The following is a 57,424-nucleotide window of genomic DNA, read 5'->3' as shown; positions in this document are numbered from 1 at the left end:
GGTGATGCCACCGCCGCTGTGCTGGCTGCCGGCACTGAGGTCGGGCACTGCGATGCGGATTTCCTTGAGGTCGGCGGCATGCACCAACCCGGCCAGGGCGGTGCCGGCGAACAGGCTGATCAGACGTTTAAAGGGCAGTTTCATAAGCGCAGCTCCTGGTGGGCGACGGTCGCCTGGGGAGCAAAAAGTAGGCACAGACTGAACAAAACTTTAAATACTATAAATTCACAATTTAATAGCATTTAGAAATATGCAAGCTAACCCGCAGCCTCCAGAGGCATATGCATAAACAGCATCGAAAATATTCTTCGAATGCATTGGATGCGTGGCGGTGTGAGGCTTTAAATGACTTTTCTTATCTCACAATCATCTTGATCACGATTTTGTAAGATCGAAATCACATAACGCATTCGGAGGTCTTCCATGGCCCGGATTTCACTTCTGAGCCTGCCGCTGGCGGCCCCGTCTAAAGGCATCGCGCCGCGCTGGGCGCAGCTGGGCCAGCGTTTATTGCCGTGGCTGCTGCCGCTCACGCTGTTTGCCTTATGGTGGCTGGCCAGCCGCAATCATTGGATGAGCGAGCAGATTCTGCCCACCCCCGCCCTGGTGTGGAACAGCGCGGTGGAGTTGGCCGCTGGCGAGTTATGGAGCCATCTGGCGATCAGCTTGCAGCGCTTGTTCTGGGGCCTGCTGGCCGGTGTCAGTGCCGGCGCGATACTCGGCGCGTCCCTGGGTTTCAGTGCGCGCGCCGAGCGCTTGGTGTTCCCGACGTTCAGCGCGCTGGCGCAAGTGCCGACCCTGGCCTGGATCCCGCTGTTCATGGTGTTTTTCGGCATTGGCGAAACCCTCAAGCTGGTGGTGCTGGTCAAGGCCATCGTGGTGCCCGTGACCCTGCATACCCTGGTGGGCGTGCGCGACGCCCAGCCCAACCTGCGCGAAGCCGCCCGTGTACTGCGCCTGCCTGGCCACTTGCTGATCCGCCGCCTGGTCCTGCCCGCCGCACTGCCTGCGTTCATGGCCGGCGTACGCCTGGCCCTGGCCGCCGGCTGGACCTCCCTGCTGGCCGTGGAGCTGCTGGCCTCCAGCGAAGGCATCGGTTACCTGATGGTGTGGGCGCGCCAGTTGTTCATGCTCGATATCGTCTTCGTGTGCATCGTGGTCATTGGCGTGCTGGGTGTGGTGATGGACCGCGGCATCGGCTGGCTGGATCGCCAGTGGGTGCACTGGCCCCACCCCGCCACCGCGCAGATCCGCCGCGGGCCACGCTATGAAGGCTGGCAACGCCTGCAGCCCTGGTTGTTACCCTTGCTGTTGTTGGCGCTGTGGCAGGCCGCGACGCAACAGGGCTGGGTAGACCCGAACATTCTGGTCAGCCCCTGGGCCGTGCTGCAAACCATCCTGGCCGGCGTGCTGGATGGCAGCTTGACCACCGCCCTGGGCAAAAGCCTGGGACGAGCCCTGGGCGGCTTGTTGCTCGGCGGCAGCCTGGGCTTTGCCGTGGGCTTGTGGCTGGGGTTGTCGCGGCGCAGTGAACGACTGCTCGGCCCAACCTTGTCCGCGTTGCGCCAGATTGCCATTTTCGCCTGGGTGCCACTGTTGACCGCCTGGTTCGGCCTGGGTGAGTTGGCCAAGTGGGTGTTTATCGCCCTCGCCGCCTTCTTCCCGTTGTTTATTGCCACCCAGCGCAGCGTGCTCAACCTGTCACCCCAGCTGCGCGAAGCCGCGCAGGTGCTGCGGCTGAACCTCTGGCAACGCCTGCGCCGCCTGGTGCTGCCGGGTGCCGCGTCGGGGATTTTCGCCGGCCTGCGCCTGAGCCTGATCTACGCCTGGATGGGCACCCTCGGCGCCGAATATTTCATGCCCTCAGATGGCGGCATCGGCAGCCTGATGATCGGCGCCCAACAGTTGCTGCGCATGGATTTGATCATGAGCGGCATGCTGCTGGTCGGCCTCACCGGCGCCGCTCTCAACCTGATCGGCCAACGCATCGAAACCCGTGCCACCTGCTGGAGACACGCATGAACGCACCGATTGTCAGCTTCAACCACGTGGGTAAGTCCTTCGACGTCGATGGCTTCGAACTGGAAGCCATCCGTGAATTCAACCTGGAGGTGGCCGAAGGGGAATTTGTTGCGATTGTCGGCGCCAGCGGTTGCGGCAAGTCCACCCTGCTGCGCCTGCTGGTGGGGCTCGATACGCAGTATCGCGGCGAGATCCAGGTGGATGGTAACGCCGTCAGCGGGATCGGCGGCGAACGCGGTATTGTGTTCCAGGAGCACCGCCTGTTCCCGTGGCTGACCGTGGCGCAAAACATCGGCCTGGGCCTGGTCAACGAGCCGCTGAGCGAAGCCGAACGCACGCGGCGCATCGGTGATTTTATCGAGTTGGTGGGCCTGACTGACTTCACCCGCGCCTATCCCCACCAACTCTCCGGCGGCATGGCGCAACGGGTGGCGATTGCCCGCGGCCTGGTGGCCAGCCCGCGCATCCTGTTGCTGGACGAACCCTTCGGCGCCCTCGACGCGCTGACCCGCCAGCAGATGCAGGATGAACTGTTGGCCATTCGCGCCCGCGCCAGGATCACCACGGTGCTGGTCACCCATGACGTGGAAGAGGCGATTTTCCTCGCCGACCGCGTGGTGGTGATGGAGCCCAGGCCCGGGCGCATCAAGCAAATAGTCGAGATCGCCCTGCCCCATCCACGCCAGCGCAGCAGCTTTGAATTCCACCAACTGCGCGAAGAACTGCTGCACGAACTGATCAGCGATGACCCCTACCAACCACCCGTGCGCGAACAGATTCGCGATTTGCCCCTGGCGTTTATTGCCTGCTGAGGTGAGCTAAATCGCTGTGTGCCTGCTCACGTCGTTCGAAGCGGTTGGCGCGGGCAAAGGTGCCCAAATCATTGAAGCGCACCCCCATCTCGGCCATCACCTTATGCGCCACCTTGGTGGTCATCTGGCGGATGTAGAACGGCTCTTTGACCACAAAGTGATGGATGCCATGGGTGCTGCCGAAATTGAAGCAGAATGCCTGCAACGGCCATAGCCACCAAGGGTTCAGCACTTGGGTTTGCTGAATCACATTGCCCAGTTCCACATCGCCGTAGTAATGCATGTTGGAGCTGACAAAGTGCAGGCAGAAGGTGCGCAACACGTTCGGGCCGATGATCACCACCGCAGCGATATCGATCACCTGCATCACCTGCAAGGTACCGGCTGACCACTGAATGGGCGCGCCCATCAAACTGGCAATCCCATTGGCGACATGAAAGCCCAGGAAGACGTACCACGCGCCCCAATGCAGCAAGGCCAGCGGTGCGTACACCAGCAGCACGCGCTTGAGGATGCTAGCCCTGTGCGGCCAGGTCTTGGCGCGCAACAGACGGATCAAGGCCGACATCATGTTGTCCCCCACCATCAGCAACCGTGCGATGCCCCAGGGTTCGCCATTGGTGATCGCGCGCTCTTCCATGTCGGCCTCGGTGCCCGAGACCTTGTGATGGTTGAGGTGCAGGTGCCGGCGTATCCATGGGTTGATGGTGCTTGGCCGCGCCAGCCATACCAGGCCCATCATCAGGTTGTGGGGCACGCGTTGCTTGCGAAAAGTACATGCTGTGGATCAGGTCGTGTTCCAACTCATGAGTGAGCGAGGCGAAAAAGGCATTGAGCAGCAGACACACCCACCAGGCCATATGACCGCTGATATAGAGCGCTGCCGAGCCGAACATGCCCAGCAGGGCAAAGGCCAGGATGCCTGCGCCCAGCGCGTCCTGATGCAACAACCAGGGGTGCCGCTGGCGCAAGCGCACGCCTTCGGCCATCACCACCTCGCGGATATGCGCCGAACGCTGTTGTGCGTTCAACGGCTGGGGGCTTGCAGAAGTACCGTCCATGCTTCCATTCTCTTGTGAAGTGATGCCTGAATCCTGCACCTAACCCTAGCGCAGGACGCTAGCCGCGCACGCCAATCTGTTGACCCCAAGCGCCAATTGCCATGACCGAACCCACTTCCCTCGCCAGCTGGACCCGTGCCCTGCGCAAGCAGCTCGACGCCCTGGGCCTCGACAGCGCCGCCCTGTGCGCCGAAGCCGGGCTGGACCCGCAGCAGATGGACGACCCCAACGCCCGCTATCGGTTGTCGGCCACCACGCGCCTATGGGCGCTGGCGGTACAGGCCAGTGGCGACCCTGCGATCGGGCTGCGGGTGTCGCGGTTTGTCAGCCCCACCACCTTTCATGCGCTGGGTTACGCACTAGTGGCCAGCGGCAGCTTGCGCGAGGTGTTCGAGCGCATCGTGCGCTATCACCAGGTGGTCAGTGATGCCCTGGACCTGGAGCTGAGCCGCCACGGCGACATCTACCGTTTTCGCCTGCTCCAACCTCCAGGCAGCCCCGCGCCCGCGCCGGAAGCGATTGATGCCTTTGCGGCGATCTACGTACGCACCTGTCGCAACCGCCTGGGTCGCGACTATGCGCCGTTGGCCGTTTACCTGCGGCGCCCGGAACCCGCCGACCCCGAACCGTGGCACAGGGTATTTCGCGCGCCGGTATGGTTTGCCGCCGACGAAGACCGCCTGGAATTCGCCGCCAGCGATTTCGACAGCCATCTGGACGACGCCAACCCGGAGCTGGCCGAACACAACGAAACCGTGCTCAAGCGCACCCTCGCCCAACTGCAACCGTTGACCTGGGAACGCAAGGTGCGCGCCGCCATCGAGGCGCAATTGCCAGACGGCGAGCCAAGCGCCGAACGTATTGCCCAAGCGCTGCACTTGAGCTTGCGCAGCTTGCAGCGGCATCTGGCCGATGAAGGCTGTCGATTCGACGCCTTGCTCAATGAGTGCCGGCAAAACCTGGCGTTATTGCACCTGCGTGACCCGCAGTGCTCACTGGCCGAGATCAGCCATTTGCTGGGGTTTGCCGATACCAGCAGTTTCAATCGTGCGTTCAAGCGCTGGACGGGGATGACGCCGGGGCAGTTTCGCGAGGGGTTGCAGTAGTTGTACGGTGTTTGCTGTAAGGGCCTCATCGCAGGCAAGCCAGCTCCCACATGATGTGACCCATTCTCCTGTGGGAGCTGGCTTGTCGGGTCGCCGCATCGCTGCGATGAGGCCGGTACAACCACCACAAACTCCTGAGTTTGATTACAAACCTGTCATCCAATTGTGCGGCTTTTGTCCGCGTCCGCTGGTTACCGTGTTGGCCTGCTTTCTGGAGCCCTCACTATGTACCGCACTGCCTTGTTCCTGAGCCTCGCCGTGGCCACCGTCGCCCAGGCGACGCCACAACTGCCCCGCCACGCCGAGCTGGATTTGCACACTGCCCGCCAACTGGCCGACGCCAGCCTGGCCCACTGCACCGCGGCGCTGACCGTCCTCGACCGCGGTGGCAACCTGTTGCTGGGCCTGCGCGCTGACGGTGTCGGCCCGCACAACAGCCTCGCCAGCCAACGCAAGGCGTACACGGCGCTGTCGACAAAAACCCCGACCCGGCTGTTTGCCGAACGGGCGCGTAATAACCCCGAGGCCGCCAACCTCAACAGCGTGCCCGAGCTGCTGTTGCTCGGCGGCGGCGTGCCGCTGTTTGCCGATGCCGAACTGGTCGGTGCGCTGGGCATCGCCGGTGCCGGTGGCGCCGCGCAGGATGAAGCCTGCGCCGTACAAGCCGCCGAGCAACTGGGCTTGAAAATCACCCCTTGATTCCACTTCCCTCAAAAGGACTTCGCGATGAAAACCTTGAGCATGACCCTTGCCGCACTAAGCTTGAGTGGCCTGTGCAACCTGGCCCTGGCCGACGGCAACCCCCTGAGCGTGCACGTACTCAACCTGGAAAACGGCCTGCCAAGCGCCGGTGTCAACGTGACCTTGGAACAGCACGTGGGCGATAAATGGCAGTCGCTGTCTGAAGGTGTGACCAACCAGCAAGGCCGCATCGCCGAGCTGTTCCCGGCCAACCGCAGCATGCAGCCGGGCGAGTACCGCGTGGTGTTCAAGACCGGCGATTACTACAAGAAGGCGAACCGCGAGACGTTCTTCCCCGAGGTGCCGGTGATTTTCCAGGTCAAGCAGGCCGACCAGCATTACCACATTCCGCTGCTGCTCAGCCCTTACGGCTTCTCCACCTATCGCGGTTCATAGGCCCGCGGCCAGCCGCAGCCCATTGAGGTCGCGTATCTCGATGGCGCCGTAACTCAAGCCGATAATGCCCTGTTGCTCCAGCGCTTTGAGCAGACTGTTGATGGTCTGGCGCGACAGGCCCAGCATCGCCGCCAGATCCTCCTGGGGCAGTTGCAGCACGCGGCGCGCCTGCTCAACTTCGCCATAGCCTTGGGCGATCATCAGCAGCCGATGGGCCAGGCGCTTTGAAGCGGGCATCAGGCTCATCTGTTCGATATTGATCAACGACAGCCTCAGTTTATGGCTCATCAACAGTGCCATCTCCCGCCAGAACAGCGGATGCTGTTCGAGAATGCCGAGCATCGCCGCCTGCGGCACCTGCAGCAGTCTGCAAGCACCCGTGGCCAAGGCATCGTGGGTGCGCGGCAGGTTGTCGAACAGGCAGATCTCGCCGAACCAGTAGGGCGTTTCCACCAGGCTCAACACCGCTTCCTTGCCTTGGGCACTGACCGCACTGATGCGCACCGTGCCTTCCAGCACCGCATACACGCCGCACGGCGGGTCACCGCGCTTGAACAGGTACTGCCCCGCCGTCAGCACACGCAACCGCGCCGCCCCCAGCAAGCTACGCTGCAAGTCAGGCGGCAAATGGCTGAACCAATGACCGCGAGCCAATTGCGCGTGCCATGTCCCTGTGTCCATGCGAACTCCGAAGATTGTCGCCCAATTGACAGTTAGGCACCGACTGACAGGGCATGATCAAACATCCTACAGGAGGAACAACAATGAAAAGCCTCGTCGACCATCTCAGTCAATACGCCGCGTACCACCGCGACCCACGCAACATCGCCAGCCACTTCATCGGTATTCCGTTGATTGTGGTGGCGGTGGCCGTGCTGCTGTCGCGCCCCGAATGGTCGGTGGGCGGGCTCTGGCTATCACCTGCGGTACTGCTGGCGTTGTTTTCGGCGTGGTTTTATCTGCGCCTGGAACTGGCCTTGGGCGTGTTGATGACGGTGCTGATGGGCTTGTCGGTGTGGGCCGGGCATGTGCTGGCGGCGCAAAGCACGGCGGTGTGGCTGAGCAGCGGCGCGGGCATGTTTGTGGTGGGCTGGGTGATTCAGTTCGTCGGGCATTACTACGAAGGCAGGAAGCCTGCGTTTGTGGATGATGTGTCGGGGCTGATCGTGGGGCCGTTGTTTGTGGTGGCGGAGTTGGCGTTTTTGCTGGGGTTGCGGCAGGACCTCAAGCGCCAGATTGAAGAGCGCTCTGGGCCGGTGGGAGTACGCGGGAAAAACGCCACGGTCTAACAAGTACTGAACATCCAATGTGGGAGCCGGGCTTGCCCGCGATGGCGGTGGATCAGTTGGCATAACTGTCGACTGACACACCGCCATCGCGGGCAAGCCCGGCTCCCACAAGGGTTTTGCAGTGTTATTAGGCTTTTTGCCAGACCTTGGGTTTGAAGAACAGGGTCTCGCCCCGCGCCAACCCGGTGAGGCTGTCATGGTCTTTCACCACTTCGGCCTCGATCAACTCGCTTTGGCCTTCGACCTTCAAGGTCACGCGAGTAGTCGCGCCCAACGGCCGAATATCCCGCACTTGCGCCGCATGGTGATCTTCCAGTTCATGGCGTGACAACGACACTTCGTGGGGGCGGAACAGCAGGTGCTTGTCTTCGCCCAAATGCAGGCGGTTGGAGTCCCCCAGGAAGTGATAGACAAAGTCGCTTGCCGGGTTTTCGTAGACGTCGCCCGGTGAACCGATCTGCTCGATCACGCCCTTGTTCATCACCACGATACGGTCGGCGACTTCCATGGCCTCTTCCTGGTCGTGGGTCACGAAGACCGAGGTCAGGTTGATGTCCTCGTGCAGGCGCGCCAGCCAGCGGCGCAGTTCTTTACGCACCTTGGCATCAAGGGCGCCGAACGGCTCGTCGAGCAGCAGAACCTTGGGCTCCACCGCCAGGGCGCGGGCCAGGGCGATACGCTGGCGCTGGCCACCGGAGAGTTGTTCCGGGTAACGGTCCGACAACCAATCAAGCTGCACCATGTTCAGCAGTTCATGAACCTTGCTCGCGATCTGGCTTTCGGTGGGGCGTTGGTTTTTCGGCTTCATGCGCAGGCCGAAAGCGACGTTGTCGAACACGGTCATGTGGCGGAACAGCGCGTAGTGCTGGAACACAAAGCCCACGTTGCGATCACGCACATCGTGGCCGGAAACGTCTTCGCCATGGAACACGATGCTGCCGGCATCCGGAGTTTCCAGGCCGGCAATGATGCGCAGCAACGTAGTCTTGCCACAGCCGGACGGGCCCAGCAACGCCACCAGCTCGCCACTCTGGATATCCAGGTTGATGCTGTCCAGGGCCTTGAAGGCGTTGAAGTTCTTGCTGACATTACGGACTTCGATCGACATGACTTATTCCTCACCCGCGCTGTTGCGCAGGCGGTTGATTCGGTTCTCGCTCCACTGCTTGAGCAGCAGGATGAAGAGCGCCAGGATCAGCAACAGGCTGGCCACCGCAAACGCGGCAACGTGGTTGTATTCGTTGTAAAGAATCTCGACATGCAGCGGCAGGGTGTTGGTCACGCCGCGAATGTGGCCGGACACCACCGACACCGCGCCGAACTCACCCATGGCCCGCGCCGTACACAGCACCACGCCATAGATCAGGCCCCATTTGATGTTCGGCACGGTGACATGCCAGAACATCTGCCAGCCATTGGCGCCCAGCAGGCGCGCGGCCTCTTCTTCCTGGGTGCCCTGCTCCTGCATCAGCGGGATCAGCTCACGGGCCACGAACGGCACGGTGACGAAGATGGTCGCCAGCACGATGCCCGGCAGGGCGAACACGATCTGGATGTCATGCTCTTGCAGCCACGGCCCGAAGAAGCCCTGGGCGCCGAACATCAACACGTACACCAGGCCGGCGATCACCGGCGAGACCGAGAACGGCAGGTCGATCAGCGTGACCAGGATGCTCTTGCCACGGAACGAGTACTTGCTCACGCACCAGGCGGCGCTGACGCCGAACACCAGGTTGAGCGGCACCGAAATCAGCACGGCGATCACCGTGAGTTTCAGCGCCGACAGCGCGTCTGGCTCAAGGATTGCGGTGAAGAACGTGCCGAGGCCGTTCTTCAAGCCCTGGGACACCACCACCAGCAATGGCAGCAGCAGAAACAGGACGAATACCAGCCAGCCAAGGCCGATCAGGATACGTCGCGAGGTCGCACTGCCACGCCGGGCGGCGTTGGCCGAGGACGCGGCGGAAATAGACGATTGGGACATGTTCCGCGCCTCCTTATGGACGTTCGATGCGCCGCTGCAACAGGTTGATCAGCAGCAGCAAGACAAAGGACACCACCAGCATCAGCACACCAATGGAGGTGGCGCCGCGGTAGTCGTATTGGTCGAGCTTGACCATGATCAGCAATGGCAGGATTTCGGTTTTCATCGGCATGTTGCCAGCGATGAAGATCACCGAACCGTACTCACCCACGCCTCGGGCAAACGCCAGGGCGAAGCCGGTCAGCCAGGCGGGCAACAATGCCGGCACGAGGATATAGCGGAACACCTGCAACGGCTTGGCGCCGAGGCAGGCGGCGGCCTCTTCGATTTCCCGGGGGATATCGGCCAGCACCGGCTGCACCGTGCGCACCACGAAGGGCAACGTGACGAAGGTCAGCGCCAGGGTGATACCCAGGGGGGTGTAGGCGATCTTGAAACCCAGGTCGGCGGCAAACTGGCCGACCAGGCCGTTGGGCGCGTACAGCGCCGTCAGCGCGATACCGGCGACGGCGGTGGGCAGGGCGAACGGCAGGTCGATCATCGCGTCGATGACCTTGCGCCCGGGGAAGGTGTAGCGCACCAGCACCCAGGCCAACAAAGTGCCAATCACACCGTTGATGAGTGCGGCGTACAGCGCGGTACTGAAGCTCAGCTTCAAGGCCGCCAGCACGCGAGGCGCGGAGATGATGTTCCAGAACTGATCCCAGGTGAGTTGAGCGGCGTGTACAAACATCGCCGCCAGGGGGATGAGTACGATCAGGCTGAGGTACACCACGGTGTAGCCCAGCGTCAGCCCGAAGCCGGGTATGACGGGGGAGATACGACGCGACATAAGAGTCCTTGGTTAAAGGGTAGAAACCACTGTAGGAGCGCGCTTTTTGTGGGAGCTGGCTTTTCTGTGGGAGCCGGGCTTGCCCGCGATGCAGGCACCTCGGTGTGTCAGTCACACCACGGTGATGCTATCGCAGGCAAGCCAGCTCCCACACAAGCCCAGTTCCTACAAAAAAGTCAGGCCCCTACAGTTACTTTGGCTTATTGCGCCGTGTAGATCTGGTCGAACACGCCACCGTCATTGAAGAATTTCGGTTGGGCAGTTTTCCAGCCGCCGAAGTCTTTGTCGATAGTCACCAGGTCCAGTTTCGGGAACTGCTGGGCGTATTTGGCGGCGACTTTTTCATCCCGTGGACGGTAGAAGTTCTTCGCCGCAATCTCCTGGCCCGCCGGGCTGTACAGGTGGTTGAGGTACGCGGTGGCGATCTCGGTGTTGCCCTTTTTCTCGGCGTTCTTGTCCACAACGGCCACAGGCGGTTCCGCCAGGATCGACAGGGAAGGCACGACGATGTCGAACTTGTCGGCGCCGCCGTCTTCCTTCAAGGCCAGGAACGCCTCGTTTTCCCACGCCAGCAGCACGTCACCCTGGCCGTTGTTGACGAAGGTAATGGTAGAACCGCGCGCGCCGGTGTCCAGTATCGGCACGTGCTTGAACAGCTCTTTGACGTATTCCTGGGCCTTGGCTTCGCTGCCGCCAGCCTTGAGGCCGTAGGCCCAGGCGGCGAGGAAGTTCCAGCGTGCACCGCCGGAGGTTTTCGGGTTGGGCGTGATCACCGACACGTCTTTCTTGATCAGGTCGCCCCAGTCCTTGATGCCTTTGGGGTTGCCCTTGCGCACCAGGAACACGATGGTGGAGGTGTATGGGGTGCTGGCGTCCGGCAGGCGGGTCTGCCAGTTCTCCGGCAGGGTCTTGCCCAGCTTGGCGACTTCATCAATGTCACCGGCCAGGGCCAGGGTCACTACGTCGGCGCGCAGGCCGTCAATCACTGCGCGTGCTTGCTTGCCCGAGCCACCGTGGGACTGCTGGATCTTGACGTTGTCGCCGGGGTGGGACTGTTTCCAGAAGCTGGTGAACTCAGCGTTGTAATCCTGGTACAGCTCACGGGTGGGGTCGTACGAGACGTTGAGCAACTCGTAGTCCTTGGCAACGGCGGAACCGGCAAACACGGCACTGGCCAATGCGGCCAAGGCATAACGGCGAATCGACGACATAGAAGCTCCTGAAATTCTTGAGTGTTGGCTTTTCTTGTAATTGCGGGTCTATCGCCGTTCTTGCTCAGCTCGGTTTGTTACCGGGGTTCTGCAGACGGAATTTTTCCTTGCGTTCGATCTGTACCACTTGGGCGTTGTGTACGGTGATTTCCACCGCGCCAAACCGCAGGTCGCGCAGGGCGCTCTGGATTTCACGCAAAATGGCTGCTTCGTCCTGGCCGTCAACGCTACGTAGAGATGCGCTCATGGTCTCGCTCCTGAAAATGAGTAGTGCCTGGCAGTGGCGGCACTGCTTGCGGCGTGAGGGCGATAGTAGATAAGCGCGGATATTCTTAAAAATACTATTTAAGAATGTTTATATAACCAGAAAGAATTTTCTGATAGGGCATGGGGTTGCAAGGGTTTCCACAGAAAAAACGCTCATGCACAGTCGCCGCAGAACCCTGTGGGAGCTGGCTTGCCTGCGAAAGCGGTGGTGCAGTAACACATGCAGCGACTGACACACCGCCTTCGCGGGCAAGCCCGACTCCCACATTGACCGCGTCAGTCCTGGCGGATCAGAGGTGCTCGGGTCCAGTCGATTTCATCAGCCGGCATGGGCCGTCCAAACCAATACCCCTGGCCCATGTCGCATTCCTGATCCAGTAGGAACCGCGCCTGTTCCACCTGCTCAATTCCTTCGGCGTGCACCTGCATGCCCATGCTTTTGGCCAGGGCGATCACCACGCGCACAATCGCCGCGTCGTCTTCGTCCCACGGCAAGCCCGCCACAAAGCCCTGGTCGATCTTGAGCTTCTGCACCGGCAGACGCTTGAGGCGCAGCAACGAGGAATAGCCGGTGCCAAAGTCGTCGATCGCCAGGCGCAGGCCCAGTTCGCGCAGGCGGTGCAGTTGCTCCAACGCGACTTCCGGGTCGTCCATCACGGCGCTCTCGGTGACTTCCAGCTCCAGGAAGGCCGGATCCAGCCCAGTGGTGTGCAGCACTTGGGCCACTTGCTCATACAGCTCGCGCCGGGCAAACAGGCGGCTGGAGACATTGATTGCGATAAAGCTCAGCGGCGCGCCGTCGGCCAGCCATTGGCACATCTGGCGGCAGGCCTGGTCCATCACCCACGCATCGATGTCGGCAATCAACCCGGTGCGCTCGGCGATAGGAATGAACTCGCCCGGGGGTACCAGGCCGCGTTCCGGGTGCTGCCAGCGCACCAGTGCTTCAACGCCGACCAAACGACTGTCGTGCAGGTCGTGCACCGGCTGGTAATACACGCGCAGCTCATGTTGGTCGAGGGCGCGACGCAGCTCGCCAGCGATTTCCACCCGATGCTGGGCGTGGGCGGTCAGCTCTTCGGTATACAACGCGTAGCCTTCGCGCCCGGCGCTCTTGGCCTTGAACAACGCGGAATCGGCGTTACGCAACAGTTGCTCGGCGCTCAGGGCATCACTGGGGAACAGGCTGATACCGATACTGGCGCTGATAAACAGCTGGTTGCCGTCAAAAATGAACGGATCCTTCATGGCGTTGAGCATGCGCTGCGCCAAGGCCGCCGCTTGCACCACCTGCGGGCAACTTTCGGCCAGCACGGCAAATTCGTCGCCCCCCAGGCGCGCCAGGGTAACCCCCGGCCCAAACAGGCCGCTCAGGCGTTCGGCCACCAGTTTGAGCAACTGATCGCCAGCGTTATGGCCGAGGCTGTCGTTGATGATCTTGAAGTGGTCCAGGTCCATCAACAGCAGGGCGCAGCCACGTTTATGCACCTGCGCGGAGGCCAGGGCCTGCTCGGCGCGATCGGTGAACAGCAGGCGGTTGGGCAGGTCGGTGAGCGGGTCGTGATGGGCCAGGTGCGCCAATTCGTGCTCGGAGTTCTTCATGGCGCTGATGTCCGAAAACACCGCCACGTAGTGGCTGACCTGGCCCTGGTCATCGTGAATCACGCGGATGGTTTGCCACTGGGGGTACACCTCGCCGCTTTTACGTCGATTCCAGATTTCGCCGCTCCACTCGCCGGTGCTTTCCAGGGCCTGGAACATTTGCTGGTAGAAATGCGCCGAGTGGCGCCCGGACTTGAACAGGCTTGGCCGTTGGCCCATCACGTCGTCGCGCTGGTAGCCGGTGATCTCCATAAACGCGCGGTTGACGTGCACGATCAGCCCCTGGGTATCGGTGACCAGCACCCCTTCACGGGTGCAATCGAACACCGCAGCGGCCTGACGCAGGCGCTCGCGGTTCTCTTTCAGGGGTTGTTGCAACGCATGGGCACGGGCAAAACGCCAGCCAATCCAGTAAATGAGCAAGGCGCTGAGGCTGACCCACACATAACCGCGCGCTTGCAGCCAGCGTCCCTGCTCCAAGGGTTCATCGATAAAGTTGATTAATAGGTAATGGCTGAGCTGGAGCCAAAGGATGGAAACCAGCAGGTACACCAACCCCGCACGTAGGGCACCTCGGTATGAAAACAGCATATGCTTAGTAATCCTTACTAAATAACCAGAATCGCCCTACAAAGGATCAGGATTATAGAGGAGGAAACACTTTGTAAGTCTTATCTGAAACGGTGACTGGTTTTATCTGCAAAGGAAGTGATAATGCGGGTGCTGTTTTTTTCTTTATCTGAGGGCCATACAGCCTATGTGGTACAACGGTTTTCTTGATCTGTCCGCCTGGCAACTGGTGGCAGTCACGCTGTTGATGACCCACGTGACCATTATTGGGGTCACTGTCTATCTGCACCGTTATTCGGCCCATCGCTCGCTCGAGCTCAATGCCGGCCTTAAACACTTCTTCCGCTTCTGGCTGTGGCTGACCACGGCGCAGAACACTCGCGAGTGGACCGCCATCCACCGCAAGCACCACGCCAAATGCGAAACCGTCGATGACCCGCACAGCCCGGTGATCAAGGGCTTGTCCACCGTGCTGCGCAAAGGTGCCGAGCTGTACCGCGCCGAGGCGGAAAACCCCGAGACCCTGCGTATCTACGGCAAAAACTGCCCGGACGACTGGATCGAACGCAATCTCTACACGCGCTACCCGCTGTTGGGCGTGGCGCTCATGGGCGTGATCGACCTGCTGCTGTTCGGCACCATCGGTATCACTATCTGGGCGATCCAGATGATGTGGATCCCGTTCTGGGCCGCCGGCGTCATCAACGGCCTGGGGCATGCCGTGGGCTATCGCAACTTCGAATGCCGTGACGCCGCCACCAACCTGGTGCCGTGGGGCATCATCGTCGGCGGCGAAGAGCTGCACAACAACCACCACACCTACCCTAACTCGGCCAAGCTGTCGGTGAAGAAGTGGGAGTTCGACCTGGGCTGGGCCTGGATTAAGGTGTTCAGCTTCCTGCGCCTGGCCAAGGTGCAGCGTGTAGCGCCCATCGCCCACCGCGTCGAAGGCAAGGGCAGCCTGGACATGGACACCGCCATGGCGATCCTCAACAACCGCTTCCAGATCATGGCCCAATACCGCAAGTTGGTGATTGGCCCGCTGGTCAAGCAGGAGCTGGAGAAGGTCGATCATTCGGTACGCCACCAGTTCCACCGCGCCAAGCGCCTGCTGTCGCGGGAAACCAGCTTGCTGGAAGACCGCCATCACCTGCGCATCCAGAGCATGCTGGAACACAGCCATGCCCTGACCGTGATCTACGAAAAGCGCCTGGCGCTGCAGCAGATCTGGCTCAAGACCAGTTCCAACGGCCACGACATGCTGGCGGCGATCAAGGAATGGGTGCATGAAGCCGAGGCCAGTGGCATCCAATCCCTGCGCGATTTTGCCCACCAGTTGAAGACTTACTCGTTGCGTCCTACAGCAGCGTGAGGGCGCCGTGGGAGGGTTCGCCCTCCCACGCACTGGCTTTTTGGCGTCATTTTCCGGGCACCGTCAATCCACGCCGTTCACGGAACTTCACCGCAATTCCCCTCTCTCAAAGAACACTTCGCCATCATGGTGACCCCTTGTAGTGACCGCTTTTGCACCTGCGGCGCGCCCAGAGAGAGTTGTACCGATGGTTCACGAAAAGCCCAGCCTGCCCGATGTGCCCACCGCAGAGCCGCCGCGCCCGGCCGCGGCGGCGACCCTGTTGGCGCTTATGCATGCTCAAGGTGAAGTCGAGCGGCTGAGTGAGCGTGAGCAACTGCTCAGTTCCCTGCTGGTCAGCGTGAACGCCGTGCTCTGGGCCATCGACTGGGAAACACGCCGCGTGCTGTATGTGAGCCCGGCGTACGAGCGCCTGTTTGGCCGCTCTGCCGGCCTGCTGCTGGCCGACCACCGCGAATGGCGCAACAGCGTCCACCCCGAAGACCTCGACTACGCCGAACACAGCCTGGCCCGTGTGCTGGAACAGGGCGCCGTGGAGGACCGCGAGTACCGCATCATCACCGCTGACGGGCAGATCCGCTGGTTGAGCGACAAGTGCTACATCAACCAGCAGGTGGTGCCCGGTGAAGCGATGATCGTGGTGGGCATCGCCGAAGACATCACCGAAAAGAAGCAACTTGAGCTGGAACTGCATCGCCTCGCCACCACCGACGTACTGACCCAAAGCAGCAACCGCCGACACTTCTTCGAACTCGCCAACCAGGCGTTCGACAATGCCTGCGCGCAGGGCACGCCGCTGGCGTTCCTGTTGCTGGACATCGATGATTTCAAAGACATCAACGACACCTATGGCCACCTGGAGGGCGACCAGGTGCTGCGGCGCATCGCCGAGAGCGGTCGCGGGGTATTGCGCCGTGGCGACCTGTTCGGGCGCGTTGGTGGCGAAGAATTTGCTGCTGTGCTGCCGGGTTGCCCACCGGAGATGGCCCTGCAGGTTGCCGAGCGGTTGGGCAAGGAAATCCAGGCATTGGTGTTCAGCTACGAAGGGCATGAATTCAATGTGACCGTCAGCCAAGGCCTGGCCGGCCTGCGCGAAGATGACTCCACCCTCGACAGCCTGTTTGCGCGAGCGGATGCGGCGATGTACGAGGCCAAGCGCCAGGGCAAGAACCGCGTTATCGCCGGTTAACACCGACCCACTGTGGGAGCTGGCTTGCCTGCGATGGCGTCTTGACTGACCCACCGCTATCGCAGGCAAGCCAGCTCCCACAGTGGGTCGGTGTGTGTTTCAGGTTTTGCGCACTCGGGTCAGTTCCGACAAGCCTACCTTGAGCAGCCGCGCGGTCTTGCTGCCTGCCAGTTCTTCGAGCCCTTCGTGCTCGGTCAGCCGCGCCATTTGCACCGCCAGGTTCACCACCAGGGCTTCGCGCGAATACACCCCGCCTTCAAGTGAATAGATCCCCGCGATCAACTGCCGCAACTCCAGCGGCAAGCGCCAACGTGTGCGCAATGCCGAACCGTAGGCGGCGCCAAAGGCGTCGAGGGATTCCCCTATGGCTTCGTCATCCAGGGCGCCGCCGCCCTGGCGCCAGTCTTCCAGGCAGCGCAACAAGGCCAGGTCGCCCAAGCGGTGCAGGATGCAGGCGCTGTAGCAACGCTCGTGATCGAGCTCTAGCATGCGCGCCAGGCGCCGGGCGTAGTCGGCGCTGTCCTGGGACAGTTGCCAGTGCCGCTCGGCGTAGGCCACCAGCCCAGGGTCGCCCAACACCACGTTGTGCTTGAGCGCCAGGCCCAGGATGAGATTCATGCTCTGGCCGGGCACCAACTTATGCAGGGCCTCTGACAGGGTCTGCACCGGCGTGCCGTGGTAGCCGGCGCTGTTGGCGGCGGCGATGAGTACGGCGGTGATTTGCGGGTCGCTGTGCACCTGGCCTTCCAACTGCTTGAGGTCCAGGCCTTCGGGGCCGAGGCTGCGTTGCACGGCAGCTTTCACATCCACGCGCAGCGGCGCGCCATCGCAGACCTCGCGGCGCCGCTCAAGGAAGGCGGGCAAGGTCATGCCCGGCGCCAGCGGTGGGATTTCGCAGTACACGCTTTCGCCTTCGTTGAGCAGCAGGTCTTGCAGGCGCTGGGTCAGGCTTTCCATGTTCAGCGGGCGGGTGAGGTAGGCGGTGGGCGCCAGGGGCAAGGCTTCGCGCACGCTGGCACTGTCGTTGCGACTGCTCAGCAAGATAAACGGCAGCGAACGGCGTTTCTGGCGCACGCTGCGCAGCAGGCTCAGGCCATCCACGCCCGGCAGCTCCCAATCGGCCAAGATCAGGTCATAGGTTTTTTCGCCCAACAGCGTGGCGGCGTGTTGCCCATCGGCGCACACATCCAGCCGTGCGTCACAGCGCACATTCAACAGCACTTGCTTGAGCAGGTCCCGCGACCAAGGGTCTGCTTCGGCGATTAACACTCGGGGTACAGCGGGTAAATCAACAGCAGTCATCCAGCACGCTCCATCGGCAATGCTTGCACCTTAGACAATGCAGGCGCGTGCGTACAATGAAGCAGGCACAAAAAAACCGCCGAAGCGGTTTTTTTGTTTTTCGTAGGAACGGGCGTGTCAGAGTTCGGAGAAGCACTCTTCGATGATCGCCAAGCCCTTGTCCAACTGCTCGTCCGGCGAGGTCAGGGGCACCAGTACGCGCAATACGTTGCCGTAGGTACCGCAGGACAGCAGGATCAGGCCCTTGTCACGTGCCTTGGCCACCACGGAGGCAACGGCGGCAGCGTTTGGCTTGTGGGTGTCGCCGTCTTCGAACAGCTCGACCGCGATCATCGCGCCCAAGGCACGCACTTCGCCGATCACCGGGTACTTGGCCTGAATGGCCTTGAGGCCAGTCACCAGGCGCTCGCCCACGGCCTTGCAGCGGTCCAGCAGGTGCTCTTCTTCGAACACTTCCATCACGGCCAGGGCCGCGGCGCAGGCAATCGGGCTACCGGCATAGGTGCCGCCCAAACCGCCTGGAGCGATAGCGTCCATGTACTCGGCCTTGCCGCACACACCGGCCAGCGGGAAGCCGCCCGCGATGGATTTGGCGAAGGTGGTCAGGTCGGCGGCAACGCCCATCTGTTCCATGGCGAAGAAGGTACCGGTACGCCCGGCACCGGTTTGCACTTCGTCGGCGATCAGCAGGATGCCGTGCTTGTCGCACAGTTCGCGCAGGCGCTTCATGAAGGCTTTTGGCGCGACGTAGAAACCGCCTTCGCCCTGTACCGGCTCGATGATGATGGCGGCGATATCACGCGGCTCGGCATCGTTCTTGAAGATGCGCTCGATGCTGGCGATGGAGTCGTCGACGCTCACACCGTGCAGTTCGTTGGGGTACAGCGCACGGAACACGCCGCCCGGCATCAGGCCCATGCCGGCCGAGTAAGGCACGACCTTACCGGTAAGGCCCAGGGTCATCATGGTGCGGCCGTGGTAAGCGCCGGTGAAGGCGATCACACCGGCACGGCCGGTGGCGGCGCGGGCGATCTTCACGGCGTTTTCCACGGCTTCGGAACCGGTGGTGACCAGCAGGGTTTTCTTGGCGAAATCACCTGGCACCTTGGCGGCGACTTTTTCGCACACTTCTACGTAGGGCTCGTAGGCCAATACCTGGAAGCAGGTGTGGGTCAGCTTGTTGAGCTGCTCGGTCACGGCCGCGATGATTTTCGGGTGCACGTGGCCGGTGTTCAGCACGGCGATACCGCCGGCGAAGTCGATGAACTCGCGACCTTCAACGTCGGTCACGGTGGCGTTCTTCGCGGAGTCAGCGAAGATCGGGTGAATCTGGCCAACACCGCGCGGTACAGCGGCTTCGCGGCGTTTCATCAGGGAAGCGTTGGTCTTGCTCATAAAGTCCTCATTCGCCGCTCATCGGGCGGCGTGGCTCAAGGATAGGTGGCGGGGAGGCAACTACGGCAGCATGCGATGATCGACTGCCACAGCTTTCCCGGCCACTGCGAATAACCATGTGAAACACGCAAAGGGGCAGCGCTCTCGTGCCCTCTGCGTTTGCTGCAATCCCGTGCCTTAGATGCCCAGGCAGAGGTATTTGATTTCCAGGTAGTCCTCGATCCCGTACTTGGAGCCTTCACGGCCCAGGCCCGAGGCCTTGATGCCGCCGAACGGCGCCACTTCGTTGGAGATCAACCCGGTGTTGACGCCGACCATACCGTATTCCAGGGCCTCGGCCACACGGAACACCCGGCCCAGGTCGCGGGCGTAGAAGTAGGAGGCCAGGCCGAACTCGGTGTCGTTGGACATGGCGATCACTTCGGCTTCGTCTTTGAAGCGGAACAGTGGCGCCAGCGGGCCGAAGGTTTCTTCCTTGGCCACGGCGGCGTTTTTCGGCACGTCAACCAGGATGGTCGGTTCGAAGAAGTTGCCTTCCATCACCTTGCCACCGGCCAACAGCTTGGCGCCTTTGCTCAGGGCATCAGCGATATGTTCCTGCACCTTGGCCACGGCTTTTTCGTCGATCAGCGGGCCGGTGGTGGTGCCGTCTTCCAGGCCGTTACCGATCTTCAATTTGGTCACCGCCACCTTGAGCTTCTCAGCGAAGGCGTCGTACACCGAATCCTGGATGTACAGGCGGTTGGCGCAGACGCAGGTCTGGCCGTTGTTGCGGTACTTGGAGATGATCGCGCCTTCGACGGCCTTATCCAGGTCGGCGTCGTCGAACACGATGAACGGTGCGTTACCGCCCAGTTCCAGGGAGACTTTCTTGATGTCCTTGGCGCATTCGGCCATCAGCTGGCGACCAATTTCGGTCGAGCCGGTGAAGGACAATTTACGCACGATGGGGTTGCTGGTCAGCTCGCCGCCGATGTCGCCAGCACTGCCGGTGACCACACTGAGCACGCCTTTGGGGATACCGGCGCGGTGCGCCAGCTCAACCAGGGCCAGGGCCGAAAACGGGGTTTGCGAGGCCGGCTTGATCACCATGGTGCAACCGGCGGCCAGGGCCGGGCCGGCTTTGCGGGTGATCATCGCCGCAGGGAAGTTCCACGGGGTGATGGCTGCGGTCACGCCGATGGGCTGCTTGATCACGATCAGGCGCTTGTCGGGCTGGTGGCCGGGGATCACGTCGCCATAGATGCGCTTGGCTTCTTCAGCGAACCACTCGATAAACGAGGCGGCGTAGACGATTTCGCCCTTGGCTTCGGCCAGCGGCTTGCCTTGTTCGAGGGTCATCAGGCGGCCGAGGTCGTCCTGGTTTTCGATCAGCAGTTCGAACCAGCGGCGCAGCTTGTTGGCGCGCTCCTTGGCGGTGAGTGCACGCCAGGCTGGCAGGGCCTTGTCGGCGGCTTCGATGGCGCGGCGGGTTTCCGCGGCGCCCATCTTCGGCACGGTGCCGAGAATCTCGCCCGTGGCCGGGTTGTTGACCTTGATGGTTTGACCATTGTCCGCATCGACCCAAGCGCCATCGATAAAGGCTTGCTGGCGGAACAACTGGGTGTCTTTAAGCTGCATGTCGGCTTTCCTTAACAGCACCGCGCGCACGCGGAGCGAATTAGAGTTGTTGAAAGGCGCCTTGTGGGCTGCCGTCAGGGAAATCAGCCCCAGCGCGCAGAAAAAATGAAAGAGCGCACGGGAGACAGAGCGTTTGAAATCTCAAACGAATCCTAGGATCAATGGGGGTACAGGGCAATAGGATGTTCGAAAAAAAGAACGAATATGGCGCATCCGGCTCATCTTTCGGATCAAGTGCCCACACGACAACAGCCCCGGAGCCTTGTGGGCGCCGGGGCTGTTGGGGGCCTTGCAGCTTAAGGTTGGAACGACTTGAGCACGGCCAGCAGGCTGGTCAAGTTGTCGGCCACGCCGCCCTGGGCGACTTTTTCGGTGGCGGCGGCGCCAGCGGTGGTGTCGACACTGTAGATCTGCATCACGCCCTGGTTGGTAGCCGCCTGAGCCAGGGTGTTTTGTTGCTGTTGGGCCGAGACCGAGTTCTGGAACAGAATCGCCGTGGCCTGGCCCATGGATTGGTAAATAGTGCTCATGGCCATCGCGGGTGATTCGGCAACCACCTTGACGTTGGTCTGGGTGACGGCATCGGTGATTTGCGGGCTGACTGTACTCATGGTTGAAACTCCTGGGTTGAGAAAGAACAACATCCGTTATTGCTCAGTGCTTAAGGCTGGAACGACTTGAGCACGGTCAACAGGCTGGTGAGGTTATCCGACACGCCGCCCTGGGCGACTTTCTCGGTGGCCGCCGCACCTGCGGTGGTATCGACGCTGTAGATCTGCATCACGCCCTGGTTGGTGGCCGCCTGGGCCAGGGTGTTTTGCTGCTGCTGGGCCGACACCGCGTTCTGGAACAGAATCGCCGTGGCCTGCGCCATGGATTGATAAATAGTGCTCATCGCCATCGCAGGCGATTCGGCCACCACTTTGACGTTGGTCTGGGTGACCGCGTCGGTAATTTGCTCGTTGACTAATGGCATGATCAATTTCCTTATTTAGTACACGGTGCATTCCGTGTTCATCAATGAACGTTGCGAAACAGGCGCTGTGAAACCTGGTTTAGGGTTTCGCTGCGGGGCCCAGCGCCGCTTCAATCTGGGCGATCAACCCCTGGATCAGTGCCTGCACTTCCTTGCGTTGCGCATCCTGGTCGGGAGCTGCGCCGTCCAACACCTGGCGCAGGGCCGCTTCACGTTGCAGGGCCGCGGTCTTGAGCGCTTGTTCGTTGGCCTTCGATTGCGCAAGCACTTCGGTAGCACGCTTGAGGGTTTCGTCGACGATGGCCTGGGGCGTGCCGGCGAATACCTGCGGGTTGCGCAGCATCGCTTCGAGCCGCTGGCGGTCGTCGGTGGACAGGACCGAGGGTTGCATATCGAGCTCCTTAGGGGCTGCCTTGGCGGCGACACGCCCGCTAAAGCCGCACCTCAACGTTGTCCTGCCAGAAACCGGCAAAGTAAAAATGCGGCGACGAATCACAGAAGGTCGCCAACTCCGCAGGCGTTATGGCGCTGGGCTGGTTGGGAAAAATGGCCGGCGGAGGCGGCAGCAGATTGGCCTCGTTGTAGAGGTTGCCGACCTCATAGCAGTTGGCCGCGAACTGCGAACAAAAGGACCCGCTGCCGATGTCGATGGACTCGTTGATCCGCGTCACCAGGCTGGTATCGGAAGTCCAGCGCCGAAAGGCTGAAATCATCGCGTTCCACACGCTGTAGCGGCCCCGGATATCACCGCCGATCTTGTCGAAGTAGAACTGCTTGGCAGCCACCGTCGCTGCCTCGCCCAGTTCGGTATCCACGCAGGAAAACACCATCGCCGAGCGTGGCGGTTTTTCCAGGCTCAGGTCGGTCAGGGCTAGGCCACTGCCGACACTTTCGATCACCAGGGTGTCGCTCACCGCAATCGCCGGGTGAACCACATTCAGGTAGGTCGTGTCCTGCGAGAACACCTTGGCCTTGACCAATTGACCGGCTTTGATAAACGCCCGCGTTGCGCTGTCGTCATCTTGTTTGACGGAAAAAATAATATCTCCAGGCTGCATGATGTCGCTCCTCACTCAAGAAAAGTTGCTTTCAAGTTGCTGTTGCACCGCCCCAGCAGAACGCTGGAGCGCTGTGCTCGGTTCAGGCCGCTGGCGCGGCCCGGTTGGCCAGGGTGTCGGCGTACTTGGCGATGCTCTGGTCGATCTTGTCGATGGCCACGCTGGCGGCTTCGGCTTCCATCGCACCGGCAGCGGCAGCCACGGCGGCAGCGGCGCCCACCAGCAGGTCGGTGGCCAGGGCGCCCAAGGCATCTTCGGCAGCGGCCGGCAGGTTGTCCTTGACGATGTTCTCGGTCATTTGCTGGAGCAGCACGGCCTGGGCCGCCAGGGCGATCTTGCTGACCCCATCGAAGTACCCCGCCGCCGCTTGCGCCACCAGCCCGGCCGCCTGGCTGATCATCATGTCGGCCGGCACCGCGATCTGCGCCGGCGCATAGGCAAAGTTCTGCGAATTGGTGAACTGCACCGCCTGCACAATCTGGCTATTGAGCGCCGCCGTGCTGTCGGATGACGGCGCGCTCACCTGATTGAGCAAATGCTCGTTCATGCGCGCCATGATCGAGCGCGAGGCCGGTGCGGCGGGCGCCGACGCAGGTGAATCGGCGGCGGGCGTTGCTGGAGAGGCGGCGGGTTTCTTTCTGCTGAACCACGACATAATCGATCTCCCGAGGGCTCAGCCCTTCTCGCCAATCTGCATGATCAGCGCCACGGCCTTGGAGATCACCGCGTTGGAAATCTGGTTCATCGCCTGCTGGCTGTTGACCGCGTTCTGCAACGACAGGCCCGCCGCGCTGCTGGCCACCTGGTACAGCGACGCGATGGCCTGGGCTGGCGCCTCGGCCACCACCTTGACGTTGGTTTGAGTGACCGCGTCGGTGATCTGGCTGTTGACCTCTGTCATACATCTCTCCTTGATGGCATTCACCCAGGTTTGGGTGTGGATAGCGGCGGCGTGCTGCGCTCATACCACTAGAACGCCCCACGCCAACATGTGTGAATCACCTTCAGCGCAAGGCACTGCGCAGCAGTTGCACACGCTTGCGCACCAGCGGCAGCTTCACGTGCAGCTCGGCGGCAATTTGCGGGTAAGGCAGGTCATCGACAAAACGCATCTCGAACAAGCGCTGCTGCAACAGCGGTAACCGCGCGACGTGCGCCTCGATCTGCTCCAGGCGCTCATAACATTCCACCCGCTCCAGCACCGAGGCGCAGGGCGCGGCGAGCGCGGCCAGGTGATCGTGTTCAAGGTCCACCGAATCATCGAACAGCCGCCCCTCGCGCTTGCTGCGCCGCACGCTGTCAAGAAACACATGATCGAGCACCAGAAACAGAAACCCCTCAGGGTCGCGAATGCGCTCGGGCGAGCGCCGAAAGAACAACAGGGCCTTGATCGCCGTCGCCGCCAACCACTCCTGGCCCTGATCCAGATTGCCCTTGGCCCGCCGCAACGCCCGGCGCCTGAGCTCGCCGTGCACAGCGCGCCAACTTGCTTCGAACAAACGGTCATCGGCGGCCCATTGATCCTTGAACTGAACAGTCATCCCCATCGCCAGCACTCCTGTGCATCCTTGATGAAGGGCCAGTCTGCGAGGGCTCGACGGGGGTACGCTGTTACCTGGGGAACACCGCCACAACTAATTCAGCGCAAAAGCCTTGCGCCGCAACTGCTCGACATCGTTGATCACCATGCGCTCCAGATCGCCGCTGATCACCCCACTGCGCCGCCACACTTGCAGCTGCACATTCAACTTGGGCCGACTGGTGTTCAGCATCGACGCCAACACCCCTTGGCTTGCGGGCAACGACACACTGGGCAAGGCCAACGCCAGGTCGATCTCACCCAGGTTCGCCAACAAAAACCGCGCCAAGCGCGACTCCAGCCGATGCAGGCACACCAACTCCAACAACTCGATGGCGTGCAGCAAGCGCAGCATCATCAGCATCAACAAACGCCGCAGAAACACCGGCTCCTCAAACAACACAGCAAAATGCCGGCTACCCAACTGCAACAACCGCGTGGGCCCGCTGGCAAAGGTAGAAGACTCGCGCCCATGATCCTTGATCAACGCCGTCTCCCCCACCACCTGCCCGGCCCCGGTACTGCCGATAATCTGCTCGCGCCCATCCGGCCCATGCACCACCGAATAAATCCGACCCTCCACCACCAGCGCAATGAATTCGAGGGTGTCATCCTTGAAATACAACAGCTCACGATCATCCAGCGTGCGCTCCACCATATGGGTGGCGACATAGCACAAAAGGTGCTCCGGCATACCTCGAAACAAATCGGAGCGAGCCAGCAGGGTTTGTCTGAGCGGGAGATCGAGCATCACGGTTCCTTTGGAATGCATGCGTTCACCTGAGGAATTGCGGCGTGGAAGCGGTGTAAAGCCACAAGAGCAAAGCAAACAAAGGGACGTGCGGCGCGGGGAGTTGTGAATGAGGGTGGCGATTAGCCATTTTTTGTCGGAAATGTACGACAGGGGGCGGGGAAAACGCTGGAATGGACGCATCAGGTCGACATGGGTATGATGTCGCCCGCACAAGCATCCGTAGCTCAGCTGGATAGAGTACTGCCCTCCGAAGGCAGGGGTCGTGGGTTCGAATCCCGCCGGGTGCACCAGATATGAAATGAAAAAGCCTCAGGTCGGGAGATCTGGGGCTTTTTTGTTTTTGGTTTGGTGGGTGGTGAGAGAGTGTTGAGTCGCGTCGGGATAGTAGAGGTGAAAATAAATCCCCTTTTCCCCTCCCTTTTTCCCAAGCAGTTTTCCAGCTCTACGATCATTACGATTTCACCGTCTTGAGCGCCGGTCTCAAGCAAAGAAGAAACGCCTACACAGGAACCTCCGCCCTGATCAGCGTACCGCCTTCGACCAGATTGCGGGCAGTAATGGTACCGCCATGGGCCTGGCAGATCGCACGGGCGATGGACAAGCCTAGCCCGCTCCCCCCCGAGTAACGTGCCCTGGAGCGCTCTGCACGCCAGAAGCGGTCGAACACGCTGTCCAGATGCTGGGCTTCGATACCTGGCCCTCGGTCACCGACTTCAATCACCACCGAACCGTGAACCCGGCGCGCCGTTACATTCAACTCGCCTCCCCCGGCCGCATAACGCAGCAAGTTATCGACCAGAATGTTGATCACTTGGCCCAGGCGATCACGATCGGCATGCATACGAAGCCCATCAGCAATACTGACCTGCGTCAGCACGCAAGCCTCATCCAACTGCGGCTGGAACCACGCCAACCGCTCCGCCACCAGAGCTGCCAGAGAAAACTCGCTGCGCTCCAGCACCAGCCGGCCAGCACGAGCCATCGACAACAGGTGCAAGTCATCCACCAGCTTTCTGAGTTGATCGAGCTGACGCTTGACCATGCCCAACTGCATGGCATCGCTGGGGAATACCTCATCGAGCATACCCTGCACGCGCCCCATGGCGGCGTTCAAGGGTGTGCGCAGTTCGTGGGCAATGACCGCGCTGGATTCACGCACATCGCGCTCATAGCGCTCCAGTTGCGTGGTCATGCTGTTGAAGTCGCTGACCAGCCGTTGCAGCTCGTCGGGCGCGTCGCGGTGCACCGGCAGGCGCGTCAGGAAATCACCGCCGGCGACTCGCCGGGCGCCCTGGGCAATTGCCGAGAACTGGCTGGACAAGGGCCGCGAAAACCACAGGCCGAAGCCAATGATGATAGGGATCGCGGCCAGCACCAGGCCGATCAGTATCAGCCAGTCGCGATTGGCGATAGCCGGCTGGAAATAGTCCAGCGGATAGTACTGGGCAACCACTTGACGCAAGCGTGCCTCATTGAGCTCTGGCTCGGCGCGCAACGCCAGCAGCTCCTCACGCGGCCCCGGCGGCAGATGCTGCACAAAATACCAGTCCGACAGTGTGACGTTGATCCACATGCACACCGAGATCACCACCACCGCGCCGATCGCCAGCAGGCTCATGCGCAGGCCGATCCAGCGCCACATGGGTTTGTCGTTGACCCGCGGTTGCTCAAGCATGTGCGTTACCTGAATCGATAGCCAATGGAGCGCACCGTGACTAGAACGCCGGTGATACCGTGGTTTTCCAGCTTGCGGCGCAGGTTGTGCACGTGGGTGTCGACGACGCGGGCCAGGGCTTCGCTTTCCGGCAGGCAGATTTCCAGCAACTCATCACGGGTGAAGGCCTTGGACGGCGTCTTGAGCAACGTCACCAGCAGCTTGAATTCCGTTGGGGTCAGGTCCAGCCATTGCGGTGGTGCTTCGCCCTGCTCAATGGCTGCGGTAAACGCAACAAGATCCACCCGCAGGTTTTCATGGCGCAGCAGGTGTTCCACCGGTTGGTTGCCGGTGGTGCGCCGCAACACCGCGTGCACCCGCGCCACCACTTCGCGCGGGCTGTAAGGCTTGACCACATAGTCGTCCGCGCCATAACGCAAGGCACCGAGCTTTTCCGGTTCGTCGCCCATGGCCGTGACCATGATGACCGGCGTGTCACTGCTACGGCGAACGGCGGATAACACTTCGGTGCCGCTCAAGCGCGGCAGCATCACGTCGAGCAGGATCAGGTCGGGCTGCCAGCTTTTGTACAGGTCCAGACCGCGCTGGCCGTCTTCGGCCAGGGCCACCTCATAGCCATCCCGGAGCAAGTAGGCTTCGAGAATGTTGGCGCTGTCGGCGTCGTCTTCGACGATGAGGATACGTTTTCCTGACACAAAGAAGCCTCTTGATGAAACCTTGATAATTTACGAACGGTTTATTGAAAGTGCGCTGCCAGTATTGCCCTACGCCCGCTTTCGCGAGCCGATCCTATGCCGACCACTGCATCGCTGTCCAAGCCTATCAACGGGCCTGAACAGCTCGATCAGAGGGAGGCGTTGTGTCGCGCGTCGGCGGGCGCACTGCTGTCTTCTTTTGCACATAGGGCTTGACCATGAACTTCACCACCTCCCCTACCCACAACGTTCTGTTGGGCGCCGTCACGCTGCTGTGCTGCGCGCTCGCGCCCCAGGCTCAGGCGACCGACGCCAGCCCGACAGCCGAAGAAACCACCGTTACCCTGGGCCTTGGCATGGGTGTCACGCCTCGCTACATGGGTGCTGACCGCTACCGTCCGTTCGTACTGCCGATGCTCAGCATCCAGCACGGAGCGTTGTTCGCCGACACCACTCGCGGCGTGGGCCTGCAATTTCAATCCGACAGTGGTTTTAGCGCCAGCGCAGCGATCAATTACGACCTGGGCCGCAAAGAGAAGGACAGCACCACCAACCCGGGCGGCGACGAGCTCAGAGGTATGGGCGATATCAACGGCGCAACCGTCGCCGACTTTACCCTCAGCCAACAACTGCTTGACTGGCTGTCGGTCAACGGCGAAGCCGAACTGCGCATGGCCGGCGAGCACCGAGGCAACCGTTACCGCTTTGGCCTGGAAGGCATCTTGTTGCACACAGACCGCGACACCCTGAGCCTGGCCATCGACGCCCATGCCGGCGATAGCCGCTACAACCAGACGTTCTTCGGCGTCACCCAGGCTCAGAGCCAACGCTCGATCTACAGCAAGTACACCGCCGACGCCTGGATCTATGCCTACTCCGCTGCCTTGAACTGGCAGCACACCTTCGACGCGCACTGGTCAACGCTGGCCAGCCTGACGCTGACTCAATACGCCGACCAGGCCAGCGACAGCCCGCTGGTAAGGCGCGAAACCGCAGGCTTGGGCCTGTTTGCAATCAACTACACGTTCTGACAACAAGCCCCGGGTATGCAGCCTTCATCTGGACTATCCCTGGGGCAGATTCCGGTCCTGTGCGAATGGCTTTTCAGACCGCGCAAGGTTCTCCCCATCAGGGCGTACACACGATGATCCGTTTGAAGTACCTGTCCAAAAGAGCCGTGCTGCTCTATGCGCTATTGATGAGTATCGGCAGTCAAGCCTCCCCCATCCTGCATACCGAAGCGTTCGTGCATCCTGGCCTGCTCCAGACCCGGGAGGACTTCACGCGGATACGCGAGAAGCTGGCCAACTATAACCAGCCGTGGCTGGCCGGCTGGCAGAAGCTGATCGCCAACCCCCATGCCTCATTAGCCTGGCAGCCCAACCCGATGCCGGTGGTGTACCCCACTTCAGGCGGCCCGAATAACGACAGTGTTCTGTTCAACGACGCAGCCGCCGCGTATGCACTGGCCCTGCGCTGGCAGATCTCCAACAACCCGGCGTATGCCGACAAGGCCGTGAGTATTTTGAACCAGTGGGCCTCGACCCTCACCGCGATCAAAGACAAGCCCGGCAGAGCTTTGGTGGCAGGCTTGTACGGCTACCAACTGGCCAACGCGGCCGAACTGCTGCGCAGCTACCCAAAGTGGCGGGCGGAAGATTTCCAGCGTTTTCAAGGCATGATGCTCACTGTGTTCTACCCCATCAATCATGACTTCCTGGTGAACCACGACGGCGCCCGGCCTGATCATCATGGGGCCAACTGGGACCTAGCCAACATGAACTCGATGCTGGCCATCGGCGTACTGACCGACCGCCGCGATCTCTACAACGAGGCCGTCGACTACTTCAAGCACGGCACCGGTAACGGCGCCATCGCACACGCGGTGTGGAAGCTCTACGGCGATGGCCTTGGCCAAGTCCAGGAAAGCGTACGTGATCAGTCACACGCCATGCTCGACATAGCCCTGCTCGGCAGTTTCTGCCAAATGGCCTGGAGCCAGGGCAACGACCTGTTCGGCTACCAGAACAACCGCGTGCTGCAGGGCGCCGAGTATGTGGCCAAGTACAACCTTGGCCAGGAGGTGCCGTTTACCCCCATCCCCAACAGCAGCTTCAAACAGACCGTCATCTCGGCCGATCATCGCGGCGAACCCCGTCCGATATGGGAACTGCTCTACAACCACTACGCCGTGCGAAAGGGCCTCAGCGCACCGAATGTGCAGGCCATGGCAAATAACGGCCAAGTGGAAGGTGGTGGCGGGGATTACGGTGCTGACAGGGCTGGCTACGTCCAGCTGGGGTATGGGACGTTGCTGTATTCGTTGGGGGAATACGGTTTGTCGCAGATGCAGCTGATGCCGTAGAGGTATATCACCGAAGCTGCGCTGCGCATTACAAATGCGTCTTTTCTACCTATCAAATTCGGGGAATGGCAAGAACGCATTGGTGTGTTGGAAATGTCAAAGGACGCCAGCACCATCGCCGCAGAAGTATGGAGCCAGATATGAATGAAACACCCGGGGTCTTAAGACCCGGGGCTTTTTTGTGAGCCACTTGCACACGCAACTCGATGTTGCTACGAGTGGCTGAGCGCCTACATCCCGATGGGTTGAGCCTTACGCAGGACTCGATGAGTTCCTGAAATGCTGCTTATCCAGGCTGGAGATTTCGTCCCGCAACACCCCCTCCAAAACCCCAAAAACCCCCTGAATATGCCCCTGCTTCAACGCCTGCGGCCGCGTCACCAAATAAACCTCCATCGCCGGCAGTTCTATCTCCTGAAAAACCTCACTCAACCCCGTCGCCAAAATACGCGGCAACACCGCCACCCCCATCCCGCGCCTCACCGATTCAAGCTGCACCGCAAACGAACTCACCCTGATCGGCGCATGGTCCAGTCCGGCAGCTTTCGCCGCACGCATTTGCGGGAGCAGGTCCAGCGGTGGCAGCAAGGCAATACTGGCGGCAGTGGCTGGGGTTAGCGCAGGGAGTCGTTGCAGATATTCGGCGGTGGCGAATACCCCGTAGTCCAGTTTGCCGAGCCCTCGGTAGATCAGGGAGGGTTCGCCCAGGTGTACGGTGCGTATGGCAATGTCGGCCACGCCTCGTACGATTTTGTGAAAGTCGGTGGTGACCTGGAGTTCTACGGAACAGCCTGGGTGCTGCGCTGTGAAGCGGCTGGCGGCTTCGAGCACGCTGGCGGAAAAGCCTTCGCCGGCGCTCACCAGCACGGTGCCGCTGAGGGTTGCCGGCGTGCCGTCGACGGCGGCCTGGCGGCGCAGGCCGGATTCGGCTGCCAGGGCGACGTCCACCAGGGCTTGGCCTCGGGAGGTGAGCCGGCAGCCTTCCACGCCGCGTTCCACCAGTGGTTCGCCCAGGGCGGTTTCCAGTTGGGTGAGGCGGCGGGAGACGGTAGAGGCCGCGATACCCAGTAATTGGCCTGCCTGTAAAAAGCTGCCACGCCGTGAGACTGCCAGCAGCAGTCGAAGATCGTCCCAATTTGCCTGCAATGCCATATCTCCGCGCTTCCCTGGTGTGCAGATGTGCAAAGCCATTATGCCGTAGGCGCTGTTTTTACGGCGCGGGCTGACCGGTATATCTACTGGCCTTCTCAACAAATGGAATGGCCTGTATGAACACGAACCCCAATCGCTTTCACAGCACCTTTGTGACCGGTGCCACCGGCTTGCTGGGCAATAACCTGGTACGGGAGTTGGTCGCACGGGGTTATGCGGTGAAGGCGCTGGTGCGCTCGGCGGCCAAGGGTGCGCAGCAGTTCGGCGATTTGCCGGATGTGGAACAGGTGGTGGGAGACATGGCGGATGTGGATGCCTTCGCGGCGGCGTTGCAAGGCTGCGATACGGTGTTTCACTGCGCGGCGTTTTTTCGGGATAACTACAAGGGCGGCAGCCATTGGGAGGAGCTGGAAAAGATCAATGTCGTCGGTACGCGAGCCCTGCTGCAACAGGCGTATGACGCCGGTGTGCGACGGTTTGTGCATACCTCGTCGATTGCCGTGCTCGACGGCGCCCCCGGTACGCCGATCGACGAGACGTGCCTGCGGGCCGAAGCCGATGCGGACGACTACTACCGCAGCAAGATCCTGGCTGAGCGGGAGGTGTTGAGGTTTCTTGAAAGCCACCCGCAGATGCACGCCTGCATGGTCTTGCCCGGTTGGATGTGGGGGCCGGGTGACCGTGGGCCGACGTCTTCGGGGCAGTTGGTGAGGGACGTGATCAACGGCAAGTTGCCGGGGCTGATTCCTGGCACCTTTTCGCTGGTCGATGCCCGCGATGTGGCCTGGGCGCACATCGCCGCCGCCCAAAGCGGGCGACGAGGCGAGCGTTATCTCGCAGCCGGTCGCAACTTGACCATGCGCCAGCTGATGCCTGTGCTGGGGCGTATTGCCGGGGTCAAGGTGCCCTCCCGCCAACTGCCGCTGCCCGCGCTGTACCTGTTGGCAGCGGTGCAAGAGGCCTATGCGTACCTGACTGGAAAGCCCATTTTGCTGAGCATGGCGACGTTGCGGCTGTTGATACGCGAGGAGCACCGTACCCGCTTTGACCACCGTAAAAGTGAAGAGGAACTGGGGCTGAGTTTTCGCGTGTTGGAGCAGACCCTCACGGACACGGTGGCGTGGTCCCGAGCCTACGGCGCGTTGTAATAAAAAGCCCCAGGTCGACAGGCCTGGGGCTTTTTTGTGGCGGAAGGTTTAACGCGTTTGCAGTGCTTCTAAGCGTGCCGGCAAGTCCTCCTGGGGGAAGCGTTGGTACAGCGCCAGCAGTTTCTCGTCCGCCGCCTTGGTTTCCCCCGCTCGACGCAGGTTCACAATCTCCTGCAGGCCTTCTTCCAACGTAGGCAGTGTCCGTTTGCTGAGTTTTGCCGCTGGCTGATCCGCCAATGCGCTTTCGGCTTGAGCAGGAGCGCTTTCAACCCTAGGCGCTACGGCCATGCGGGCCATTGGCGCGGGTGCGGAAAACGCTTGCGGCGCCGGGTGAGCCGCTTCTTCGTGGCGCGGCGCGGAGAATGTCGCGGTGGAGATTTCAGGTTGCTGCACCGGGGAGCGCATGACCACGCCGATCATCAGTGCCAACCCGGCGACGGTGGCGAATGCCATTTGCCAGCGCGGGCGTTGGCAGGCTTGCATCCAGCGTTGCCACAGGCTGGGTTGCGGCTGCGGGGCTTCGCGGCGGGCGGCGTTGAGGATGAAGGCGTCGAGGGACGCGGGCGGCTCGCCCGTGTTGTGTTGACGATAGTGCTGGAGCAGCGCATCGTCTGGGGTGTGTCGGGAGTCAGTCATACGGATACCTCCTCGGCCAGCAGGCGCCGCAATTTTTGCAGGGCGTAGCGCAGGCGGCTTTTTACGGTTTCCAGCGGGGCGCCGGTGAGGGTGGCGATTTGCGGTACTTCGAGGTCGCCGTGCAGGCGCAGCAGAAACACTTCGCGCTGGTCTTCGGGCAACGCTTGCAGGGCCGCGTCGAGGCGCGCCTGGTCGCGGCTGAGGGTCAGTTGCTGCTCGGGGCCGTCGCTGTCGTCGGCCTGGGCGTGCAGCTGTTCATCGTAGCTGTCATGCAGGGGGTTGTGGATGCCGTGCTTGCGCCAATGGTCGATCAGGCGGTTGCGGGCGATCTGGAACAACCAGGTGCGAAAACTCGCCCGGCCTTGTGGCTGGGTGGTGCTGCGGATCAGGCTGAGCCAGGTGTCCTGGTAGATTTCTTCGGCCAGTTCGGCTTTGTTGCACAGGGACACGAGGAAGCGGTACAGGCCCTGGCGGTGGCGCGTGTACAAGGCTTCGAAGGCGGCTGCGTCACCGGTTCGGTAGCGGGCCAGCAGCGATTCGTCGCTGGGTGAGTCGTCTGGAACGGCCATGTAGTGGGCGAACTCCTTTTGGTCAGCCGAAGCAGGGTTAGTATGGGAGCTGGCTTGTCGAATCGTCGCAACGCTGCGATGGCATCCACTCGGTGTGCCTGGTGAACGAGTTGTCTGCATCGCAGGCAAGCCAGCTCCCACATTGGTTCATTGTTGTGTTCGGGATTCTGGTTTGAGGCTTTGGGCCAGCTCCACCAGTTGCACGAATTCGTTGCGCAGCCCGAACGGGTCATCGCCGCGGGCCGAGCGCGCCAGTTTGGCGGTGTCTTGCAAGCTCATGGTGCCAGTGTAGCGGCCATCGCCCTTGAGCTGTTGGGCGAAGGCGGCCACGGCAGACGAGAAACGCAGGTCGTCGCTGGCCGGGGCAGCCTGGTTGGCGATGGGGCGTTCGATCAACTGGCTGTTACCGCCCGCAGCTGGTTTGTAGCGCACCCGCAGCATCGCCAGCTCATCGGACTTGCCTTCGGTCGCAGGCGCGTCGGCGTAACGCAGAGGTTCCAACCAGCCCTTCTCGCCCTTGGGCACGATTTCATACAGCGCCGTCACCGTGTGCCCTGCGCCAATCTCGCCGGCATCGACCTTGTCGTTGTTGAAATCCTCACTCTTCAGGGCGCGGTTTTCATAACCCAGCAGGCGGTATTCGCTGACCTGGGCCGGGTTGAATTCCACCTGCAGTTTCACATCCCGCGCCACCACGGCCAGGGTGGAACTGAGTTGCTCCACCAGCACTTTGCGCGCTTCGCGCAGGTTGTCGATGTAGGCGTAGTTACCGTCGCCCGCGTCGGCGAGCTGCTCCATCAGGTGTTCGTTGTAGTTGTCCACACCAAAGCCGAGGGTGGTCAGGGATACGCCGCTTTTACGCTGAGCCACGGCCATTTGCTTGAGGCTGTCGAAATCGCTGATGCCCACATTGAAGTCGCCGTCGGTAGCCAGCAGGATGCGGTTGATGCCGTTGGCAATAAAGCCTTCGCGGGCCATCTGGTAGGCCAGTTCGATGCCGGACGCGCCCGCCGTGGAGCCGCCGGCGGTGAGTTGGTCGATGGCGTTGCGGATCTTGGCTTTTTCACTGCCCGAGGTGGGCTTGAGCACCACGCGGGATTCACCAGCGTAGACCACCAGTGACACGCGGTCCTGATCACGCAGTTGATCCACCAGTAATTTCAGCGTGCTTTTGACCAGCGGCAAGCCTTCGCGACGGTCCATGGAGCCGGACACATCCACCAGGAACACCAGGTTGGCGGGCGCCAGTTCTGCCACGGTTTTATCGGAAGCCTTGATGCCAATGCGCAGCAGTTTTGTGCGCGGGTTCCACGGTGTGGCGGCCACTTCGGTGGTGACGCCAAAGGGTGAGCCGTCGGTGGGCAGGGCGTAATTGTAGGGAAAGTAGTTGACCAATTCCTCCAATCGCACCGCGCCTTCGGGGGGCAGGCGGCCTTGGTTGAGGAAGCGCCGTACGTTGGCGTAGCTGCCCGTGTCGACATCCACGCTGAAGGTGGAGACCGGGGTTTCGGTGACGCGGTGCACGGGGTTGTCAGGCAGGTTGGCGTATTGCTCGCGGGGTTCGCTGCGGTAGTCCATCGTCGCCATTTCCCGCACCCTCATGGGTGCCGACATGGCCATCCGCTTGACCACTGCATTCTGGATCGGCGCGCTGTGCAGCTCGGCGAGAGGCGCCGGTTCAACCGGTTTGGAGACTTCGGGGGACGATGACAGCCCACACCCAGCCAGCGCCACCAGCAGGGTAACGGTGAAGCCTTGGGCAGCGGGACGCAGGTAAAGCAGAGGGCGGGACATGGGGCTGAACCTCGTGAATGAATGAGCCGTTCACAAGGTCAGACGCGACATAGGTTGGGTTCGGGTTAAACCCTTGAAATTCACCCCGATCAATGTGGGAGCTGGCTTGCCTGCGATAGCGGTGTGTCAGGCAGCCTTTCCAGCACTGGCCCACCGCTATCGCAGGCAAGCCAGCTCCCACAGTTGAATGGCGGTGTTCTCTTAGTCCGTGCCGTATTTCGGGTTACGCGGGCCATACAAGATGCCGGTGCGCTGCCCTGCCGACAGCAACCGCGCACTGGTGATACCGGCAATCGGGTGCGCCGCATCGGTAGAGCTGTTGATCACTTGCTTGACCGCCGCCGTGATCAGCATGCCCACCAGGCCGCCGCCGTTGTTGTTGCCCTCCTCGCTCGACGCCCGCGCCGAACCGGTCCACAGGGTGGTGCCGGTGCGCAGGTCCACCAGTTTGGCCGAGGCCGTCACCGAGGTGTCGCTGGAGATCAGCATGTACTGAGTGCCGTACTCGCTGATGGTGATGTACAGCGCCGCGTCCGCACCAAAGATGTCATGCAGCTTGGCCGGTTGTACGGCCTGGATATCGTTGGCGGTGGTCAGGCCGTTCTGACGGAAGGTTTCGTCCACCAGGGCAATCGGCAACACGTAGTAGCCGGCTTCGGCCAGCGGGTAGGTGACTTGCGACACCAGGCTGTAGGACGCCTGCACTTCCGGCGATTCATTGATCGGCGGCAGTACCAGGATCGACTTGGGCCGCGCCTGTTTGTACGCCGAATAATCAACCGTCTTGGGTGCGGCGCAACCGCCGAGCAACGCCAGGGCCAGCAAGGCGCCGGTGAGTTTTAACAGGCTCATTTGGTGGCGACTCCGGCTTTGGCGTTTTTCAACAGAAAGTCCATGTACGCAGCAGACTCAGGGAACAACGCCTTCTCGGTGCGAAACTCCTGCACCATCTGGTCATCCTTGCCCATGTTCATGTACAGCATGCCCAAGTGCGCGTGGTAACCCGGCGGTGCCTTGCGGCCACTGGCGTTGATCTTCTGCAGATCGCGCTCCAGTGCTTCCACCTGCGCTTCCTTGGGCTCGCCCTTGAAGTACTCGTAAACCTGCGGCTGGTAGCTTTCCCATTGATACAGGGGCTGGGGCGCCGTTTGGCACCCGGCTACCGTCGCGATTGCTGCCAGCGTCAGCGCTAACTTCACTGCCTTGCTCATCCGTGTACTGCTCCTTGTGGTGTGGCTGATCAGTTACGCGGGTTCCAGGCGCCGGCGTTGATGCCGTCGACCAGGCGGTTGATCGCTTCGCGCATGGCCAGGTCCAGCACCTTGCCATTGAGGGTGGAGTCATAGCTGGCGGTGCCGCCGAAGCCGATCACTTCACGGTTGGACAGCGCGTACTCACCAGCGCCCTGGGTGGAATACACCACTTCGGAGGTGTTGATGTTGACGATATTCAACGCGACTTTGGCGTAGGCCACTTGGGTCTTGCCACGGCCGAGAATGCCGAACAACTGGCGGTCGCCGGTTTCTTTGCGGCCGAACTCGGTTACATCGCCAGTCACTACGTAGTCAGCGCCCTTGAGCTTCTGCACGGTGCCTTTGATTTTGGCTTCCTGGGAGATTTCACCCATGTTGTCACGGTCCAGCACGCTGAAGCGGTTGGTCTGCTGCAAGTGGGTGATGAGGATGGTCTTGGCCTGGCCGCCGAGACGGTCAACGCCATCGGAGAAGATGCCGCGCATGTAGCTGGAGCGGTTATCGAACTTACCCACGGCAATCGGCACACGCACGCCGGAATAGGCAACGTGGGCGCTGGCGACTTGCTCCACCGGCATCGCGCGGTTGCTCTCGGTGGCACAACCGGCCACGGTCAACAGCGCCGCGGCGGTGAGGCCCGACAGCAGGATTTTGGACAGTGTCTTCACAGGGTGCTCCTTGGGTGAGGAAATCAGCGTTGCTGGGTTTTCCAAGGAGAAAGGCAGCCTGAAAACGTGCTGGCCTGAATTCTTCCCTGAAAGACGGTGATGCAACGGCTGCGGCATTTTACGGGGTTGAGAGCGGTTCTCAAGTTGTTTCGGCCATAGGTGGGTGGCTTACCCTACTGCCGACCGCAATACTCAAAGCAACGAAGATCAAATGTGGGAGCTGGCTTGCCTGCGAAAGCGGCAGTGCAGCAACAGATGCAGCGACTGACACACCGCCTTCGCGGGCAAGCCCAATGCCGATCAATTAAACGAACGCAATGCCCAAAGCAACGAAGATCCAACGTGGGAGCTGGCTTGCCTGCGAAAGCGATAGTGCAGCAACAGATGCAGCGACTGACACACCGCCTTCGCGGGCAAGCCCAATGCCGATCAATTAAACGAACGCAATGCCCAAAGCAACGAAGATCCAATGTGGGAGCTGGCTTGCCTGCGATAGCGGTAGTGCAGCAACAGATGCAGCGACTGACACACCGCCTTCGCGGGCAAGCCCAATGCCGATCAATTAAACGAACGCAATGCCCAAAGCAACGAAGATCCAATGTGGGAGCTGGCTTGCCTGCGAAAGCGATAGTGCAGCAACAGATGCAGCGACTGACACACCGCCTTCGCGGGCAAGCCCAATGCCGATCAATTAAACGAACGCAATGCCCAAAGCAACGAAGATCCAATGTGGGAGCTGGCTTGCCTGCGAAAGCGATAGTGCAGCAACAGATGCAGCGACTGACACACCGCCTTCGCGGGCAAGCCCAATGCCGATCAATTAAACGAACGCAATGCCCAAAGCAACGAAGATCCAATGTGGGAGCTGGCTTGCCTGCGAAAGCGGTAGTGCAGCAACAGATGCAGCGACTGACACACCGCCTTCGCGGGCAAGCCCAATGCCGATCAATTAAACGAACGCAATGCCCAAAGCAACGAAGATCCAATGTGGGAGCTGGCTTGCCTGCGAAAGCGGTAGTGCAGCAACAGATGCAGCGACTGACACACCGCCTTCGCGGGCAAGCCCAATGCCGATCAATTAAACGAACGCAATGCCCAAAGCAACGAAGATCCAATGTGGGAGCTGGCTTGCCTGCGAAAGCGGTAGTGCAGCAACAGATGAAGCGACTGACACACCGCCTTCGCGGGCAAGCCCAATGCCGATCAATTAAACGAACGCAATGCCCAAAGCAACGAAGATCCAATGTGGGAGCTGGCTTGCCTGCGAAAGCGGTAGTGCAGCAACAGATGCAGCGACTGACACACCGCCTTCGCGGGCAAGCCCGCTCCCACAGGGGAACTGCGCTTAACCCTGACTGGCATTAGCCCAAGCCCGCACACCAACAGCCGCCAGCCTTCGCACAGCCCTACTTGAGCTCCTTCACCAGGTACTGCGCAGAAATCTGCGTAATCCCGGTCAACGCCCGGCGCAAGGCTTCAGGGTCCGTGCGGTAGGTTAACGGTGTATAGCCATAAACGTTCTGACCATTAAACGGCGTGACCGCTTCAAAGGTGCGCCAGACCATCTCATCGCCGCGATCCATCTGCGCTAACACGTTAAGGGTCGGATAAATCACACTGCTGAAACCCTGGGTCAGGCGAAAGCCCCACTCGGACACGGTCAGTTGAATCTGCGCATCGGCGGGCTCATCATCGCCGACCACCTTGAGCGTCGAAATCTTACCCAACTCATCGATAAAGCCCTGCTTGAGCAACACGCCTACATCGAGTTTTTCCGCCTCCATCACCGTCAGAATAGCCACCGGCGTCGGCATCTCGGCCAACTGCCCAAGCTTCATGCCGCCGGCAAACCCGGCGCCGCTCAACGCCGCAGTACCCAGCTTGGACGCCCCGCTGGCCATGCCAACACCGGCGCCAACCCCGGCACCCAGGGCCGCGCCCCAGGCCTGTTCGCGGCCGAAGTACACCATGTTCTTTTCCCACTTCACGGGCAGGACTTTGACGGTCTTGATCTGCGCGCGGTTTTCGGGAGTGAGGGGGTGGCTGACGCAGCCGCCGAGGATGAGGGTGGTGAGGAGAATGAAAAGGAGGTTTTTCACATCAGTCCTTTAATGTTTGCAGTGAATACGAGAAGTCGGCAGAGCCTGGACCCTGCCGACACACTGGCTCAACTCATTTGCTTTCTTTGGCAATGGTGCCCAAGGACGCATCCTTGACCAGGTAACGGCCTTCGACTTCGCTCAGCGCTTTGAGGCTGTTACGCGCCACGGCGAAGCCCATTTCGACTTCCTGCTTGAGGTAAACCACCTCACCCGCTTTGACATCAATCGGCATGTCCGCCCAGTTTTCAGCCTTGGAGCTGATCACGTGTTTGCCCGGCGTCACGAAAAAATAGATGTACTGGTTACCACGGTTGTAACCCATCTCCGAGTCGGCTTCCTTGTCATCCAGGAACACATTGAACCGCACCATCATCCCGACATTGCTAGGGCGCACGACGTACACCAAACCTTTATCGGCCACGGCAGCCTTGGGCAGCGAATAGTTCGCCACGTCAGCCTGCATCTTCTCCACCGACGGCGTCGAGGAACAGCCAAACAGCGTGGCAAGGGACAGAACGACAGCGGCTTTGCAGAACAACTTGATCATGTATTTCTTCCTTGTGGGTAACGGTGGAGCGGTTTTGAGAGTGCCGATGATGGCGGGATCTCATTTTTATGGCATGGCCCGAAGCATTGTGCCATTGCTGTGATGCCTTGCGCGGTTTTGGGTGAGGGGCTTATAGTCCGGCCGTCGCCCATACGGCGATCAGGTTTGGCGACCTGACAACAGAGTGCAAAAGCAATCCGCTTCATGCAGGTGTTTTTGCACCCGCAAAGCTGTGCTCGTTATGGCGGCTGTGCGCGGGAGACCTTCGGGTCTGCCGGTTTACTCTGTTGCCGGTTCGCCAACCTGCGTACAGCTGCCACCCATTCGTTTGGCGACGATTGAGTGGTGGCTTCAACCACCAAAAACAGAGTGTTAAGTATGAATAGATACATGCCCCTAACCGGCCACGACTGCACCGTCCCAGCCCTGATCATCGACACCCAGGCACCTCTCGACGTCCTTCACGACGCCGCCGTGCACCGCATTCGGGCCGTCACCCAACTGCTGGAAAACCTGGCCTTCCGCGAACAACTCAGCAGCGATGCCGTAGTGCTTTCAGACTTCGCCCACTTGCTGGCCATTCCGCTGCGCGATGGGTGTGATTTGCTGGATGTCATCAGTCGCAGGCTTAATGCCGATCCGTCCTGAGTGAAAACCGGGCGGCCTTTGTGTCGCCCGCTTTGTGCTCAATTCCCTTGGCCCCTGTCTTTATAGTTAGACTCACGCTCTTTACGATTTTTCAACCAGGACTGTATCCAAACTCCTACCCCAGTAGGTATTGCGTAAATGAAAAAGGTGAAAAAGAGGACAGATTTATTTAGTGCGCCTTTAAACTCTAATTTAAGTAAATCTGCCCCCTTTTCGTTTGCAATCAAAACTGCAATACACCAACCAATTTGACTAGACAAAAAATCAAACCACTAAGCTCTTTATTCGATCACCCGCACTGAGTAGTTCGTCGGCAGAAAGCGGAGTATAACTAATTACAATCAAAACCCCCTCTTCAAACTCACACACTTCTTCTACATAACCATTCAACAAATCAACAAGTTCACGAGGCCCTTTTTCAAAGGCGCGAAAACACAACTCCTTATCGAAATAATTCGCTGCATTTATACGAAAAACGCCATCCCTACCGTTAACGTCTTTTTTTGTAGCATCACAAGCTTCCAACACTAAAGGCCAATCGCTCCTCGTAACACTCCAATCATGTAAAGCTGAGCGATAGGAGCCAAACGCCTTTATATAAACAGGAAAAACAACCTTCAACAAATACGAATAGTCGACTTTGGAGTCTGTAAATTCAATAAATAGCGTATCATCAAACTGCGCATCATCTTGGAGATACTTCTGATCTCGCAGAGCATATGAAATTCGACCTTTAACGCCGACTGGAAGTAGCTTATCCAATGACACCGAGGTCACCAACTCGCTTCCAATAGGGGGAACTTCAAAGGCATCGTTCAAACTCCACGGAACGCCCAAATCGCCTATAGCTCTCAAAAAATCTTTATGCCTCTCTTCGATAGACTCTGAAACACTAGGTCTATGCCGAAACTCAAGCTTATATTTAGTCATTACCGTGCCACCCTTACAGAAATATTTCGAACAAAAGGGGACAGATTTATTTAATATGCTTTTCAACTCTAATTTAAATAAATCTGTCTCCTTTTCTCACCTTTTCTCAAACCCTTAACCTTTCCTGATCATTCCCATCGACTTCAACTATCTGAAAATGGAGCGGCGAGCAGTACCGCCTCGATTTCATCAGACGCTTTTTTTCCCCATTCCTTATTAATCCTACTAAGTTCCGAGAGGTACTTTTCAAAAATCATTATTCTGGAGTCTTTTCCGGCAGCACGATGGGAGAGCTCGTAATCTACCGCCATATTGAAAGCTACACGACTGATTATCCAAAAGAGAAGTTCATCCAGCGAATGCGTGTGCTTTCTGAAAATCTCATAACCTCTTTCTGAGGAGACATATTCAAAACCCTCACTTTTAAACTCCACGTGAGGAGTACCATCTTCGGGGGAGCTCTCTCTAACCAACAGCATAGACTTAGGCGCTCCCAACTTAGCGCCTATCAAACTCACGGTTTTCTGCAGCTCACCGAAATTGGAAACCATACTAATTCGTTCGTCTCAACAAAAGGGGACTGATTTATTTAATGCACCTTTAAACTCTAATTTAAATAAATCCGCCCCCTTTTCTCTCTTTTCTTTACCCTTAAAACAGCAGTTAAAAGACATAACATCCTTTTACGTTAGAAGTTTCGTATCTCCATGACTTTATTAGCCGATCCGCAGCGACAAAAACCGAATATCGGCAATCTCTAATCCAAGTTATGTAATACCGCCTGCCTCCGTTTTCATCAACAACCTTATCAAAGGTCTTATTTTTATTTACAGGCGACCAATATGAGTCGCCACATCCTCGAGTGCAGTCTTTGTAAAGGTGGGAATCGAAATGAGTACCTACCCATAGATTCATTCCATTTTCCCAATTGGAATGGGAAGGTGCGCAGCCAGCCAAGGCCGACAATAATACTACTAAAAGCCATTTATTAATTTTCACGCTTTTTCTCCGACTCAATTGCTGGGCGCTACTTATCGTACAGTGCTCCATAATTTACAAGCAGAGCAGGCGGCACGAACAAAAGGGGACAGATTTATTTAATAGGTATTTTTCAACTCTAACTTAAATAAATTCTTCCCCTTTTTTTCAGTCTCCTTTTTTCATTTCCACATTATTGCTAACACACCCTCATCTCTAACCCAAAAAAATCTATCCTACCTTTTAAAATACAACACTTGGAAATACTTTACGAAACATATGCTGTATCGCTGGCAACCGGGCTAGTTCGTCCAACATTTCGGCAGCCGAAAGCGGCATATCGTAGGGTACCGTGCCACGGAGCAGTGCTATTCCATATAAGGCATATTCCTCGTTTTTAGAGTGACTCCAATTTGGAACATAGCCAATTACTTTGTAGATCTTGAAAATAGGCTCATCAAACTCAATCAAATCATATAAAAAATCTGGAGCTCCCTCCGCCCCTAAAAATCCTGCGCACCACGATTGTAACTCTGATCTATCAATAGCCTCGCAGAACAGACAGGTAATTACAAACCCTAAAAGCTCATCACTGTAACGCTCAGTTTTTTCTATAATCACTTTCCGCCCCCCATAGCTTCACCACCTATGTGTCCAATTTTGCTGTGAACAAAAGGGGACTGAACGAAAGGGGACAGATTTATTTAATATACCTTTCAACTCTAACTTAAATAAATCTGTCCCCTTTTCCTTGAGTGAAAATCGGGCGGCCTTTGTGTCGCCCGCTTTGTGCGTGAGCAATCCAACCAAAAAACCGGTCCACTTTTTTCGTCATTTCACGCAGCAAACTTGATCATCAGAAAGATAATAAAGTCCCTCCAGTTTTCCGCAAATGGAAGGAAGACCAAAAATCGGTTCTGAGGTATAAGAAATAGGCAACTCGGATCTAATCAAATCGGCGAACTCCGAACTTTCCCACGCGGGAGTTACTATACCGTTCCAAAAACTTACGGCCTCTCCCGTTCCAGACAATACAACAGGCCTCAAGTATTCAACTGCAAGATTGGAGTCCCAATACAAATAACCGCAATACACAGAGCCATTTTCACCAAAAAAATCAGCTCGAACGATAATCTGAAAGTCTGAGCACGTTTCCTGTTCGGCGAGGGGGCGTATAGTTAATTCGTCCTCCACGGTGTCGTCCATCGGAAAGAACCAAACGCTATAACTACCAAGATCATCAATCGTCAGCTCACATACTTGTTTATCCGTCATAACTCGCCGCGCCCTATGCAATTAAGCACAACAAAATAGGACAGGTTTATCTGATACACTTTCCCAGCTAAAATTTAAATAAATCTGTGCCATTTTCTCTCTATCCCTTATAGCGCCTATTGGTTTAAGTCAGCCATTAGTTTAGCTATCACTAACTCGAAAGCATTCTGCAAAGCGCTACGGAGAGCTTCAGGGTTTGTTGCGTACTCCTGAGGTGTATACGCCTGGACATTTCCCTCACTGAACGCTGTTACAGTTTCGAAATTCCTCCAAACTACTGCGTCGCCGAGCTTCATGGTCGCTACAATGCCCACTGTGGGATAAAGCTCTGCACTGTAGTTTTTCAAGGCAAAGCCCCATTCGGACACGACAAATTCTATATGCGCATCGGCCCGGCCGCCCTCCGGTTCAACTTTGAATAAATGCTCAGCACTGATCCGTGCCTCCAACAGTTGTTTGAACAACTGCCTTGGATCTATTTCGTTACGCTGCAAGTTCAACAAAATTGCCTGCCGTGGACTTGAAGCTCCACCATCAGCCACTTTCGCGCCCGCTGCCACACCCACGCCAGCCATAGCACTGGTAGCGACTTTGGACGAATCCGATGCCATTCCCACAGCCACCCCGGCACCGGCACCTAAGCCGGCCCCCCAGGCTTGATCCATGCTGGTGTACTTGAACTGCTGCTCCGAAAACGAGGCAGGCAAAATAGTGACAGTCGTGATTTTATGGCGGTTTTCAATGCTCAGGTCTTGTGTTACGCAGCCAACCAGCAGAAATAAAGTGCAAAAAACTACGAAAATTTTTTTCATACATAACACTCTTGAAAGTTAGGCGAACTTGAAAACTAAACCCAAAAGGCTTACCCCCCTAAATAAACGCAACTTCGCCCATCAAATCTTGACGCCCACCTTAGTTATAGCACGACGAAAGGCCATTTTTGTGTCAGATTCACGAATAAATCGCCTCAACACCACGACTAAACATAGCGAAACTTCCAGAGATCACCGCTCTTCATCCAATATCTCTCAGCATCTGGTATTAAAAAACTAAAATCTGAACACTTGGATGTCCAATCAGAATATGAGAGTTCCTCGTGGAATCGGTCTTGATCCATATGCATATATATTCTTCTATCAAAATTAATATAGAATACGGGCAACCTAGACGCTACACGGCCAACAAGACCGAATATATCCGCACTCAAACTCGCGCCTGACAAAAAGTAGCCCTCAACCTCTTTCAACAACCGGGGTAAACTACAGTCGTCATCCAGCTCAAAAATTTTTGAAAGGTCTTCACCCGTCAACACACCTTCACTAACACTATTTAGATACTGCGAAAAATTATCGGCTGTTAGCTTTAAAATTCCACCACGGAACACCCTACACGCTTCTTCATACTGCGCCTGGGTTATATGCCCTTTATCCAAATATGCGCGATAGTCTTTTTCCGCATCCAATGAAAAGTTATACTTATAATCCAAAACCCAATAACACTTAGCACCACTTACAAAAAAACAGATACTTTTCTCACCAGACCATAAACCATCAAGCACTTCTTTATTTAAATTCAATTCCCGAACTCCTTTAAAAATTCTTCATGAGCGTAAATGCGGGCGTTGCTTGAGTGCTTTTCAAGCAACGATTCCCACACCTTAGGAAGTTCCAGGGCTGTCCCAGGCTTGGTCGGATCTACAATTTTAGGCGCTGACGGGTCTCGGTTGACTCCTGGAATCGGACGTTGAGGAACTGCGTTAGCCATAATTTCACTATGGAGTTTAGCATCGACATCAAATACAACCACGATAGAAAAAGGGGACAGATTTATTTAATATGCTTTTCAACTCTAACATAAATAACGCCCCCCTTTTCTACTCTCGTTTAAGCACTTTAATCGCACCATAACTTTCTGGTCGAAACCCACTTGGCCAGACAGTAGCGTCATTATACGTAGCGCCCAAAAAAAACGCCTCTTCGATTCTATTTGCACAAAGATCAGCGCCACATAAATTTGATCTAATAAAGCTAGCACCACCAATATCAGCACCATCAAAACTTGCACATGAAAGATTTGCACCGGCAAAATCAGCAAATGCTGCCATTGCGCCTGCGAAAGAAGTATTACTCATAACTGAATTCATAAAATTTGAATTCATCAGAGCTGCTCGATCAAATATAGCTCGATCTATAAACGCGTTAACAAATGAGGCACTTCTCAGATTCGAACCAGAAAAGTCGGCACTTCCAATATTAAGCTCATCAAATATAGCGCGATGCAACTGCAACCCTTTCAAACTTGCACCAACAAAACCATTTAAAGGTAGAGTTAATATCTCGCCCGTCTCAAAATTAATATTAATCATTTATCCCCCCAATCCACCGGATCCACCTTCACCTCAGACATTGGCTTAGTTAAGCCAGCTTTATTCGGCGGTAATGTTCCAACAAAATGGGGACAGATTTATTTAATAGGCTTTTCAACTTTAATTTAAATAAATTTGTCCCATTTTTTAGTCCCCTTTTTTCATTTCCACATTATTGCTAACACACCCTCATCTCTACCCCAAAAAAATCTATCCTACCTTTTAAAATACAACACTTGGAAATACTTTACGAAACATATGCTGTATCGCTGGCAACCGGGCTAGCTCGTCCAACATTTCGGTAGCCGAAAGCGGCATATCGTAGGGTACCGTGCCACGGAGCAGTGCTATTCCATATAAAGCATATTCCTCGTTTTTAGAGCGACTCCAATTTGGAACATAGCCAATTACTTTGTAGATCTTGAAAATAGGCTCATCAAATTCAATCAAATCATATAAAAAATCTGGAGCTCCCTCCTCCCCTAAAAATCCTGCGCACCACGATTGTAACTCCAATCTATCAATAGCCTCGCAGAACAGACAGGTGATTACAAACCCTAAAAGTTCATCACTGTAACGATCAGTTCTTTCTGTAATCACTTTCCGCCCTCGAATCTCCCCTTTTTTAGGGGGGATAGATATTATCTAATAGGTCTTGTACTGCCATAACAGATCTAAATACATTTCCCCCACTCTTTTATTTTCGACAAACAAAGAACTTATCTTCACTGAGATACCCAATACCGCCTAAGCGCCAAAATTCGAAATATGAACGAAAGTCAAAATCCAGATTTATTAAAGGCTGCCCCATATACCAAGCCAAATAATAATCAGCGGCAACTCCGTAAAGGGCCTCAAACAGTGCGTACTCTTGCTCTGTTTTTAGCAACCTGCAATCCCTGACCTGATCCCCCACCAGTTCAAGTATCCAGTTGCTGGGAACGTCTAATTTATCATAATCGTTAAATTGATCTTTACTTCCATACAACAGTTTTGCACGTTGGCATATCCCGTATAACTCGTCGTCTCCAAGAGACTTACAGAAACTTGCCTGAGCTTGCAACCAGAGTTTTGCCTTTTGCATCAATTCAAAGTCGCTAGATTCAATCGTCGGGCATAGATATAACTTATCTTCAAGCGTACCAGCTTGGATCACCTCATTCACGCGCGATACCAAACTGTCAGCTTGAGGAAAATAGCTTAACGCTTCAGTAATTTCAGTTAGAGAAGAATGTACTTTGAACAGAGCTAAAAAATGCGACTTATCAAAATAAGTTCTTCCCTCACAAAAAGCGCACCAGTCATTTAAAAGGGTAGGCATTAATTTCTTCCTCTTGGTAACTCCGGCAAAAGAGAAGGATCGATTTTCCATCGATCGCGCAATGCCGTTACGCCCTTATTAAATTCGTTTAGGGACTTACTGTTATCAATAACAGCTTTTAGCTCATTATGGAAAGCACCTGAAGCATTCCCACCGTGACCGCCTGGTACCCCATCAATAGGGTTGACCCATGTCAATTCGGATGTTTTTGTTCTGAAACGCTGAATTTCACTCATCGGCACCCCCCATTGTTTGAATTCAGGAGCGCGACAAACCATACACCACTCATGCAAACCTCCTGGCTGACGAATTCTCGCCTCAATTGCCTCTCGGGTAGCCCTGTTTTCCCAAAGCACGTCTAGCTCTGCTGGCGACAGGTCGTCAAACCAACGTGTGAAAGCGCCGTTACGAACGCTAGGCACTTTGCCGTCAGGCACAAGCTCTTGAAACGTCCGGTCAGTGTGGCTTTCGCTTACAGGCGATCCGGCAGAAGGCACCTCATGAATCGAACAGCTTCCCGCATTACAGGTATAACAAGGCCCAATGTTATGTACCCAGGTACTTAGCTTGCCAACATAGAACGTATGTCCAATATCCACCGTCAGGTTGTACGTTTTACCCTGCGACTGCAGCAGCTTTATTGATACAACGGAGATCGAAGCCTCTTGAGTCGCCCCATCCCCCAACGACTGCAGTTGATCACCCGGCTTGAGCTCTATAAGTGGCACAAAGCCTTTGCGCTTAGGCACGTAGAACGGATGACCCGGCGTCACTTGCAGAGTCTCAGTGATACCTTGACCGGCACTGCCGTTCTTCACAAGCGTCAGCTGATAGATCGGTTGATCCGTGCGAATGTGGGTTGCTGAGACCTTCGACGCGAACGGCTCACCGCCTTCTTCAGGTTTAGTCCAGACGACGTCGCCCACCCTGAGCGCGTCAATGGCTCGTTCACCATCAGGGGTGGCGACCATAGTCCCGGCTGCAAAACAGCATGGGCTATAGCCTGCTAATTTGGCCTGTGCTTGGTTGGCAAACTGTTCAGTCCCCTTACCCGCCGCCGCATCCAAGCCTTTACCAGCGGCTGACTCAATGCCCTTTCCGGCAACAGTTTCTGCAGCCTTGCCAGCGATAGCCTCCGTACCTTTAACCGCTAATGCGTCGCGCGCGGCCAACTCTTTGATTGCGCTTAACAATGCTCCCTTGCCTACTCCACCTATGGGCATAAGCTCAGCAAGCAGCTTGAGATCAATATCTGAATTAATGCCACCACTTGCCAAAACACGTAGCCGGTCTATTTGCTCTGCTTGGGAGGCGGCGTCAGAACTGAGCGCGGCGATCTCAGGGAGTTTCGTGATAGCCGTACGCTCTCCGTATTGCTCGGACCACGCATCAGGCACAACACCCATGCCACCAGGTTCGTTGTTGTAGGTTGTGTTACTTGAAGGATTGAACAGCAGCGAATCCTTGTACTGCTTTTCTGTGGACTTGAACGCAACGACCTGATCCCCGTTGGCAACAATGGGGCTGCCATCTCCCCAGGTCAGCAGGACTTTCTCGTTTTGCAGCTTGGTGATAACTCCCCGCGCAACAGTCAGGTCGTCACCTAATGCTTGCCCTTCAGGGTTAGAAGGACCGTAACCGGCCAGAATCCCTTGAAGCTCATTGTTGGTTTTCTGATCGACCTCGCCTCCGGCAACAAACGTTAGGAGCGCATCCCACTCAAAACCAGATCGGCTTTGACCTTTGGTGGCATCTAAACTCTTGGCCTCTTGGGCCAGTCGTTTCTCTTCTTGAACGTGCAACTTGCGGTTGTATGACTGTGCATTCCCAGCGATTTCCGAGCCCATGGCGACATCGCCATCAACACTCGCGGCAGCGAGCAATCCCACCAGTTTCGAAGCCGCATTGACCAGACGATCGTGTTCCGCTGGATCATTGCCACTGAGCAAAGGCGACTTATCCAACGCCACAATAAGGGCTTCGTTAGCACCCGCAGCCATCGCTCCCGTTTTAAAGTCGCCGCCCATTGCTTCTGAAAGCAAACCACCTACAACAGCATGCAGTGCAGTTTTGCTCAGGTCGCTGTCTTGAAGTTTGAAGGCATTACCAAAATCACCAACGCCGGTGAACGCGGTCGCCTGCATTACATCGAAAAGGCTGCCCTTCATTGCATCCTTGAAGCTGCCTTGTCCAAGAGCTTCAGAGAGCGTTCCGCGCACGGCACCGCCAGCCAATTGGATCGTTCCAAAACGGCCAATCGCTGCGGGGTCATTCCAATGGGGTACGACGCTTGGTCCACTTACCTTGTTAGTTACAGGGTCGCTCTGCGCGCCAAACCAATTGCCACTGGCGTAATTCACAAAGCCCGCAGAAGCGCCCGCGATCAGTGACTGCTTCAAGCTGTCGCTGCTGAAGGTTTCCTTGAATGCGGCCCCCAAGTTGCCTTTATTGTTTATGGTGCTGACGACGCCGGTACTGGCAAGCGAGGTCAACGAGGCAGTCGCGATGACGTTGCCCAACCCTGCTGCAGTTCCTGCGACTGCTGCGGTGGTCGACGTCGCAGCGGTAGCGGCTGTCGCGGCAGCCATAGTGGAGCCGGCCCCTACAGCGCTACCTGCCGAAGCAGCTAGCGCACTGGCCGCTCCCGCCGTCAACACGGTGACAACGATGATAATTGCCAGCATTGCGCCTTGGCCGAGGCTGGAGTGGCTGTATTTAAAGGAGTCGTGCAACTCCTTCACATGCCGCCAATCCACATCCCCACGCTTCTCGGCTTCTTTCAACCAAGCCAACTGTGGGTCTGCTTTGACCATCACATCAATCGTCTGGCTAACCGTGTTCTGATCAATCTGTTTAATGTCGATCTTCAGCCCGTTAACCGCCTTGATCGCCAACTCACCCTGTGCCTTCAACTCACTTTGGCGCAACGTCTCGTCGGTATTCCCCTTGCCCTTCGCGCTGGTCCACGCCAGGTCACTCTTGCTCTTCTCGTGGCTCTCCTGGTGCAGGTCTTTGACCGCCTCGAAGGTCACCGCGCCGCCACTGGTGATGGCCAGGTCCTTACCGCTCTCAAGCTTGGCCCGCTGATACAGCTGATCACCGCCACTGACCAGCGACAGATCACCACCAGTCTTGATCTCAGTCCCCACATTTGTAACGTGGGTCACCTCATCACGCTTGGTCTTCTTCGCGCCCCAGCCCCCCTTCTCCTTCATGTCGTAAAGGCTGTAGGTGCTGTTCTGCGCAGCCAACAAACTCAACTTATCCCCGCTATACAGATAAGCCTCATTCCCCGCACTGATCCTGCTCGCCACGATCGTGGTGTCACGCCCCGCCTGGCTGACAAAATCCCCACCCGCCGTCAGCACGCTCGCCACTTGAGTGGTCTGGTCGTCCGAGGTCTTGATGCGTTTTTTGCCGTCCTTTTCCTTGCCCTCAACGTTGTGCATGTCGCTGACCGAGGCGACGTTGAGGTCGCGGCCGGCAGCGATGGTGAGGTCTTTGCCGGCGGTGGCATTGCTGCCAATGATGTTGACGTCTTGCCCGGCCTGCATGTTGAGGTTGCCGCCCGCCGTGACGCTGGCGGCGAGGTTTTTGACGTCGGTGGTGATGCTGGATTTCTCGCCGCCGTTGCGGGTCTCGTGTTTGACGCTGGTGTCGCTGGCGGCGATGAGGTTGAGGTCGCGGCCGGCGGTTAAGTTAGCGTCGTTGCCCGCTACCAGTGCGCCTCGGTTGGTGAGGTCGCGGCCGGCGTCGATGGCGAGGTTTTCGCGGGCGACGATGGTGCCGGCGCTGGTGTCGGTGAGGGTGCGCATGCCGGCGCCGTCACGTACCTGGATGGCGGTGGTTTCGTTGGTGATGTCGCCTTTGAGGGCCGTGAGGCTGACTTGTTTGCCGCGGATTTCGCCGGCCATGGCGTTGCGGATGCTGTCCTGGGCGAGCAGGTTGAGGTTGTTGCCGGCTTCGACCAGGCCGCCGGTGTAGATGCTGCCGCTGCTGATGGCGGAGAGGTTGTTGCTGGCGCGCAAGGTGCCGACGTTGATCAGGTCGCCGCCGGTGACCAGGTTGAGGTCGCGGCCCTGGATGAGGCTGTTGCCGCGCACGTTGCGCGAGTCGGCCTGGGCCAGGTACAGCACCGGTACGAGGACGGTCTGGCCGTCGATGACGCGGTTTTCCATCCACACGATGTCGTGGGTCAGTGCGCCGACTTGCTGGTCGGTGAGGGCCACGCCCAGGCTCAGGCGCAGGGCGTCTTTGCTGGCGAGGCCGTTGTCCATCAGGTAGCGGAACTGGTCGGCGTCGCTGTACAGGCCGCCGGCGAGGAAGCGTTGGCCGGTTTGCGCGAGGACGGCGTCGCGGATCAGGCGGGTTTCGTACTGGCCGTCACCGAGGCGGCGCCAGGCGTTGTCGGCGGTGAAGCCGAGTTTGCCGAGCATGTAGTCGGAGCTGAAGAAGCCCGACACCGAGGTGAACTCGGGGTTGGTCTCGATCAGGTAGTGGCTGGTAGGGTCGGCGTTTTTGACGAACAGGCCGTACTCGCCCTTGGGCAGTTGGAAGGTGGGCGAGGTGGTGGGGTCGACCGGGGCGAAGGCGGTGCCGGTGTAGTCCACCGGTACGAAGCCGCCACCGGGGGCCACGCCCACGACGGGCAATACGCTGCCCGGCGCCTGGGCGCTCGGGTCGTTGACGTGTTTGCTCAGGTTGATATTGATGCCGCCGACGGGGATGCCGGTCTGGTCGTCGCCGAGGGTGCCGGTCAACTGCGCCAGGGTGTTGTTGTGCAGCGTACCGTTTTGCAGGGTGCGGGCGACGTTGAGGTTGACCGTGCCGCCCGCTTGCAGGGTGGCGTCGTAGCCGGGGCCGCTGTTGTTGGTCCAGGTGGTGACGTCACTTGCGTAGGCGAACGGCAGGCTATTGGGTGAGCGGCTTTTGAGTTCTTCGAAGCGCGCCTTGTCGAAATTCCCAGCCGCCGTGGCCGCATTGAACGCGGGCACGTCGACGTATTGCATGCGTTCAAACAAATCGTCGGAGACGTGACCTGGCGTGCCGATGACAAGCTTGCGCTGGCCCGTGCGCGTGGCGGCGCCCTGGTTGAGCAGGTCACCGGCGGTGATGCTCAGGTCGCCATTGGCGGCCATCAGGCTGTAGCGGTTCTGCACCGTGTCGCCTTGCAGCAGCATGTTTTTGCCCGCCACCAGGCGCGCCGCTACCGAGTCCTTGGTCGCCGCCTCAAGGTACGTCTCGTAGATGGTGATCTCGCCACGTTCCCAGTTGTCGCTCTCGCCGCAGTGCTGGCCACAGATCCAACTCAAACTGCCGGTGGTCAGCGTTTGCCCGAGTTCGAATTCATCTTTGGCGTTTTCGATAAAGCCCGCATTGATGCCGATCGAGCCTTCGCTTTCAACGGTACCGGAGCGGTTGCTGAACAGCACGGCACGCCCGCCATCGCGAGCGGCGAAGCTCAGGTTGCCTTTGCTGTAGACATCGCCATAGCTGTTGCTGAAGCCATTGCTGCGCAAGGTCATGTCGCCGCCGCTGAACAGCAGCGTGTTGGCGGCATTGGTGATGCTGTTGACTGCGGTGAGGTTCACTGCACCCTGGGCACCGAGGGTGCCACGGTTGTTGATTTGCGCGGCGGCGATGTCCAGTTGCTGGCGGGCGGTGAGGAAACCGAGGTTGTCCAGGGTGCCGCCCAGGGTCAGGCGCGCATTGGTGGCTGCCAGGCGGCCGCCGTTCTGGCTGAGGTTGTTGGCGGCGACGGTGAGTGTTTGCAGGGCCGAGACGCGGCCGCTATTGCTCATATCGCCGGTGGTGATGCTGATGTCGCCGTCGCTGAGCAGTTCGCCGCCGTTGTCCAGGCTGGCCACGTTGAGGATCAAGCCCTTGGCGCTGGCCATGCGGTCGCCGGCCTTGAGGGCCAGCCCTTGGTCGCTCTTGTAGGTGAGCACGTCGTTGAGTTGCACGCGGCCCAGGCCGTCGACTTTACCGAATGCCCAGTCGGCGCTGCCCATGCCCTGGATATTGCCTTGGCTGCCTGCGAGGCTGGCGGTGTTGAGGTGGAACAGGCCGGTGCCGGCGTGTTGCAGCATGCCGTTCTGGTTGTTGAGGCTGGCGGCGTCAAGGCTGAAGGCCTGGCTGCCGAATTCGAGGGTGCCGTTCTGGTTGTTCAACGCACCGCTGAGGTTGAGTTTGCTGCTGGCGCCGCCCAGGGCCCGCAGTTGCCCGCTGGCGCTGTTGTCCAGGTTGCCGCCGGTGAGGGTCAGGCCCTGGTTGGCTTCGATCAGGCCGCCCTGGTTGCTGAGGGTGTCGCGTGAGGTCAGGTTGATCTGATTGCCGCTGACCTGGCCGCCCGCGCTGTTGTCGAGGGTGGCGCCGCTGACGGTCACTTGTTCTTTGCCGAACAGTTTGCCGCCACGGTTGGCCAGGGCTTCTACGGTCAGTTGCAGGTTGCCGACCAGGCTTGCCATCAGGCCGCCGCTGGCGTTGTCGACGCTGTTGGCGGTGACGGTCAGGCTGTCGCCCTGCACGGTACCGCCCTGGTTATCCAGGCGGGTGGTGTTCAGTTCGGTGAGCGCGCCGCCGCTGAGGATCAGGCCCTTGCGGTTGCTCACATCCTGGCCGCTGTAGCTCAGGCCTTCGGCGCCGGCCAACAGTTGGCCGTTGTCGTTGTTCAGGTGCTGAGCGGCGATGTCCAGGCGCTTGCCGCGCAGGGTGCCGCCGTCGTTATTGAGGGTGGTGAGTTGCTTGACCAGCACGCTGCGCTCGCCCGCGTCGATCTGGCCGCCGACGTTGGTGAGCAGGTCGCTGACCTTGAGCACCACGTCGCCGCCATCGCTGATCAGCGCGCCTTTTTTGCTGTTGGTGAAGGTCTGCGCGGTGACGTCGACGGTCTGGCCCAGCAGGATGCCGGCGCTGTTGTCCAAGCGCTCGCCTTGCAGTTGCAGCAGGCCCTCGCTCTGGATGCGGCCCTGGGCGTTGAGCAACTGGCCCGGGCCTTTGAGCAGCAGGCTTACGCCCTGGGCGCCACCGGCCAGCAGGCCGGCGTTGCGGTTGTCGAGGCCCGAGGCACGCACGTCGAGGTGGTCGCCCAACACGCGCCCGGCGCGGTTGTCGATGTCGCCGCCGGCCACGTCGAGCAGCAGTTGCTTGCCGACGATCGTGCCGCCCTGGTTATCCAGGTTGGCGGCGTGCAGTTCGATATCGCCCTGCCCGGCCTGCAAGCGGCCCTGGGCGTTGTTGAGCTGTTGTGCGGCGGTGAGGGTGAGCTTGCCGGTGTCGGCGCTCAGTACGCCGCCTGCGTTGCTGCTGAGGGTGCCGGCCGTAACGTTCAGATCGGTGCTGGCCTGGGCGAAACCCTGATTGTTGTTGAAGGTGTTGGAAACGGCGAGGTTGAGCGCGCCGCCGTCGGCCTGGATCAGGCCCTTGAGGCTGTTGTCGAGGTTGCTGGCAGTGACGGTCGCGGTCCTGGCCACCAGTACGCCGTTCTGGTTGTTCAGGCTGCCGGCGTTGACGGTCAGGTCGTTGGCGATGACTTGCCCGCCGCTGTTGTTCAGGTCGGCACTGGTGAGCACCAGGCTGCCGCCGGCCATTTCGATACGGCCCTGGCGGTTGTCCAGGGACGCGCTGTTGAGCGTGGCGGCCTGGCCTTCGCCGAAGCGGATCAGGCCGCCAAGGTTGACGATGGCCGGTGAGCTGATCGCCAGGCTCTGCTCACCGAACAGGCGCGCAGTGGCGCCCTGGTTGGTGAGCTTGGCGCTGCTGACCTCGACGCTCTTGGCCTGGATGATCGCGCCCTGGTTGGTCAGCGCTTGTGCGGCGGTGATCGCCAGGGCGCGGCTGGCCAACAGGTTGCCGCTGGTGGTGACGGTTTGCGCGTTCACCACCAGATCGCCGATGGTGTTGCGGCTGTTATCAGCGGCGACGCCGGCTTCGATGATGCCGGGGTTGTTCACGCTGGCCGCGTTGATCTCGATGCGCTGGCCGGCGGCGATGCTCTTGCGGTTGACCAGCGCCTGGGCGCTGGTGACCTGCACGTTGCCGTTGGCGTAGACCTTGTCGGTGAGGTCGACGTTTTGCGCGGTGACTTTGACGTTACCGGTGGCCGCCGCCTGCGCCATGCTCAGGCGCCCGTTGGCGTCGAGCTGAATATCGCCACCACTGGCGGCCAGGGTGCCGTCGAGCTTCACGCCCACGCCGGCTTCGGTGCCCACCAGTTTGATTGCGCCGGCATACATGCCGCCCAAGGCCGAGGAGTCGATTGCCAACTCGGGCTTGGTGCTGCCGTCATCGGCACGGGCGGTGGTTTTCAGGCTTTGCGCATCGACGTCGTTGCGCCCGGCGATCACGTTGAGTTCGCGGGCGTTGATTTGTGCGTTGATCTTGGCCGAGCGGGTGATGATGTCGAAACGTTCGACGTTGCTGGCGTTCAAGCCTTCGCCGTCGATGGTCACGGCGCCGCCATCCACTTCATAGCGCTGCAATTGGCCGCTGGCGTCGAGCACCGGTTTGCCGGTGGTGAGGGTGACGTTGGGGGTGTTGATAAAGCCGCAACCGCTGCACGTCACGCCGTACGGGTTGGCGACAATGACCTTGGCCGACTGCCCCGCCACTTCGGTGTAGCCGCGCAACTGGCTGGGGCTGCCGCCGTTGACTTCGTTGAGGATGACGTTCGCCGCGCCGCCCTTGAGATTGGGGTTACCGACAATGATCCCGCCCAGTTGGGTGTTGACCATGGCGCTGTTGCCGTTGTTGAGGATCACGCCGTTGGGGCCGACGTTGTAGTCCTTGAACTGGTTATGGGACAGGCCCGCGCCATTGGGGGTGGCGATGTTGACCACCGGCACGCCATTGCCCGCCGCGCCCACGGTGGTGCCCGGCGCACTGACCACGATGCCCTCAGCCTGGGCCAGCAGCGGCTGCCAGAACAATGCGTTGGCGAGGATCAAGGCCAGCCCGCGCTTGGGCAGGCCGAAGAACGCGTCCCGGCGCTTCAGGGCGGCAGAAGGTTGGCGGGCCAGGAAGGCGAATTGGCGAACATCCATTGTCAGGCTCTCATGCAGCGGGGCGTTGAATTACAGGAAAAAATCCATGCGGAAATAGATCGGCGCTTCGCGCTCGGTCACCACACCGGGTCTTTCTAACGAATGGGCAAAGGTCACGCTGGTGCTGACGTGTTTGCCACGGGCGAACAGCTCCAGGGAGTTGCTGGACACCCGGCCATGAACGTTGTCGTTGTAGCGGTCGTTGCGGATCACGCCCTGGTCGTAGCCGACACTGGCGCCGTACTCGGCGAAGGCTGGGCGCATCCAGTCGAGGGTCACCGGGCGCGCCCAGCGCACTTCGTTGCGCCAGTAGCCGCCGCTGTCGCCGGTCAGCAACTGGTCCTTGAAACCGCGCACCGAGGCCGAGCCGCCAAGGCTCATGCGCTGCGGCGAAAACAGCGGGTCTTCGCTGCGTTGGCCGGTGGCCAAACTGCTGAAGCTGAACGACTCGCCCCACAGGCTGAAGGGTTGCAGGTAGCTGACGGTGGCGGTGTATTTGCGGTAGCGCGAGTTCGGCTGGCGACGGCCTGCTGGGTCACGCTCGTCCTGGGCCTGGGCGTCGAGCAGGCCGATGCCGCTTTGCATGCCCAGGTCCAGGTTGACGAAGGCACTGCCGATGCGCCGACCGTGGTTGACGCCCAGTTGCAGTTCGCTGAGGCGGTTGCTGCTGGGCGCGGTGCGCACGTCGAGGATGTAGTTGTTGGTGCGCAGGTGCGCCAGGCCGACGTTGACCGAGGTCTTGCTGACGTCGTCGCGATGGATCACCCGCTCGGCGCGCAGTTGGTGGTTCTGGTTGTCGCCGTCCTGCTTGTATTTGAAGCCGTCGGTGACGCCGTAGGTGCGGTAGTCGCTTTCGCTGTAGGTGTAGCTGAAGTTCCACCAGCCCCAGGGCAGGTTGTAGTAGAGCATGGTGTTTTTCGAGGTTTTCTGGTGGTCGCTGATGGCGTCGTGGCCGCCGCGCAGCATCAGTTGGTCACCCAGGCCCAGTGGGCTGTCCCACTCAAGGCCAGCGCCCCATTGCTGTTCGCCAGTGCTTTTCTGCCCGTCGTTGTTGCGCGACAGGCTGGCGCGCCAGGGCTTTTGCGCGGTGTTCTTGACCACCACGTCGCTGCCGCCGATTTGCT

At 58.9% G+C, this 57,424-nt stretch carries 53 protein-coding genes, 1 tRNA gene and 1 pseudogene (2 of these 55 cut by a window edge); 13 read left to right on the top strand and 42 right to left on the bottom strand.

The genetic code is table 11. The annotated features are described in order from the left end of the window. Positions 1-144, bottom strand: partial view of an ABC transporter substrate-binding protein gene (locus RHM69_RS22295; RefSeq protein ID WP_200600820.1) — the beginning only. 858 nt of this gene lie to the left of the window's left edge; 144 of the gene's 1,002 nt are visible here — the first part of the coding sequence; it begins with the start codon at positions 142-144; the stop codon falls past the left edge of the window. Positions 145-423: 279 nt separating this feature from the next. Between RHM69_RS22295 and RHM69_RS22290 the strand changes: the two genes are divergently transcribed. Together RHM69_RS22290 and RHM69_RS22285 are read left to right on the top strand one after the other, a co-directional pair. Next, a complete protein-coding gene (locus RHM69_RS22290; RefSeq protein WP_200600822.1) occupies positions 424-2,022 on the top strand; it encodes an ABC transporter permease in 1,599 nt (532 codons plus the stop codon). Next, positions 2,019-2,834, top strand: coding sequence for an ABC transporter ATP-binding protein (locus RHM69_RS22285; protein WP_014716429.1), 816 nt, complete (start codon positions 2,019-2,021; stop codon positions 2,832-2,834). The genes RHM69_RS22290 and RHM69_RS22285 overlap by 4 nt, the downstream gene beginning before the upstream one ends. Here RHM69_RS22285 and RHM69_RS22280 read toward each other — a convergent pair. Continuing rightward, positions 2,821-3,895: pseudogene (locus RHM69_RS22280) on the bottom strand (fatty acid desaturase). The gene RHM69_RS22285 and the pseudogene RHM69_RS22280 overlap by 14 nt on opposite strands. Positions 3,896-3,996: 101 nt before the next feature. Here RHM69_RS22280 and RHM69_RS22275 point away from each other — a divergent pair. The 3 genes from RHM69_RS22275 (at position 3,997) to uraH (ending at position 6,138) form a co-directional block, all read left to right on the top strand. After that, positions 3,997-5,001, top strand: coding sequence for an AraC family transcriptional regulator (locus RHM69_RS22275; RefSeq protein ID WP_014716427.1), 1,005 nt, complete (start codon positions 3,997-3,999; stop codon positions 4,999-5,001). A gap of 225 nt (positions 5,002-5,226) precedes the next feature. Continuing rightward, positions 5,227-5,700, top strand: coding sequence for a GlcG/HbpS family heme-binding protein (locus tag RHM69_RS22270; protein WP_014716426.1), 474 nt, complete (start codon positions 5,227-5,229; stop codon positions 5,698-5,700). Between the two features lie 27 nt (positions 5,701-5,727). Next, on the top strand, positions 5,728-6,138 hold the full coding sequence (uraH, locus tag RHM69_RS22265) for a hydroxyisourate hydrolase (RefSeq protein ID WP_014716425.1): 411 nt from the start codon (positions 5,728-5,730) through the stop codon (positions 6,136-6,138). Here uraH and RHM69_RS22260 read toward each other — a convergent pair. Then, complete coding sequence (locus RHM69_RS22260; protein WP_014716424.1) at positions 6,133-6,819, bottom strand: Crp/Fnr family transcriptional regulator; 687 nt, start codon at positions 6,817-6,819, stop codon at positions 6,133-6,135. The genes uraH and RHM69_RS22260 overlap by 6 nt on opposite strands. A gap of 83 nt (positions 6,820-6,902) precedes the next feature. On the opposite strand from RHM69_RS22260, the gene RHM69_RS22255 reads away from it, so the two are divergent. Next, on the top strand, positions 6,903-7,427 hold the full coding sequence (locus tag RHM69_RS22255; RefSeq protein ID WP_014716423.1) for a DUF962 domain-containing protein: 525 nt from the start codon (positions 6,903-6,905) through the stop codon (positions 7,425-7,427). 127 nt (positions 7,428-7,554) lie between these two features. Here RHM69_RS22255 and RHM69_RS22250 read toward each other — a convergent pair whose 3' ends face one another. From RHM69_RS22250 to dibA, 6 genes are all read right to left on the bottom strand, one after another. Next, complete coding sequence (locus RHM69_RS22250; protein ID WP_014716422.1) at positions 7,555-8,535, bottom strand: sulfate/molybdate ABC transporter ATP-binding protein; 981 nt, start codon at positions 8,533-8,535, stop codon at positions 7,555-7,557. Between the two features lie 3 nt (positions 8,536-8,538). Continuing rightward, a complete protein-coding gene (gene cysW / locus RHM69_RS22245; protein ID WP_014716421.1) occupies positions 8,539-9,411 on the bottom strand; it encodes a sulfate ABC transporter permease subunit CysW in 873 nt (290 codons plus the stop codon). 13 nt (positions 9,412-9,424) lie between these two features. Continuing rightward, entirely contained in the window at positions 9,425-10,243 is an 819-nt protein-coding gene (gene cysT / locus RHM69_RS22240; protein ID WP_003187564.1) for a sulfate ABC transporter permease subunit CysT, read from the bottom strand. A gap of 200 nt (positions 10,244-10,443) precedes the next feature. After that, positions 10,444-11,454: a sulfate ABC transporter substrate-binding protein gene (locus RHM69_RS22235; protein WP_014716420.1), complete on the bottom strand. Its 1,011-nt coding sequence runs from the start codon at positions 11,452-11,454 to the stop codon at positions 10,444-10,446. A gap of 64 nt (positions 11,455-11,518) precedes the next feature. Continuing rightward, the gene (oscA, locus tag RHM69_RS22230; protein WP_003170956.1) at positions 11,519-11,701 is read right to left on the bottom strand and encodes a sulfur starvation response protein OscA; all 183 of its coding nucleotides are present in this window, start codon (positions 11,699-11,701) and stop codon (positions 11,519-11,521) included. A 296-nt stretch (positions 11,702-11,997) separates the two neighbouring features. Further along, positions 11,998-13,914, bottom strand: coding sequence for a phosphodiesterase DibA (dibA, locus tag RHM69_RS22225; RefSeq protein WP_200600824.1), 1,917 nt, complete (start codon positions 13,912-13,914; stop codon positions 11,998-12,000). A 166-nt stretch (positions 13,915-14,080) separates the two neighbouring features. Between dibA and desA the strand changes: the two genes are divergently transcribed. After that, positions 14,081-15,265, top strand: a complete 1,185-nt coding sequence (gene desA / locus RHM69_RS22220) for a delta-9 fatty acid desaturase DesA (protein ID WP_003187559.1) — start codon at positions 14,081-14,083, stop codon at positions 15,263-15,265. 187 nt (positions 15,266-15,452) lie between these two features. Beyond that, complete coding sequence (locus tag RHM69_RS22215) at positions 15,453-16,454, top strand: GGDEF domain-containing protein (RefSeq protein ID WP_014716418.1); 1,002 nt, start codon at positions 15,453-15,455, stop codon at positions 16,452-16,454. Positions 16,455-16,553: 99 nt separating this feature from the next. Here RHM69_RS22215 and RHM69_RS22210 read toward each other — a convergent pair whose 3' ends face one another. From RHM69_RS22210 to RHM69_RS22160, 11 genes are all read right to left on the bottom strand, one after another. Further along, entirely contained in the window at positions 16,554-17,756 is a 1,203-nt protein-coding gene (locus RHM69_RS22210) for an HDOD domain-containing protein (protein WP_106111749.1), read from the bottom strand. Positions 17,757-17,873: 117 nt separating this feature from the next. Beyond that, complete coding sequence (gene gabT / locus RHM69_RS22205) at positions 17,874-19,151, bottom strand: 4-aminobutyrate--2-oxoglutarate transaminase (protein WP_014716416.1); 1,278 nt, start codon at positions 19,149-19,151, stop codon at positions 17,874-17,876. A gap of 177 nt (positions 19,152-19,328) precedes the next feature. Continuing rightward, a complete protein-coding gene (gene gabD, locus RHM69_RS22200) occupies positions 19,329-20,771 on the bottom strand; it encodes an NADP-dependent succinate-semialdehyde dehydrogenase (RefSeq protein WP_003187552.1) in 1,443 nt (480 codons plus the stop codon). Between the two features lie 296 nt (positions 20,772-21,067). After that, on the bottom strand, positions 21,068-21,382 hold the full coding sequence (locus RHM69_RS22195) for a RebB family R body protein (protein ID WP_003187551.1): 315 nt from the start codon (positions 21,380-21,382) through the stop codon (positions 21,068-21,070). Between the two features lie 50 nt (positions 21,383-21,432). Next, positions 21,433-21,747, bottom strand: coding sequence for a RebB family R body protein (locus RHM69_RS22190; protein ID WP_003187550.1), 315 nt, complete (start codon positions 21,745-21,747; stop codon positions 21,433-21,435). A gap of 79 nt (positions 21,748-21,826) precedes the next feature. Next, entirely contained in the window at positions 21,827-22,138 is a 312-nt protein-coding gene (locus RHM69_RS22185) for a hypothetical protein (RefSeq protein WP_102666681.1), read from the bottom strand. Between the two features lie 40 nt (positions 22,139-22,178). After that, positions 22,179-22,805, bottom strand: a complete 627-nt coding sequence (locus tag RHM69_RS22180) for a hypothetical protein (RefSeq protein WP_014716414.1) — start codon at positions 22,803-22,805, stop codon at positions 22,179-22,181. A gap of 82 nt (positions 22,806-22,887) precedes the next feature. After that, positions 22,888-23,460, bottom strand: a complete 573-nt coding sequence (locus tag RHM69_RS22175; protein WP_200600826.1) for a hypothetical protein — start codon at positions 23,458-23,460, stop codon at positions 22,888-22,890. A gap of 18 nt (positions 23,461-23,478) precedes the next feature. Further along, entirely contained in the window at positions 23,479-23,706 is a 228-nt protein-coding gene (locus RHM69_RS22170) for a RebB family R body protein (protein WP_003187543.1), read from the bottom strand. Between the two features lie 103 nt (positions 23,707-23,809). Further along, positions 23,810-24,352, bottom strand: coding sequence for an RNA polymerase sigma factor (locus tag RHM69_RS22165; RefSeq protein ID WP_175563004.1), 543 nt, complete (start codon positions 24,350-24,352; stop codon positions 23,810-23,812). 87 nt (positions 24,353-24,439) lie between these two features. Beyond that, positions 24,440-25,156 carry a Crp/Fnr family transcriptional regulator gene (locus tag RHM69_RS22160; RefSeq protein ID WP_200645828.1) on the bottom strand — a complete coding sequence of 239 codons (717 nt, stop codon included), beginning with the start codon at positions 25,154-25,156 and terminating at the stop codon, positions 24,440-24,442. Between the two features lie 195 nt (positions 25,157-25,351). Here RHM69_RS22160 and RHM69_RS22155 point away from each other — a divergent pair. Continuing rightward, positions 25,352-25,428 (top strand) — tRNA-Arg (locus RHM69_RS22155). 209 nt (positions 25,429-25,637) lie between these two features. Here RHM69_RS22155 and RHM69_RS22150 read toward each other — a convergent pair. Then, a complete protein-coding gene (locus RHM69_RS22150) occupies positions 25,638-26,813 on the bottom strand; it encodes a sensor histidine kinase (protein ID WP_019819932.1) in 1,176 nt (391 codons plus the stop codon). Between the two features lie 5 nt (positions 26,814-26,818). Continuing rightward, positions 26,819-27,508, bottom strand: coding sequence for a response regulator (locus RHM69_RS22145; RefSeq protein WP_003187519.1), 690 nt, complete (start codon positions 27,506-27,508; stop codon positions 26,819-26,821). Between the two features lie 218 nt (positions 27,509-27,726). On the opposite strand from RHM69_RS22145, the gene RHM69_RS22140 reads away from it, so the two are divergent. Beyond that, positions 27,727-28,539, top strand: coding sequence for a MipA/OmpV family protein (locus tag RHM69_RS22140; RefSeq protein ID WP_200600830.1), 813 nt, complete (start codon positions 27,727-27,729; stop codon positions 28,537-28,539). 113 nt (positions 28,540-28,652) lie between these two features. After that, entirely contained in the window at positions 28,653-29,873 is a 1,221-nt protein-coding gene (locus RHM69_RS22135; protein WP_200600832.1) for an alginate lyase family protein, read from the top strand. Between the two features lie 252 nt (positions 29,874-30,125). On the opposite strand, the gene RHM69_RS22130 is transcribed toward RHM69_RS22135, so the two are convergent. After that, positions 30,126-31,025 (bottom strand): LysR family transcriptional regulator, encoded by a 900-nt coding sequence (locus RHM69_RS22130; RefSeq protein ID WP_200600834.1) that lies wholly within the window; start codon positions 31,023-31,025, stop codon positions 30,126-30,128. 116 nt (positions 31,026-31,141) lie between these two features. Here RHM69_RS22130 and RHM69_RS22125 point away from each other — a divergent pair, with 116 nt between their 5' ends. Continuing rightward, positions 31,142-32,173 carry an SDR family oxidoreductase gene (locus RHM69_RS22125; protein WP_200600836.1) on the top strand — a complete coding sequence of 344 codons (1,032 nt, stop codon included), beginning with the start codon at positions 31,142-31,144 and terminating at the stop codon, positions 32,171-32,173. 48 nt (positions 32,174-32,221) lie between these two features. Here RHM69_RS22125 and RHM69_RS22120 read toward each other — a convergent pair whose 3' ends face one another. From RHM69_RS22120 to RHM69_RS22085, 8 genes are all read right to left on the bottom strand, one after another. Further along, on the bottom strand, positions 32,222-32,809 hold the full coding sequence (locus RHM69_RS22120) for a hypothetical protein (protein ID WP_200600838.1): 588 nt from the start codon (positions 32,807-32,809) through the stop codon (positions 32,222-32,224). Next, positions 32,806-33,378 (bottom strand): RNA polymerase sigma factor, encoded by a 573-nt coding sequence (locus tag RHM69_RS22115; RefSeq protein ID WP_003187508.1) that lies wholly within the window; start codon positions 33,376-33,378, stop codon positions 32,806-32,808. The genes RHM69_RS22120 and RHM69_RS22115 overlap by 4 nt, the downstream gene beginning before the upstream one ends. A 147-nt stretch (positions 33,379-33,525) precedes the next feature. Continuing rightward, positions 33,526-35,172, bottom strand: coding sequence for a vWA domain-containing protein (locus RHM69_RS22110; protein ID WP_200600840.1), 1,647 nt, complete (start codon positions 35,170-35,172; stop codon positions 33,526-33,528). A gap of 201 nt (positions 35,173-35,373) precedes the next feature. Continuing rightward, positions 35,374-36,024, bottom strand: a complete 651-nt coding sequence (locus RHM69_RS22105; RefSeq protein WP_005783625.1) for a DUF799 domain-containing protein — start codon at positions 36,022-36,024, stop codon at positions 35,374-35,376. Further along, positions 36,021-36,383 (bottom strand): DUF4810 domain-containing protein, encoded by a 363-nt coding sequence (locus tag RHM69_RS22100; protein WP_005783622.1) that lies wholly within the window; start codon positions 36,381-36,383, stop codon positions 36,021-36,023. Before RHM69_RS22100 ends, RHM69_RS22105 begins: the two co-directional genes overlap by 4 nt. Before the next feature lie 29 nt (positions 36,384-36,412). Beyond that, on the bottom strand, positions 36,413-37,093 hold the full coding sequence (locus RHM69_RS22095; RefSeq protein ID WP_005783620.1) for a CsgG/HfaB family protein: 681 nt from the start codon (positions 37,091-37,093) through the stop codon (positions 36,413-36,415). Between the two features lie 1,406 nt (positions 37,094-38,499). Continuing rightward, positions 38,500-39,192, bottom strand: a complete 693-nt coding sequence (locus RHM69_RS22090) for a hypothetical protein (protein ID WP_166405487.1) — start codon at positions 39,190-39,192, stop codon at positions 38,500-38,502. Between the two features lie 73 nt (positions 39,193-39,265). Beyond that, positions 39,266-39,658: a DUF2846 domain-containing protein gene (locus RHM69_RS22085; protein WP_171905465.1), complete on the bottom strand. Its 393-nt coding sequence runs from the start codon at positions 39,656-39,658 to the stop codon at positions 39,266-39,268. A 474-nt stretch (positions 39,659-40,132) separates the two neighbouring features. Between RHM69_RS22085 and RHM69_RS22080 the strand changes: the two genes are divergently transcribed. Beyond that, positions 40,133-40,390: a hypothetical protein gene (locus RHM69_RS22080; RefSeq protein WP_005783616.1), complete on the top strand. Its 258-nt coding sequence runs from the start codon at positions 40,133-40,135 to the stop codon at positions 40,388-40,390. A 264-nt stretch (positions 40,391-40,654) separates the two neighbouring features. Here the strand turns inward: RHM69_RS22080 and RHM69_RS22075 are convergent, their stop codons facing one another. The 11 genes from RHM69_RS22075 to RHM69_RS22025 form a co-directional block, all read right to left on the bottom strand. Continuing rightward, positions 40,655-41,320, bottom strand: a complete 666-nt coding sequence (locus tag RHM69_RS22075; protein WP_032901603.1) for a hypothetical protein — start codon at positions 41,318-41,320, stop codon at positions 40,655-40,657. A gap of 143 nt (positions 41,321-41,463) precedes the next feature. Further along, positions 41,464-41,871 carry an Imm63 family immunity protein gene (locus RHM69_RS22070; RefSeq protein WP_020302870.1) on the bottom strand — a complete coding sequence of 136 codons (408 nt, stop codon included), beginning with the start codon at positions 41,869-41,871 and terminating at the stop codon, positions 41,464-41,466. A 670-nt stretch (positions 41,872-42,541) separates the two neighbouring features. Further along, complete coding sequence (locus RHM69_RS22065; protein WP_081088332.1) at positions 42,542-42,919, bottom strand: hypothetical protein; 378 nt, start codon at positions 42,917-42,919, stop codon at positions 42,542-42,544. A gap of 210 nt (positions 42,920-43,129) precedes the next feature. Continuing rightward, complete coding sequence (locus RHM69_RS22060; protein WP_072435749.1) at positions 43,130-43,573, bottom strand: hypothetical protein; 444 nt, start codon at positions 43,571-43,573, stop codon at positions 43,130-43,132. A gap of 116 nt (positions 43,574-43,689) precedes the next feature. Continuing rightward, the gene (locus tag RHM69_RS22055; protein ID WP_019819568.1) at positions 43,690-44,385 is read right to left on the bottom strand and encodes a hypothetical protein; all 696 of its coding nucleotides are present in this window, start codon (positions 44,383-44,385) and stop codon (positions 43,690-43,692) included. A 167-nt stretch (positions 44,386-44,552) separates the two neighbouring features. Continuing rightward, positions 44,553-45,149, bottom strand: a complete 597-nt coding sequence (locus tag RHM69_RS22050) for a hypothetical protein (protein WP_019819566.1) — start codon at positions 45,147-45,149, stop codon at positions 44,553-44,555. Positions 45,150-45,446: 297 nt separating this feature from the next. Next, positions 45,447-45,938: a pentapeptide repeat-containing protein gene (locus tag RHM69_RS22045; RefSeq protein WP_019819564.1), complete on the bottom strand. Its 492-nt coding sequence runs from the start codon at positions 45,936-45,938 to the stop codon at positions 45,447-45,449. Between the two features lie 222 nt (positions 45,939-46,160). Continuing rightward, the gene (locus tag RHM69_RS22040) at positions 46,161-46,538 is read right to left on the bottom strand and encodes a hypothetical protein (RefSeq protein ID WP_014716395.1); all 378 of its coding nucleotides are present in this window, start codon (positions 46,536-46,538) and stop codon (positions 46,161-46,163) included. A gap of 97 nt (positions 46,539-46,635) precedes the next feature. Then, on the bottom strand, positions 46,636-47,259 hold the full coding sequence (locus RHM69_RS22035; protein ID WP_014716394.1) for a hypothetical protein: 624 nt from the start codon (positions 47,257-47,259) through the stop codon (positions 46,636-46,638). Next, positions 47,259-56,300: a filamentous hemagglutinin N-terminal domain-containing protein gene (locus tag RHM69_RS22030; protein WP_200601139.1), complete on the bottom strand. Its 9,042-nt coding sequence runs from the start codon at positions 56,298-56,300 to the stop codon at positions 47,259-47,261. The genes RHM69_RS22035 and RHM69_RS22030 overlap by 1 nt, the downstream gene beginning before the upstream one ends. A gap of 30 nt (positions 56,301-56,330) precedes the next feature. Then, positions 56,331-57,424: the 3' portion of a ShlB/FhaC/HecB family hemolysin secretion/activation protein gene (locus tag RHM69_RS22025; protein ID WP_200601140.1), read on the bottom strand. Its footprint extends 628 nt past the window's final position; only the last 1,094 of its 1,722 coding nucleotides appear in the window; the start codon falls outside the window, past its right edge — the gene reads right to left on this strand; its stop codon occupies positions 56,331-56,333.

This window comes from Pseudomonas sp. CCI1.1 (genome assembly GCF_034348165.1).
Lineage (GTDB): Bacteria > Pseudomonadota > Gammaproteobacteria > Pseudomonadales > Pseudomonadaceae > Aquipseudomonas > Aquipseudomonas paracarnis.
This window is presented reverse-complemented; position numbering and strand designations above follow the sequence as displayed.

Bases quoted from the DNA above. Each gene is read 5' to 3' on its own strand.
- RHM69_RS22290 (WP_200600822.1), top strand. From the start codon at position 424: ATGGCCCGGATTTCACTTCTGAGCCTGCCGCTGGCGGCCCCGTCTAAA.
- RHM69_RS22285 (WP_014716429.1), top strand. From the start codon at position 2,019: ATGAACGCACCGATTGTCAGCTTCAACCACGTGGGTAAGTCCTTCGAC.
- RHM69_RS22275 (WP_014716427.1), top strand. From the start codon at position 3,997: ATGACCGAACCCACTTCCCTCGCCAGCTGGACCCGTGCCCTGCGCAAG.
- RHM69_RS22270 (WP_014716426.1), top strand. From the start codon at position 5,227: ATGTACCGCACTGCCTTGTTCCTGAGCCTCGCCGTGGCCACCGTCGCC.
- uraH (WP_014716425.1), top strand. From the start codon at position 5,728: ATGAAAACCTTGAGCATGACCCTTGCCGCACTAAGCTTGAGTGGCCTG.
- RHM69_RS22260 (WP_014716424.1), bottom strand. From the start codon at position 6,819: ATGGACACAGGGACATGGCACGCGCAATTGGCTCGCGGTCATTGGTTC.
- RHM69_RS22255 (WP_014716423.1), top strand. From the start codon at position 6,903: ATGAAAAGCCTCGTCGACCATCTCAGTCAATACGCCGCGTACCACCGC.
- RHM69_RS22250 (WP_014716422.1), bottom strand. From the start codon at position 8,535: ATGTCGATCGAAGTCCGTAATGTCAGCAAGAACTTCAACGCCTTCAAG.
- cysW (WP_014716421.1), bottom strand. From the start codon at position 9,411: ATGTCCCAATCGTCTATTTCCGCCGCGTCCTCGGCCAACGCCGCCCGG.
- cysT (WP_003187564.1), bottom strand. From the start codon at position 10,243: ATGTCGCGTCGTATCTCCCCCGTCATACCCGGCTTCGGGCTGACGCTG.
- RHM69_RS22235 (WP_014716420.1), bottom strand. From the start codon at position 11,454: ATGTCGTCGATTCGCCGTTATGCCTTGGCCGCATTGGCCAGTGCCGTG.
- oscA (WP_003170956.1), bottom strand. From the start codon at position 11,701: ATGAGCGCATCTCTACGTAGCGTTGACGGCCAGGACGAAGCAGCCATT.
- dibA (WP_200600824.1), bottom strand. From the start codon at position 13,914: ATGCTGTTTTCATACCGAGGTGCCCTACGTGCGGGGTTGGTGTACCTG.
- desA (WP_003187559.1), top strand. From the start codon at position 14,081: ATGTGGTACAACGGTTTTCTTGATCTGTCCGCCTGGCAACTGGTGGCA.
- RHM69_RS22215 (WP_014716418.1), top strand. From the start codon at position 15,453: ATGGTTCACGAAAAGCCCAGCCTGCCCGATGTGCCCACCGCAGAGCCG.
- RHM69_RS22210 (WP_106111749.1), bottom strand. From the start codon at position 17,756: ATGACTGCTGTTGATTTACCCGCTGTACCCCGAGTGTTAATCGCCGAA.
- gabT (WP_014716416.1), bottom strand. From the start codon at position 19,151: ATGAGCAAGACCAACGCTTCCCTGATGAAACGCCGCGAAGCCGCTGTA.
- gabD (WP_003187552.1), bottom strand. From the start codon at position 20,771: ATGCAGCTTAAAGACACCCAGTTGTTCCGCCAGCAAGCCTTTATCGAT.
- RHM69_RS22195 (WP_003187551.1), bottom strand. From the start codon at position 21,382: ATGAGTACAGTCAGCCCGCAAATCACCGATGCCGTCACCCAGACCAAC.
- RHM69_RS22190 (WP_003187550.1), bottom strand. From the start codon at position 21,747: ATGCCATTAGTCAACGAGCAAATTACCGACGCGGTCACCCAGACCAAC.
- RHM69_RS22185 (WP_102666681.1), bottom strand. From the start codon at position 22,138: ATGCAACCCTCGGTCCTGTCCACCGACGACCGCCAGCGGCTCGAAGCG.
- RHM69_RS22180 (WP_014716414.1), bottom strand. From the start codon at position 22,805: ATGCAGCCTGGAGATATTATTTTTTCCGTCAAACAAGATGACGACAGC.
- RHM69_RS22175 (WP_200600826.1), bottom strand. From the start codon at position 23,460: ATGTCGTGGTTCAGCAGAAAGAAACCCGCCGCCTCTCCAGCAACGCCC.
- RHM69_RS22170 (WP_003187543.1), bottom strand. From the start codon at position 23,706: ATGACAGAGGTCAACAGCCAGATCACCGACGCGGTCACTCAAACCAAC.
- RHM69_RS22165 (WP_175563004.1), bottom strand. From the start codon at position 24,352: ATGGGGATGACTGTTCAGTTCAAGGATCAATGGGCCGCCGATGACCGT.
- RHM69_RS22160 (WP_200645828.1), bottom strand. From the start codon at position 25,156: ATGCATTCCAAAGGAACCGTGATGCTCGATCTCCCGCTCAGACAAACC.
- RHM69_RS22150 (WP_019819932.1), bottom strand. From the start codon at position 26,813: ATGCTTGAGCAACCGCGGGTCAACGACAAACCCATGTGGCGCTGGATC.
- RHM69_RS22140 (WP_200600830.1), top strand. From the start codon at position 27,727: ATGAACTTCACCACCTCCCCTACCCACAACGTTCTGTTGGGCGCCGTC.
- RHM69_RS22135 (WP_200600832.1), top strand. From the start codon at position 28,653: ATGATCCGTTTGAAGTACCTGTCCAAAAGAGCCGTGCTGCTCTATGCG.
- RHM69_RS22130 (WP_200600834.1), bottom strand. From the start codon at position 31,025: ATGGCATTGCAGGCAAATTGGGACGATCTTCGACTGCTGCTGGCAGTC.
- RHM69_RS22125 (WP_200600836.1), top strand. From the start codon at position 31,142: ATGAACACGAACCCCAATCGCTTTCACAGCACCTTTGTGACCGGTGCC.
- RHM69_RS22120 (WP_200600838.1), bottom strand. From the start codon at position 32,809: ATGACTGACTCCCGACACACCCCAGACGATGCGCTGCTCCAGCACTAT.
- RHM69_RS22115 (WP_003187508.1), bottom strand. From the start codon at position 33,378: ATGGCCGTTCCAGACGACTCACCCAGCGACGAATCGCTGCTGGCCCGC.
- RHM69_RS22110 (WP_200600840.1), bottom strand. From the start codon at position 35,172: ATGTCCCGCCCTCTGCTTTACCTGCGTCCCGCTGCCCAAGGCTTCACC.
- RHM69_RS22105 (WP_005783625.1), bottom strand. From the start codon at position 36,024: ATGAGCCTGTTAAAACTCACCGGCGCCTTGCTGGCCCTGGCGTTGCTC.
- RHM69_RS22100 (WP_005783622.1), bottom strand. From the start codon at position 36,383: ATGAGCAAGGCAGTGAAGTTAGCGCTGACGCTGGCAGCAATCGCGACG.
- RHM69_RS22085 (WP_171905465.1), bottom strand. From the start codon at position 39,658: ATGCAGGCTGACGTGGCGAACTATTCGCTGCCCAAGGCTGCCGTGGCC.
- RHM69_RS22080 (WP_005783616.1), top strand. From the start codon at position 40,133: ATGCCCCTAACCGGCCACGACTGCACCGTCCCAGCCCTGATCATCGAC.
- RHM69_RS22075 (WP_032901603.1), bottom strand. From the start codon at position 41,320: ATGACTAAATATAAGCTTGAGTTTCGGCATAGACCTAGTGTTTCAGAG.
- RHM69_RS22070 (WP_020302870.1), bottom strand. From the start codon at position 41,871: ATGGTTTCCAATTTCGGTGAGCTGCAGAAAACCGTGAGTTTGATAGGC.
- RHM69_RS22060 (WP_072435749.1), bottom strand. From the start codon at position 43,573: ATGACGGATAAACAAGTATGTGAGCTGACGATTGATGATCTTGGTAGT.
- RHM69_RS22055 (WP_019819568.1), bottom strand. From the start codon at position 44,385: ATGAAAAAAATTTTCGTAGTTTTTTGCACTTTATTTCTGCTGGTTGGC.
- RHM69_RS22045 (WP_019819564.1), bottom strand. From the start codon at position 45,938: ATGATTAATATTAATTTTGAGACGGGCGAGATATTAACTCTACCTTTA.
- RHM69_RS22035 (WP_014716394.1), bottom strand. From the start codon at position 47,259: ATGCCTACCCTTTTAAATGACTGGTGCGCTTTTTGTGAGGGAAGAACT.
- RHM69_RS22030 (WP_200601139.1), bottom strand. From the start codon at position 56,300: ATGGATGTTCGCCAATTCGCCTTCCTGGCCCGCCAACCTTCTGCCGCC.